At 43.4% G+C, this 57,671-nt stretch carries 59 protein-coding genes and 1 pseudogene (2 of these 60 running past the window's edge); 8 read left to right on the forward strand and 52 right to left on the reverse strand.

The features are described 5' to 3' along the window. Together AOU00_RS04640 and AOU00_RS04645 are read right to left on the reverse strand one after the other, a co-directional pair. A protein-coding gene (locus AOU00_RS04640) for a Na-translocating system protein MpsC family protein (protein ID WP_013311231.1) crosses the window boundary here: on the reverse strand, positions 1–21 show its start. 327 nt of this gene lie to the left of the window's left edge; 21 of the gene's 348 nt are visible here — the first part of the coding sequence; the start codon lies at positions 19–21; its stop codon lies off the left edge, out of view. 119 nt (positions 22–140) lie between these two features. Beyond that, positions 141–575: a MarR family winged helix-turn-helix transcriptional regulator gene (locus AOU00_RS04645; protein ID WP_419538109.1), complete on the reverse strand. Its 435-nt coding sequence runs from the start codon at positions 573–575 to the stop codon at positions 141–143. Between the two features lie 150 nt (positions 576–725). On the opposite strand from AOU00_RS04645, the gene AOU00_RS04650 reads away from it, so the two are divergent. Further along, positions 726–2,036: an amidohydrolase family protein gene (locus tag AOU00_RS04650; protein WP_069290047.1), complete on the forward strand. Its 1,311-nt coding sequence runs from the start codon at positions 726–728 to the stop codon at positions 2,034–2,036. 236 nt (positions 2,037–2,272) lie between these two features. On the opposite strand, the gene AOU00_RS04655 is transcribed toward AOU00_RS04650, so the two are convergent. The 8 genes from AOU00_RS04655 to moaA all read right to left on the reverse strand — a co-directional run bounded on the left by AOU00_RS04655 (position 2,273) and on the right by moaA (position 9,852). Continuing rightward, positions 2,273–3,808: a choice-of-anchor Q domain-containing protein gene (locus AOU00_RS04655; RefSeq protein WP_069290048.1), complete on the reverse strand. Its 1,536-nt coding sequence runs from the start codon at positions 3,806–3,808 to the stop codon at positions 2,273–2,275. A 248-nt stretch (positions 3,809–4,056) separates the two neighbouring features. Next, positions 4,057–4,722 carry a molybdate ABC transporter permease subunit gene (gene modB, locus AOU00_RS04660; RefSeq protein WP_061829725.1) on the reverse strand — a complete coding sequence of 222 codons (666 nt, stop codon included), beginning with the start codon at positions 4,720–4,722 and terminating at the stop codon, positions 4,057–4,059. 27 nt (positions 4,723–4,749) lie between these two features. Then, entirely contained in the window at positions 4,750–5,571 is an 822-nt protein-coding gene (gene modA / locus AOU00_RS04665) for a molybdate ABC transporter substrate-binding protein (protein WP_061829723.1), read from the reverse strand. Positions 5,572–5,673: 102 nt separating this feature from the next. Further along, entirely contained in the window at positions 5,674–6,753 is a 1,080-nt protein-coding gene (locus AOU00_RS04670; RefSeq protein ID WP_172828263.1) for a thiazole biosynthesis adenylyltransferase ThiF, read from the reverse strand. A gap of 63 nt (positions 6,754–6,816) precedes the next feature. Beyond that, entirely contained in the window at positions 6,817–7,548 is a 732-nt protein-coding gene (locus AOU00_RS04675) for a molybdenum cofactor biosynthesis protein MoaE (RefSeq protein WP_069290049.1), read from the reverse strand. A 55-nt stretch (positions 7,549–7,603) separates the two neighbouring features. Then, positions 7,604–7,852, reverse strand: a complete 249-nt coding sequence (locus AOU00_RS04680) for a MoaD/ThiS family protein (RefSeq protein WP_061829719.1) — start codon at positions 7,850–7,852, stop codon at positions 7,604–7,606. A 133-nt stretch (positions 7,853–7,985) separates the two neighbouring features. Further along, positions 7,986–8,798 (reverse strand): formate dehydrogenase accessory sulfurtransferase FdhD, encoded by an 813-nt coding sequence (fdhD, locus tag AOU00_RS04685; protein ID WP_069290050.1) that lies wholly within the window; start codon positions 8,796–8,798, stop codon positions 7,986–7,988. A gap of 40 nt (positions 8,799–8,838) precedes the next feature. Continuing rightward, a complete protein-coding gene (gene moaA / locus AOU00_RS04690) occupies positions 8,839–9,852 on the reverse strand; it encodes a GTP 3',8-cyclase MoaA (RefSeq protein ID WP_069290051.1) in 1,014 nt (337 codons plus the stop codon). Positions 9,853–10,492: 640 nt separating this feature from the next. On the opposite strand from moaA, the gene fdhF reads away from it, so the two are divergent. Both fdhF and AOU00_RS04700 read left to right on the forward strand, forming a co-directional pair. Next, entirely contained in the window at positions 10,493–13,435 is a 2,943-nt protein-coding gene (fdhF, locus tag AOU00_RS04695; RefSeq protein ID WP_069290052.1) for a formate dehydrogenase subunit alpha, read from the forward strand. 12 nt (positions 13,436–13,447) lie between these two features. Continuing rightward, the gene (locus tag AOU00_RS04700; protein WP_069290053.1) at positions 13,448–13,930 is read left to right on the forward strand and encodes a helical membrane plugin domain-containing protein; all 483 of its coding nucleotides are present in this window, start codon (positions 13,448–13,450) and stop codon (positions 13,928–13,930) included. A gap of 82 nt (positions 13,931–14,012) precedes the next feature. Here the strand turns inward: AOU00_RS04700 and AOU00_RS04705 are convergent, their stop codons facing one another. The 11 genes from AOU00_RS04705 to AOU00_RS04755 form a co-directional block, all read right to left on the reverse strand. Continuing rightward, a complete protein-coding gene (locus tag AOU00_RS04705) occupies positions 14,013–14,366 on the reverse strand; it encodes a hypothetical protein (RefSeq protein WP_013311244.1) in 354 nt (117 codons plus the stop codon). 138 nt (positions 14,367–14,504) lie between these two features. Then, positions 14,505–15,506 (reverse strand): 2-keto-3-deoxygluconate transporter, encoded by a 1,002-nt coding sequence (gene kdgT / locus AOU00_RS04710; RefSeq protein WP_069290054.1) that lies wholly within the window; start codon positions 15,504–15,506, stop codon positions 14,505–14,507. 48 nt (positions 15,507–15,554) lie between these two features. Next, positions 15,555–16,562, reverse strand: coding sequence for a tripartite tricarboxylate transporter substrate binding protein (locus AOU00_RS04715; RefSeq protein ID WP_069290055.1), 1,008 nt, complete (start codon positions 16,560–16,562; stop codon positions 15,555–15,557). Positions 16,563–16,691: 129 nt separating this feature from the next. Further along, on the reverse strand, positions 16,692–19,133 hold the full coding sequence (locus tag AOU00_RS04720) for an AraC family transcriptional regulator (RefSeq protein ID WP_081330678.1): 2,442 nt from the start codon (positions 19,131–19,133) through the stop codon (positions 16,692–16,694). Positions 19,134–19,347: 214 nt separating this feature from the next. Then, on the reverse strand, positions 19,348–21,003 hold the full coding sequence (locus AOU00_RS04725) for a methyl-accepting chemotaxis protein (RefSeq protein ID WP_061829704.1): 1,656 nt from the start codon (positions 21,001–21,003) through the stop codon (positions 19,348–19,350). Between the two features lie 27 nt (positions 21,004–21,030). Further along, positions 21,031–22,035, reverse strand: a complete 1,005-nt coding sequence (locus tag AOU00_RS04730; protein WP_069290056.1) for a BMP family lipoprotein — start codon at positions 22,033–22,035, stop codon at positions 21,031–21,033. A gap of 171 nt (positions 22,036–22,206) precedes the next feature. Further along, positions 22,207–22,797, reverse strand: a complete 591-nt coding sequence (locus AOU00_RS04735) for a restriction endonuclease (protein ID WP_061829700.1) — start codon at positions 22,795–22,797, stop codon at positions 22,207–22,209. A 173-nt stretch (positions 22,798–22,970) separates the two neighbouring features. Further along, positions 22,971–24,380: an aspartate ammonia-lyase gene (aspA, locus tag AOU00_RS04740; protein WP_061829699.1), complete on the reverse strand. Its 1,410-nt coding sequence runs from the start codon at positions 24,378–24,380 to the stop codon at positions 22,971–22,973. A gap of 200 nt (positions 24,381–24,580) precedes the next feature. Next, on the reverse strand, positions 24,581–25,111 hold the full coding sequence (locus tag AOU00_RS04745) for a GNAT family N-acetyltransferase (protein WP_069290057.1): 531 nt from the start codon (positions 25,109–25,111) through the stop codon (positions 24,581–24,583). Between the two features lie 109 nt (positions 25,112–25,220). Beyond that, positions 25,221–25,622, reverse strand: a complete 402-nt coding sequence (locus AOU00_RS04750) for a VOC family protein (RefSeq protein ID WP_061829696.1) — start codon at positions 25,620–25,622, stop codon at positions 25,221–25,223. Positions 25,623–25,737: 115 nt separating this feature from the next. Continuing rightward, positions 25,738–29,118, reverse strand: a complete 3,381-nt coding sequence (locus tag AOU00_RS04755; RefSeq protein WP_069290058.1) for an S-layer homology domain-containing protein — start codon at positions 29,116–29,118, stop codon at positions 25,738–25,740. A 183-nt stretch (positions 29,119–29,301) separates the two neighbouring features. On the opposite strand from AOU00_RS04755, the gene AOU00_RS04760 reads away from it, so the two are divergent. After that, positions 29,302–30,465, forward strand: coding sequence for an aminotransferase A (locus AOU00_RS04760; protein ID WP_069290059.1), 1,164 nt, complete (start codon positions 29,302–29,304; stop codon positions 30,463–30,465). Positions 30,466–30,980: 515 nt separating this feature from the next. On the opposite strand, the gene AOU00_RS04765 is transcribed toward AOU00_RS04760, so the two are convergent. The 7 genes from AOU00_RS04765 to AOU00_RS04795 all read right to left on the reverse strand — a co-directional run bounded on the left by AOU00_RS04765 (position 30,981) and on the right by AOU00_RS04795 (position 38,004). Continuing rightward, entirely contained in the window at positions 30,981–32,054 is a 1,074-nt protein-coding gene (locus AOU00_RS04765) for an ABC transporter substrate-binding protein (RefSeq protein ID WP_028542540.1), read from the reverse strand. Further along, positions 32,051–32,872, reverse strand: coding sequence for an ABC transporter permease (locus AOU00_RS04770; protein ID WP_013311255.1), 822 nt, complete (start codon positions 32,870–32,872; stop codon positions 32,051–32,053). Before AOU00_RS04770 ends, AOU00_RS04765 begins: the two co-directional genes overlap by 4 nt. Beyond that, positions 32,862–33,674, reverse strand: a complete 813-nt coding sequence (locus AOU00_RS04775) for an ABC transporter permease (protein ID WP_023989586.1) — start codon at positions 33,672–33,674, stop codon at positions 32,862–32,864. Before AOU00_RS04775 ends, AOU00_RS04770 begins: the two co-directional genes overlap by 11 nt. Then, positions 33,664–34,773: an ABC transporter ATP-binding protein gene (locus AOU00_RS04780; protein WP_025720927.1), complete on the reverse strand. Its 1,110-nt coding sequence runs from the start codon at positions 34,771–34,773 to the stop codon at positions 33,664–33,666. The genes AOU00_RS04775 and AOU00_RS04780 overlap by 11 nt, the downstream gene beginning before the upstream one ends. 76 nt (positions 34,774–34,849) lie before the next feature. Further along, the gene (locus AOU00_RS04785; RefSeq protein WP_061829692.1) at positions 34,850–35,986 is read right to left on the reverse strand and encodes an N-acetyldiaminopimelate deacetylase; all 1,137 of its coding nucleotides are present in this window, start codon (positions 35,984–35,986) and stop codon (positions 34,850–34,852) included. Positions 35,987–36,169: 183 nt separating this feature from the next. After that, positions 36,170–36,883: a 2,3,4,5-tetrahydropyridine-2,6-dicarboxylate N-acetyltransferase gene (gene dapD, locus AOU00_RS04790; protein WP_061829691.1), complete on the reverse strand. Its 714-nt coding sequence runs from the start codon at positions 36,881–36,883 to the stop codon at positions 36,170–36,172. A 212-nt stretch (positions 36,884–37,095) separates the two neighbouring features. Then, positions 37,096–38,004: a hypothetical protein gene (locus AOU00_RS04795; protein ID WP_069290060.1), complete on the reverse strand. Its 909-nt coding sequence runs from the start codon at positions 38,002–38,004 to the stop codon at positions 37,096–37,098. A 233-nt stretch (positions 38,005–38,237) separates the two neighbouring features. Between AOU00_RS04795 and AOU00_RS04800 the strand changes: the two genes are divergently transcribed. Further along, the gene (locus tag AOU00_RS04800) at positions 38,238–39,182 is read left to right on the forward strand and encodes a DMT family transporter (protein ID WP_061829689.1); all 945 of its coding nucleotides are present in this window, start codon (positions 38,238–38,240) and stop codon (positions 39,180–39,182) included. Between the two features lie 75 nt (positions 39,183–39,257). After that, the gene (locus AOU00_RS04805) at positions 39,258–40,106 is read left to right on the forward strand and encodes a sulfurtransferase (RefSeq protein WP_061829688.1); all 849 of its coding nucleotides are present in this window, start codon (positions 39,258–39,260) and stop codon (positions 40,104–40,106) included. A 152-nt stretch (positions 40,107–40,258) separates the two neighbouring features. On the opposite strand, the gene AOU00_RS04810 is transcribed toward AOU00_RS04805, so the two are convergent. The 19 genes and pseudogenes from AOU00_RS04810 to AOU00_RS04900 form a co-directional block, all read right to left on the reverse strand. Next, on the reverse strand, positions 40,259–40,885 hold the full coding sequence (locus AOU00_RS04810) for a class I SAM-dependent methyltransferase (protein WP_061829687.1): 627 nt from the start codon (positions 40,883–40,885) through the stop codon (positions 40,259–40,261). A 21-nt stretch (positions 40,886–40,906) separates the two neighbouring features. Beyond that, the gene (locus AOU00_RS04815) at positions 40,907–41,362 is read right to left on the reverse strand and encodes a DinB family protein (protein ID WP_061829686.1); all 456 of its coding nucleotides are present in this window, start codon (positions 41,360–41,362) and stop codon (positions 40,907–40,909) included. 172 nt (positions 41,363–41,534) lie between these two features. Beyond that, on the reverse strand, positions 41,535–41,960 hold the full coding sequence (locus tag AOU00_RS04820) for a hypothetical protein (protein WP_237166275.1): 426 nt from the start codon (positions 41,958–41,960) through the stop codon (positions 41,535–41,537). Positions 41,961–42,208: 248 nt separating this feature from the next. Beyond that, on the reverse strand, positions 42,209–42,775 hold the full coding sequence (locus tag AOU00_RS04825) for a hypothetical protein (protein ID WP_061829684.1): 567 nt from the start codon (positions 42,773–42,775) through the stop codon (positions 42,209–42,211). Positions 42,776–43,012: 237 nt separating this feature from the next. Beyond that, positions 43,013–43,438: a hypothetical protein gene (locus AOU00_RS04830; protein WP_061829683.1), complete on the reverse strand. Its 426-nt coding sequence runs from the start codon at positions 43,436–43,438 to the stop codon at positions 43,013–43,015. A 229-nt stretch (positions 43,439–43,667) separates the two neighbouring features. Next, positions 43,668–44,165, reverse strand: coding sequence for a GNAT family N-acetyltransferase (locus AOU00_RS04835; protein WP_023989595.1), 498 nt, complete (start codon positions 44,163–44,165; stop codon positions 43,668–43,670). 109 nt (positions 44,166–44,274) lie between these two features. Further along, a complete protein-coding gene (locus tag AOU00_RS04840) occupies positions 44,275–44,724 on the reverse strand; it encodes a hypothetical protein (protein ID WP_061829682.1) in 450 nt (149 codons plus the stop codon). Positions 44,725–44,874: 150 nt separating this feature from the next. Then, positions 44,875–45,504: a hypothetical protein gene (locus AOU00_RS04845; RefSeq protein WP_061829681.1), complete on the reverse strand. Its 630-nt coding sequence runs from the start codon at positions 45,502–45,504 to the stop codon at positions 44,875–44,877. A 180-nt stretch (positions 45,505–45,684) separates the two neighbouring features. Continuing rightward, the gene (locus AOU00_RS04850; RefSeq protein ID WP_061829680.1) at positions 45,685–45,966 is read right to left on the reverse strand and encodes a hypothetical protein; all 282 of its coding nucleotides are present in this window, start codon (positions 45,964–45,966) and stop codon (positions 45,685–45,687) included. Positions 45,967–46,258: 292 nt separating this feature from the next. Beyond that, positions 46,259–46,846, reverse strand: a complete 588-nt coding sequence (locus tag AOU00_RS04855; RefSeq protein ID WP_237166277.1) for a hypothetical protein — start codon at positions 46,844–46,846, stop codon at positions 46,259–46,261. A gap of 178 nt (positions 46,847–47,024) precedes the next feature. Then, positions 47,025–47,468, reverse strand: a pseudogene (locus AOU00_RS26945) (oxidoreductase). Between the two features lie 229 nt (positions 47,469–47,697). Beyond that, positions 47,698–48,234, reverse strand: a complete 537-nt coding sequence (locus AOU00_RS04860; protein ID WP_069290062.1) for a hypothetical protein — start codon at positions 48,232–48,234, stop codon at positions 47,698–47,700. Between the two features lie 196 nt (positions 48,235–48,430). Further along, positions 48,431–48,961 (reverse strand): hypothetical protein, encoded by a 531-nt coding sequence (locus tag AOU00_RS04865; RefSeq protein ID WP_069290063.1) that lies wholly within the window; start codon positions 48,959–48,961, stop codon positions 48,431–48,433. Between the two features lie 198 nt (positions 48,962–49,159). After that, a complete protein-coding gene (locus AOU00_RS04870) occupies positions 49,160–49,513 on the reverse strand; it encodes a hypothetical protein (RefSeq protein ID WP_069290064.1) in 354 nt (117 codons plus the stop codon). Positions 49,514–50,283: 770 nt separating this feature from the next. Then, positions 50,284–50,757: a hypothetical protein gene (locus AOU00_RS04880; protein ID WP_069290066.1), complete on the reverse strand. Its 474-nt coding sequence runs from the start codon at positions 50,755–50,757 to the stop codon at positions 50,284–50,286. Positions 50,758–50,806: 49 nt separating this feature from the next. After that, positions 50,807–51,220, reverse strand: a complete 414-nt coding sequence (locus tag AOU00_RS04885; protein ID WP_069290067.1) for a GNAT family N-acetyltransferase — start codon at positions 51,218–51,220, stop codon at positions 50,807–50,809. A gap of 87 nt (positions 51,221–51,307) precedes the next feature. Next, positions 51,308–51,757 (reverse strand): GNAT family N-acetyltransferase, encoded by a 450-nt coding sequence (locus AOU00_RS04890; RefSeq protein WP_069290068.1) that lies wholly within the window; start codon positions 51,755–51,757, stop codon positions 51,308–51,310. A gap of 174 nt (positions 51,758–51,931) precedes the next feature. Beyond that, a complete protein-coding gene (locus AOU00_RS04895; RefSeq protein WP_069290069.1) occupies positions 51,932–52,144 on the reverse strand; it encodes a hypothetical protein in 213 nt (70 codons plus the stop codon). Between the two features lie 128 nt (positions 52,145–52,272). Continuing rightward, positions 52,273–52,842, reverse strand: coding sequence for a TetR/AcrR family transcriptional regulator (locus AOU00_RS04900; protein ID WP_069290070.1), 570 nt, complete (start codon positions 52,840–52,842; stop codon positions 52,273–52,275). A 239-nt stretch (positions 52,843–53,081) separates the two neighbouring features. Here AOU00_RS04900 and AOU00_RS04905 point away from each other — a divergent pair, with 239 nt between their 5' ends. Beyond that, on the forward strand, positions 53,082–53,831 hold the full coding sequence (locus AOU00_RS04905) for an SDR family oxidoreductase (RefSeq protein ID WP_069290071.1): 750 nt from the start codon (positions 53,082–53,084) through the stop codon (positions 53,829–53,831). A gap of 242 nt (positions 53,832–54,073) precedes the next feature. On the opposite strand, the gene AOU00_RS04910 is transcribed toward AOU00_RS04905, so the two are convergent. Together AOU00_RS04910 and AOU00_RS04915 are read right to left on the reverse strand one after the other, a co-directional pair. Further along, complete coding sequence (locus AOU00_RS04910; RefSeq protein WP_069292004.1) at positions 54,074–54,529, reverse strand: NUDIX hydrolase; 456 nt, start codon at positions 54,527–54,529, stop codon at positions 54,074–54,076. Between the two features lie 105 nt (positions 54,530–54,634). Next, positions 54,635–54,859: a helix-turn-helix domain-containing protein gene (locus AOU00_RS04915; RefSeq protein ID WP_061829674.1), complete on the reverse strand. Its 225-nt coding sequence runs from the start codon at positions 54,857–54,859 to the stop codon at positions 54,635–54,637. A gap of 153 nt (positions 54,860–55,012) precedes the next feature. Between AOU00_RS04915 and AOU00_RS04920 the strand changes: the two genes are divergently transcribed. Then, positions 55,013–55,300, forward strand: coding sequence for a hypothetical protein (locus tag AOU00_RS04920; protein ID WP_061829673.1), 288 nt, complete (start codon positions 55,013–55,015; stop codon positions 55,298–55,300). A gap of 217 nt (positions 55,301–55,517) precedes the next feature. Here the strand turns inward: AOU00_RS04920 and AOU00_RS04925 are convergent, their stop codons facing one another. The 3 genes from AOU00_RS04925 to AOU00_RS04935 all read right to left on the reverse strand — a co-directional run. After that, positions 55,518–56,264 carry a class I SAM-dependent methyltransferase gene (locus AOU00_RS04925; protein WP_061829672.1) on the reverse strand — a complete coding sequence of 249 codons (747 nt, stop codon included), beginning with the start codon at positions 56,262–56,264 and terminating at the stop codon, positions 55,518–55,520. Positions 56,265–56,576: 312 nt separating this feature from the next. Next, the gene (locus AOU00_RS04930; protein ID WP_061829671.1) at positions 56,577–57,065 is read right to left on the reverse strand and encodes a hypothetical protein; all 489 of its coding nucleotides are present in this window, start codon (positions 57,063–57,065) and stop codon (positions 56,577–56,579) included. 198 nt (positions 57,066–57,263) lie between these two features. Further along, on the reverse strand, positions 57,264–57,671 hold the 3' portion of the coding sequence (locus tag AOU00_RS04935; protein ID WP_061829670.1) for an aminoglycoside adenylyltransferase domain-containing protein. It continues 381 nt past the right edge of the window; the window shows 408 of its 789 coding nt (coding positions 382–789); its start codon lies off the right edge, out of view — the gene reads right to left on this strand; it ends in the stop codon at positions 57,264–57,266.

The following is a 57,671-nucleotide window of genomic DNA, read 5'->3' on the forward strand; positions in this document are numbered from 1 at the left end:
AAAACCCGTTTCCCTTCTCATATCGCACCGCTCTCCTAAAATCTACTAATATCCCTATTACTATATCCATCATAACCGATTCCTCTCCTATAAAACAGAGACTAGCGAAAGTGATTTTTGGAACATGATTTTATCTAAAATTATAAACGTTCATTAATTTTATTTAACATTTCCTCTAAGATTTGCTTCTCCTCTTCGGTCAGGGCTTGAACAATTTCGTCCTCCACCTTTTGAAAAGAGTCACTAAAAGCTTCAATCAATTCAATGGCTTTTGGTAAAACATAAATATTTTTTTGCCGCTCATTATTGGCCGGGATTTTTCGCTCGATGAATCCTTTTTGCTCAAGACCTTGAAGTATGCTTGTAATGCTGGCTCCGCGCAGATGAAACCGATCGGCCAGATCCTTCTGAATTAAATTATTTTCTTGATTCTCGTAGATATATCTAATCATTTTTCCTTGTTGAGCATTTAATCCCAACTCTTTTATGCTCTCGTCCGCTCTTTTCTTTAACTTAAGACCGATAACCTGAAACAAATCCAGAAAAACCGTATCCTTTTGGGTTTCCATAATCATACCTCCTCAAATTATTAGAAGTCTAATTGTCAGTAAATAAACTATATAAATCTCTAAACTGTTTGTCAAATGAAAATCAGTTCATTGACAGTTATAAAACTAATAGTTAGAATTCTAAGTGTTTAAAACTGAACACTAAGGAGGAACGACATGAAGAATGTAACTCAAAGCTCTACGGTAGAAAAAGTTACAGCGATTACGAATGTACGTATTTTCGATGGAGAAAAAGTTATTGAGCCCAGAAATGTTGTCATCCAGGGGGAAACCATTATTTCGGTAGGCGGAGACCTTCCGACGCATGCAACGATCATCGATGGGGAAAATGCGACATTATTGCCTGGCCTGATTGATGCGCATGTCCACACTTCAATCGGTGGGTTACGAGATGCTTTAAAATTCGGCGTCACGACAGAACTCGAAATGAACGGCAGTTTTACAGAAAGAGGGCGCAAGATCCAGTTGAAAAACGTGAATGACGCCGCCGAAGTCCGTTCCGCCGGCACAGCGATCACTGCTCCAGGTGGTCATCCGGATGAATTATTGCAGGATGAGGATGAAATTCCTGAGTTCGTATTAAAGGAATTGGAGAAGTTACCCAAGGAAGACCGGGAAGCTATGCTAGCCGCCTACGCTCACGATCACGAAAAAGTGCCCCAAGTGACGACAGTGGAAGAAGCGATCAAACATGTGCATACCCAAGTGGAGAGTGGCGCCGACTATATTAAAATCATGATTGAAGAAGGGACGGTCTTGGGTGCCCCTGGACTGCCTATTTTAAGCGACGAGATTTTAAAAGCAGCCGTGGCAGAAGCCCATAAGTTCGATAAAATAGTCATAGCTCACGTCTTGACGGCTCATTCTTCGCAAACCGCCATCGATATTGGAGTCGACGGATTGGGTCACTTGTTTCTCGACAGGCCCGAATTCACATCCGAGTTGGTGAAATCCATAGCGGATTCACGCGCGTTTGTTATACCGTGCTTGGTATTGAACTCATCCATTCTGGGGAATCCGGCATCAGAATTGGCGAATGATCCGCGTGTTTATTCCAAATTAAGTCCGGAATGGATCGATATTTTGAACTCAAGCTTTCATACTTTCCCGCAAGGCAATTTGGAGAATAGCTTTAAAAATGTGATGGATCTTCACCGTGCCGGTGTGGATATTCTGGTCGGGACGGATGTCGCCCCCGTTCCTGTTCCCAATCTTGGCGGCCTCGCTCATGGAGCCAGCGTTCATCATGAAATGCAATTGCTGGTTGAGGCCGGATTTACTCCCATAGAAGCGCTTCAGTCGGCTACCGCGAAACCGGCCCGTTGCTTTGGGCTTAACGATCGCGGCTGTATTGCCGAAGGTTCGCTTGCTGACCTTATACTAGTAAACGGTGATCCGACAACCAACATCTCGGATACTTTGTCGATCAAATCCGTATGGTTAAAAGGTGTGCAACAACTATGTTAATCAGAGCCTATCGAACAGGAACAACTTTCTAATCTCATTTGTATGACTTCCATTTTTACTTTCCTGGGATAGCTTAATCTTGTTGCCAACGCAAAAACACCTTCAAGGTTATCTCCATATCTTACGACATGGAGTTTCACTTTGAAGGTGTTTTAATTGCAAGGAACATTGTAAAACCGTACAAACAGTGGCCCCAAATACTTTCGCCATGCACTGTTTGTCATAAAATATAGGAATTACTCGTAGGCACCGATGTTCACAGCGGCTCCCTGTACTCTTGGCTTCCCGTCGATATCCAGTGTTCCAATGATGGCACGGTCCGTGTTCCCGGCATCGATCGCAGGTGACGAAGACTGCAAATGGAAGTCGCTGTTCGCGGCATTCACGAATTTAGGATCGGCAAATAGAGAATGCGTATCGTTGCCGGTTCCTGATTTATATGCGGAGAATCCCGTATACTCTTTATTTTTCCAAGTCCAATTGGCCTCTGAGCTGCCGCCTGGAGCAAAATATAAATTATAATCCACAACATTGCCGGAATTTTTGGTGTATCCATTGGAGATCAGCATATCCGTGGAGCTGGCCACGAAAATATTGTTTTTGACCACGTTGTTTCGCGTATCATATTGAACCAAAAGCTGACCGCTTCCGTCGTCAAACGTATCGTTCTTGTATAGTGTATTGTTCACGATCTTGCAGTTTACCGTGGAGCCACGCTCCTCATTGTAACCGCCCATGGCAATGCCGGTCAGTCGGTTGTTATATATCACGTTGCTGCGGACCGTAATATTACTGGTTGCTTTACCGGCGTGCTCAGAGGCAATTTCGACGCCGATATCGTTGTTGTAGCTGTAGTTCTGCTCAATAATGCTGTCCTTGCCTCCATCTACATAAATGCCGCCTGCCGAGTTGTCATCGCTCTTGTAAGATGGGTTATTTTGAACTGAATTATTATACACCCGATTGCCCTTCACCAACCCGTTCCGCGCCTGATCGTAAACGGTATTCGGCGCAGTTCCCTCAAAGCCGATCAAATCAATCCCAATGTTGTCATTATCGTGAATGAGGTTGTTGGTCGCCACAAAGCCATCCACGTTGCCGTTTAAAACGAGCGATTCGCTGGAGCCAAGCACGAGATTGTACAGCTCATTGCCGCTGATCGTAAGGTCGTGAATCGAAGCCGGAGCTTTCGTGCCGTAAACAGCGATACCGTGAGCATCCCGACCCAGCCGATCTTTGCCGGTCGGGGTGACCGTGTTTTTGATGTCATGGATTTTGTTGTTGGACAGATTAATGAAGCCGCCCGAACCGTGGACATAAATACCTACAGGCACCACGTTCTTGGAAGCAGTGGTAAAATTGCGGATTTCAAACCCCTGAACAGTAACGTAATTGACATCGGCCAGTTCGATCAGCCCTTCGTTCCCGCTGACCGAAAGTCCACTGCCTTCAATAATGGCGGTCTCTGTCCCATAGTTGGTGAACACAATGGGACCCTGCGAAGCGGAGCCAGAGCGGGTAATCTTTAATTTCTGCTTGTACACGCCGCCTCGGACGTAAACCGTGCTGCCCGCAGGAGCCACGTCGGCCGCGTGCTGCAACGTCTTCCACGGCGCATCGTTCGTTCCGGCGTTGGAGTCGCTGCCGCTCGTGGCCACATAATATTCTGTACCAGCCGCGGAAGCGGCGGGAGGTTGCACATTTCCGGCCACCAGACCAAGCCCGAAAGCCATGGCTAAACCTACCAGAAACATTTGCCCGAATTTCTTCATGTTCCTCATCCCCCTTTGTTTTTCTTGTAAATTGTACCATAATTCTACTAAATCTGTTTTATGGCATCGGCCATTAGTGCAACCTGATGCGCGATACCAAGGACCGGGAGGTCACCGTAATCGCTGTCGAAAGGAACAAGAAACCCTGCGTTTTAGTAATCGCAGGGTTTCTTGGTGATCTAAGCTGCTCTATAACGTTGCCGCAGCTGCCCTATCGGCAGACTGCGCATGTTCTCACTCCAGACGGACTAATCCTTTACCAGTCGATTAGAAAGCATCAACATGATAAAAGAGAATAAAATGATGACGGCTACCCAGCTCCAGGAGAGTGTCATATTTCCGACCTCGGACGCAGTGTAAATTGCTGTAGGCAGAGTTTGGGTCTGTTCAGGAATATTACCTGCAAGCATCAGCGTAGCGCCAAATTCCCCTAACCCTCGGGCAAATCCGAGAATGTATCCTGAAATGAGCGGTCGATAGGCAAGGGGCATCGTAATGTGGCGAAACACCTGCCATTCGTTGGCACCTTGCGCACGTGCAGCCTGCTCTACCTCCGGGTCTACAGCTTCAAATCCTGCTTTAATCGTACGGTAAGCCAGTGGAAAAGCAACAACTACGGCCGCCACCACTGCAGCTCCCCACGTAAATACAATCGTCTGCTGGAACAGGTTTTCGAAGGCAGTGCCGATCCAGCTTTTCCTTCCCAGCAAGATGAGCAAAATAAAGCCGACAACAGTGGGAGGCAAAACGAGCGGAAGAAGTAGGACGGTCTCGATCACGCTGGTTCCCCTCCGCGGCGTGCAATTCGCCATCATTCGCGCTACCACAGTAGCTAATAAAAAGACGATGATGCTGGCGACGACAGCGACTTTAACAGATACGATAACCGGAGGAAGAAAAGCTGACCAATCCAACGGGACCCCCTCCTTTATCTGTAAATTCTATTTTCCCGTCATTTCTGTAGGGGCTGAAAATCCATCTTTACTGAACACACTCATTGCTTCATCTGTCCGTAGAAAATCAAGAAACTCGCCTGCTTCCTGGCTATGTTTGGTTGCTTTTACAATGCCTTCAGGATACAGGATGGGTGCATGCAATTCCTCGGGCACTTCCAGTGCTATGACCGTTTTATCGGATGATTTGGCATCCGTTAGATAGACGAGTCCTGCATCGGCGTTGCCTGTTTCAACATAATTTAATACCTGTCTTACGTCCTTGGCGAATACCATCTTAGGTTCCAGCTTGTCCCATAGTCCAGCCTTCGTTAACGATTCTTTGGAATACTGTCCGGCGGGAACGGTAGTAGGCTCCCCAACAGCCACTTTCAGGAAAGAAGGACCCATCAAGTCATTGAGCGTAATGCTTTTGTTATCTGTGCTTTTCGCCTTATCTTGCGGAATAACCACAACCAGTTTATTTTGAAGCAGCACGTTATCCTTTTCCACCAATGAAGCATCGGTTAATGCCTTCATTTGCTTCATGCCTGCCGAAATAAATACGTCAGCGGGTGCGCCTTGCTCAATCTGTTTTTGTAATGTACCAGATGAAGCGTAGTTAAAGGTAAGTTTGATATCTGGGTGCTGTTTCTCATACTGGCCTTTGAGCGTATTCAGACTATCTTGAAGACTTGCAGCGGCAGATACAACTAGTTCTGTCTTGGGTGCGGACTGTGCCGATTGTACAGCAGCCGGAGACGAGCAGCCCGCCAGAACCCATGCCAACAATCCAACGAACGTGAATATGTACCCAAATTTCTTTTTCAACTTGTTTTTCCCCTATCCTATAAATTCCAAAATGAGATGACGAAATGTGATAGCGAAAATAAGGAAACATTGTACATCTCATAACGGGTCGAATCTATTGGGTCAACCCAAATATTTGTGATAAATCGATCTCGCCTCGGCAATGTCCTTCGTGCCATGAATTAAGACGCGTCCATCCTGAAAAAGAACGATTCGATGCGTTCCGATAACAACGGATACCAGGTATGGATTATGCTCCACCTTGCCCCCCTGACGGGATAACAAACGTGCCGCTTCATTCAGATCACGTACAGTACCCGGGGCAGGGCGGATTTGAACCGTATCTCGTCCGCACAAGACAGCCGTTTTAGCCTGATGCTCCGATTGTAAAAAAGGAAACACTGGGTGCTCACCACACGTTGGGCAATCGGCTTTCTTCATGGCGCTGATTTGAATCGCCTGATGCTGATTGTTCCACAAGTCGAAAGATATCAGCTTATTTTGCAAAGCCGAATCGTCCCCGGTGAGCAGCTTCAATGCTTCGGCGCTTTGATAAGCGGCCACCATCTGTACAGCCGGGCTAATCACACCGACCGTATCACAGGTCGCACCGCCAAGCGGTACGGTCCCGAGCAGGCAATGCAGGCACGGTGTCTGCCCTGGCACGATGGTAAAGGTTGTCCCATAGCTGCCCACACACGCCCCGTAAATCCAAGGAATTCGGTGCTTGACCGCATAATCGTTCATAAGCAGACGTGTATCGAAATTATCGGTGGCATCTACGATAAGATCCACTCCTGCTGCGATATCGTCGATTTCCTCCAGCGAGACGTCCCGGACTAGCGCACGAATGTCCACGTCCGAATTGATTTGCTGCAATCGCTTCTGCGCGGCCACTGCCTTGGGGATCTGATCACGGGCATCCGCTTCGTCATAGAGCTGTTGGCGCTGCAAATTGCTCCAATCTACATAATCACGGTCTACCAACGTCAGCCGTCCGATGCCCGCTCGCACCAGCATGTCAGCATTGGCAGTGCCCAGTGCGCCGGCCCCCACCATCAGCACGTGCTTACTACGGATATTTTGCTGGCCTGTCGGTCCAATTTTCGAGAATAATTCCTGTCTAGAATAACGGGCATGAGACTTATGCGCATGTGCTTGTGCATCAACTTCTATTTTCTGATTTTTGTCCATTTCTGACATCGTTGATTTACGCCTCCATACTTATCCATTGATAGCTACAAGTTGATCAGACAAGCTAAAAGTTCAAATGTCCTCGCCCTTATTCGAAAGCTTTGGAGTATTTTGAGGGTTCCAGCCACCCAGCTGATGCCCCTTCCATTCTGAGCCGTCCTCCCACACTTCCTTTTTCCAAATCGGTACGATTTGCTTTAACCGTTCAATGGCATGGCGGCTGGCTTCGTAGCAAGTATCGCGGTGTGCAGCAGAGACAGCAATCACCACACTCGTCTCTCCAATTCTTACCGTACCAAGCCGATGTGTAATTGCAGTACGTGTAGAAGGCCAACGCTCTGCAATTTCGTCACCAATCTGCTTCATTGTGTTCATGGCCATCGGGACATACGCCTCATATTCAAGCAGCACCGTTCGTTGACCTTGCGTAAATTCCCGAGTCGTACCATTGAAGGTCAGCGAGGCGCCATGAGAAGGGTCGAGCACCTTTGAGGTTACTTCATCGGCATCAATCAGGTCGTACGTAATGGCAAATAAGCCACATTTTGAAACGACCGTCTCCATCCCGGGTGCTGACTGATGAAGAGCAATTGTATCTGATGGAAGCACAAGTTCATCTGGAGAAGCCAACTTTTTATGATGGGTAAAAAAAGAACCTGGCAGTTGTGAAGTTACTTCCGGGTACAGCTCATTCAGCCTTTTTCGAATGACTGCAATGGTCACCGCTTCCTGTGAAAGTTCTACCGTGATCACATCACCAAGTTGCTCCGCCATACCTGCGAATAGCTGAATACGGTATTGCATATGATCTGCCCCCTTGCACCTATTCTATCGAATTCATTTATTCTATTAATAGAATTTACCCTCCTGAAACCGGAGGAATAATCGCAATCTCATCATGGATACTTACGAGGTCCTCAGGAGCGGCGTAGGCTTGATTTCTGGCAACAAAAGAACCTTGCAACTGGGCTGCTGCTTCAGGGAAACATTCGGATAGCAAGTCTTTTAACGCGGCAACGCTCATCGTTTCTTGATCAGTAGGCACCGTGATTATAGGCCCTCCCATTTGTTCCGCAAGTCCGGCAAATACTTGAATATGATAGTTCATTTAACATCCCCTCCTTTTCAGTACAGTGACTGTCCACCACATATGTACCAAGAAAAACCAACATGAATGAATACCCCGAAAGGTTTTATTCCATGCTGGTTAACTATGACGGTGTACAATGAGGATTTGTATATTATATTTTAGATTCAACCAGTTCATCAATCCGCTCGGTATGCGTATATACATTCAGAGAATGACTGCGTATAAAGCCGACGGTTGTAATTCCCAGATCCTCAGCCAACTCAAGTGCAAGCTCTGTGGGAGCTGACTTGGACAACACAACTTCACAGCCAATCTTTGCAACCTTCAACAAAATTTCAGACGAAATGCGCCCGCTGAATACTATGATTTTGTCTTGTAATACAATATCATGTTTTAGGCAATGCCCATAGATTTTATCCAGCGCATTGTGTCGGCCGATATCTATTCTGGACAGGATTATCCCGTTTTTATCGCACAATGCTGCATTATGAACACCACCAGTCTCTTGAAACGTAAGTGCCGAGCTTTGCATTAAATTCATCAAGCGGAAACAATCGTTAAAAGACAGCGTAACATGGGTGTCATTCATTCTTTTTGCCACTTTGGCATCATTCATAAAATAAAAGCCCTGTCTGCTTTTTCCGCAGCAGGAGGTAATGTACCGTTTGGAATGAAAGTTTTGATAAAACTCATTCATTCGACGGGTTTTAATATGAACAAAACCTTCTTTTTCCTGAACCCAAATATCTTCAATATCATCGTACCGTTGAATGACGCCTTCAGAGGCCAAAAAACCTACTGCCATATCCTCCACATACTCTGGTGTACAAACCATGGTAGCAAATTCCTGCTGATTGATTTTGATGGTCACCGGATGCTCCGTCACCACAGTGTCTTCAAAACGCTTGATCTGACCGTCACGATAACGTAGAATCTCACGTTTTACCTCAGCTGGCTTTTCCATGTGCTCCACTCCCTTGTTTCTGACAGGCGGGCTCTTCGGCTCACCCGCCGATGTGTGACATTTCAATTTTAGACGTTGCTTGCTGTGTATGATTCAGCCGTTCCTCTGAATAGCGGTCGGTACGTTCTCTCCAAACACGCTCAATGTAAGCTCTAATCTCGTCATCAGACTGTTCGGAACGCAGCATCGCGCGAAGCTTGTACCCTTGAGAGGCAAACAGGCACGTGTACAAGGAGCCTTCAGCAGAAATTCTCGCTCGTGTACATGTGGAGCAGAAGGCGTCCGTAACAGACGAAATAATACCGATTTCCCCGTCTCTGTCCTGATACCTGTAGCGCGTCGCCACCTCACCTTTGTACTGGGGCGGAACAGGCTCTAACGGCATATGCTCATGAATGGCTTCGATGATCTGCTGCTTGGAAACGACCTGATCCAATTTCCAGCCATTGGTGTTGCCTACATCCATAAACTCAACAAAACGTAAAATATGCTTTTTCTTTTGGAAATAGTCAGCCATGGGAACAATATCCTGATCGTTAAAGCCCTTTTGCACGACCATATTTATTTTCACCTGCATCCCTGCTTGAGCGGCAGCCTCAATACCATCCAGCACCGCCTTTACACTGCTTCTGCCCCCGTTCATTTGGCGGAACCGATCATCATCGAGCGAATCCAGACTAACCGTCACTCTTTTCAGTCCCGCCTCTCGCAGTGCTACAGCATATTTAGGCAAAAATACGCCGTTTGTCGTCATTGCAATATCTTCAACGCCATCGAGTTGAGTTAACGAATGAATAAGCAAGGACAAATTTTTCCTCAGCAACGGCTCACCACCAGTAATACGCAACTTCGTAACGCCCAGCGAGACAAAAATACGGGAAAGGCGCGTAATTTCCTCAAAGGTCAATATTTTTTCTTTTGGCAAAAACGGATAGTCATGGCCAAATATTTCTTCCGGCATACAATATCGGCACCGAAAATTACATCGGTCTATGACGGATATTCTTAAGTCCCGTAACGGACGATTCCATTGATCGTCGCTCCGGTTCGCCATCCTGTTCACCTCAATCCGTCTTCATTAATAAAACTCTTTACACTCTAAATTGGAACGGTATTTCCATTCATTTTATACTGAACCAAAAAACCGGCATCACAACAACTTCTTCGCTTATGAATATCGAAGAATCTGCTAAATGCCGGTTAATTTATCTACATCAGGATTTTACGAATCCCACTTCATGTGATATAGAAAAATCAAACTAACAAGCGCTGCGACAAATAAAATATACGCGGTCCCCACGCACACTCCATTTACGATTGCTCTGAAATAGATTACATTCCTATTGTTAGCAATCCTGGAACGTTTGTCAATGATTTTTCGATTTCTCAAACGATAATCATTATCAATTGAAAAATTAATAATGTACCGTTGAACTATCTTAAATTTTACGTTATAGTTACACGAGATGACATGCAGAAAATGACATATCTAAGTTATTCAGAAGTTATTGATATACAGACGGTGCGTACTGTTTGTTATTAATACATATTCAAATGGCGGATTGGCCTCCAGGACCTAGAGCTTGGTCACTACTCCACCATAAACACAAGTGCTGGAACACGAGCACTTGTGTTTATGGTGGAGTTTTTTTATTCCTAATTTTTAAATTTAAAATCTGAAAGGAGCCTGAACCGTGACTGATAGTACGATCAAAATTACATTAAACGGACAGGAACTGAAAACGAAGAACAGCGCAACGATTCTTGAAGTGATTAACGAAAACAACATCGCCCATCCCCAGCTGTGTTACGTTCCCGAAGTCGATCCGATCCGCACCTGTGACACATGTATCGTGGAAGTGGACGGAAAACTTATGCGTTCCTGCTCAACACTGGCTTCGGATGGAATGAATATTCATTTACACTCGGATCGCGCGAAAGCAGCTCAAACCGAGGCTATGGACCGATTGCTAGAAAATCATCTCCTCTACTGCACAGTGTGCGATAACAACAACGGTAATTGTACTTTGCATAATACAGCAGAGCTTATGGAGATTGAACATCAAAAATATCCGTATCAACCGAAAGTTGACCCGACAGAAGTAGATATGTCTCATCCCTTCTATCGATATGACCCCAATCAATGTATTGCATGCGGCCAATGCGTAGAGGTATGCCAAAACCTTCAGGTCAATGAAACGTTGTCCCTCGACTGGGAAGCTGAACGCCCTCGCGTCATATGGGATGACAGGGTTGCAATTAACGATTCCTCCTGCGTCAGCTGCGGTCAGTGTGTAACCGTCTGCCCATGCAATGCCTTGATGGAGAAATCTATGCTGGGAGAAGCAGGCTTCATGAGTGGCATGAACAAGGATTTATTAAATCCGATGGTGGATTTAATAAAGGAAGTGGAGCCGGGCTATAGTGGGATTTTTGCTATTTCCGAAGTCGAAGCAGCAATGCGTGAAACCCGTACGAAAAAAACGAAAACCGTCTGTACGTTTTGCGGTGTAGGTTGCAGCTTTGAGGTTTGGACCAAAGGCCGCAAAATTTTGAAGGTACAACCTACCTCTGAGGGACCTGTTAACGGTATCTCGACATGCGTAAAAGGGAAATTTGGCTGGGATTTTGTGAACAGCGATCAGCGTTTGACCTCCCCTTTAATTCGTCAAGGTGACGAATTTGTGGAAGCTACCTGGGAAGAAGCCTTGAGCCTGATGGCCAGCAAAATGGGAGCTATTCAAGAAACTTACGGCGGTGAGGCACTCGGCTTTATTTCTTCGTCCAAATTTACCAATGAAGAAAACTATTTGATGCAGAAGTTGGCTCGTCAGGTCTTCCAAACGAATAACGTCGATAATTGCTCACGGTATTGCCAATCTCCTGCGTCATGGGGGCTGCAATACACCGGAGGCATCGGTGGGGACAGCGGTACAATTAAAGACATTGCCAAAGCAGGTTTGGTCATGCTGGTCGGTTGCGCGCCGGGAGAAGGACATCCAGTGCTGGCTACTCGTATCAAACGTGCGCATAAGCTGCACGGTCAAAAGTTGATCTCGGTCGACCTGCGCAAGCATGAAATGGCAGAACGCGCAGATCTGTTCATTCGTCCGAAGCAAGGTACTGATTATGTATGGTTATCCGCTGTAGCCAAATACATCATTGAGCAAAACTGGCATGATGCAAAATTCATTGAAGAGCATGTAAATTTCTATCCTGAATATTTGAAGTTGCTAGATCGTTTCACCCTGGAATTTGCCGAACAGGAAACTGGTATTTCCAAAAAGACACTGATTCAGGTAGCGACTATGATTCACGAAGCCGACGGCACTGCCATTTGCTGGGGCATGGGTGTGACGCAAAACATCGCAGGCTCTTACACTTCGATTGCAATTGCCAACCTACTGCTGGTGACTGGAAACTTTATGCGTCCGGGTGCAGGCGCATATCCGCTTCGCGGACATAACAATGTTCAGGGTGCTGCCGATATGGGTACAATGCCGGATATTTTCCCGGGCTATCAGCCCGTGACGAACGATGTCGTTCGTGCCAAGTTCGAAGCGGCCTACGGCGTACAAATTCCAGGTCAACGCGGACTAGACAACATTCAGATGCTGGAAGCTATTGAAACAGGTAAGCTCAAAGCGATGTATATCGCTGGAGAAGAGATGGCATGGGTGGATGCCGACTCCAATCATACCCAAGAAATGCTGGCGAATTTGGATTTCCTTGTCGTTCAGGATGTATTTCTGAGCAAAACAGCTGAATTCGCCGATGTCATTTTGCCAGCCGTACCTTCACTCGAAAAAGACGGAACCTTTACGAACACCGAACGTCGTGTCCAGCGTTTATATGAAGCACTCCGCCCTCTAGAAGACAGCAAACCAGATTGGTGGATTTTCAGCCAATTTGCCAAGCACATGGGATTTGATTGGGATTACAGCCATCCAAGTGAAATTTTTGAGGAAATGGCGTCGCTCACTCCATTTTTCTCCCAATGTAATTATGACGTATTGGAAGGCTGGAACAGCTTCCACTGGGGATCGCCGGATGGTAGCAATACACCGCTACTGCACACCAACGGCTTTAACTTTCCGGATAAAAAAGCGCGTTTGGGACTTTTCGAATATGTGCCACCGAAAGAGTACCCCGTTGAATTCGATCTGACCTTAAATAATGGTCGACTGCTCGAACAGTTTCATGAAGGAAATATGACGACCAAATCAGCGGGTATTCAGCTCAAACTTCCAAAAGTATTTGTGGAAGTGTCCCCTGAATTGGCTGAAGAGCGCGGAATCCATAATGGATCGCTGGTTCGATTGGAATCCCCTTATGGTGCGGTCAAGCTACGCGTTCTGGTTACAGACCGGGTGCAGGGAACTGAAATTTATGTGCCGATGCACTCTACCAGCCATGATGGTGCGGTCAATCTGTTAACTGGTGGAGCGTTCGATGTGGTCACCCGTACACCGGCCTATAAACAAGCCAAAGTACGGATGCAAATTTTGGAGGTAGACGGTCAAAATCCACTACCACGTATCAATCCGCGTTACAAAAAGCGTCATCCGCAAAATGGGGTTGAAGTGGACCGTAAGTGGAATCGTCCCGGTTACGTCGATTTAGTGGATCAAAAATAAGGAGGTCAAGCCGTGGCTAAGCCTATTTCAATTGTGAGAAAACGCATTTTGACAGAAGAAGAACGGCAAAAACAATCGCTGGATCAGCTTACTGCTGATCTGGCGGACAATGGGGCGGCATTGCAGAAGACACTTGAAATCGTACGTGAGCTGCACGATAGTGGTCTTCTCGAAGCAGCTCAGTCTATGCTAAAGGCTAAAGAAAGCATCGCCAAAATCGCTGTAGGACAAGCGACGCGTAAGCCTGTGACGAACATCATCAATAATCTCATGGGAGCAGCAGGGATGCTGTCTGAGGTAGACCCCGAGCTGATGAAAAAGCTGGCAAACAGTGTTACTCATGGCCTGAACGAAGCCGATAAACATCTAAAGCAGAATAAAAAGACTCGTCTGCGCGATCTTATGAAGGCGATGAATGATCCAGATGTAAACCGGGCAATGGGATTTGGCATTCATTTTCTCAAAGGAGTGGGAAAAAGTTTGTCTGATAAATAACTCATAGAGCGTGAAGGTGGAAGACTAGTAACAACAGACAATAAAAAGAGCTGGCTCCGAAAACGGGGGCAGCTCTTTTTATTTATTTTTTATCCACCTGCAATAGCGTCACCGTTTTAAGAGAAACGGCATCTTTTATTTGCTCCTCTGCGATGACCTTGAGCTTAAGCAAACTGGCAATCTTCGACGTATCCGGCTTGGAAAACAAGCGCCATAGCTGCGGATCAGGCAGTGAATCATACAGCTTTGTATGATCGTATTCCTTGCGGTGCTGCTGTATAATCTTGACTCGGTAGTTGCCAATTTCCCAATCTGATACTTCCTGCTGTGCACAATGTGCGGTAATGTCATTACGCAAATCAGTCAGTTCACCTTCAATTTCTTTTTGCTTTTGCTTTAACTGGTAGTAGCGACGCACCTTGTTTTCCAATCCCATCACGCTCCTCTGCTTACATATGTATGTTTGCAGAAGCGTTTTAGGACAAGTTTTGTAATGTTAGGATTGAAGGTATAAATACAAAAGCATTTCCCGGGTAATGGAAAGGTCCTAAGTCGAGCCATCATCATCCAAACTTTATTTAGGCACATTCACACCTGGTTTTACAGGCCCTGCTCCTTGTGATTTCCCCTTACGCTTCATATAATTGGCCCAGTATGCCGTCAGAATAGGTACTAAAATCGAGGTCACAATGACCGAAGCAGCAACTAAGGCCGTTGCAGATTGCGCTACAGGCAGGAACTCAGGTTTGATGTTAGCCACAATGACTGGATTGGCTACTGCTGCACCTGCTGTACTGGAGGCTGCAATTCCTGCTGTTCCGTTGCCACCACCGATATATTTGTCCGACAAAATCAGTGGAATACCTGTAACGATAATGACAAAAATACCTAATAAAATACCAAGCATACCTGTCTGGACAATGACACTCAGGTCAATGGAACAACCCAGTGCAAAACCGAAAAATGGAATCAAAGCTTGCGTTGCGTTCCCAAAATATTTTCGGAAATCATGATCCAGATTGCCCAGCATAAAGCCGACCAAAAATGGTAATACCGCCCCCACAAAGGTCTGCGATTCAAAAACGGCCAGCCCGGTGCTACCCAAAATAATCATGGTCACCAACGGACCCGATTCCAGTGACATCAGTACAAATGCTCCTGCCTCTTCCTTGGAGCCATACTGCTGCATAATAGAGGCGTATAACCCGCCGTTCGTCATATCCATAGCTGAGATCAGCGCAAGCACCGACAAACCTGCAAATAGCCCACTTTCTATACCACTAACAGGCAGCAATCTGGATGCAATGATCGCCACTACCCACGCGACCGCGATTTTAGTCAACACGAGCGTTCCTGATTTACGCAATACAGTACCCGTCGCTCGCACATCTATAGAAGCACCCATACAAAAAAACCACACTGCCAAGATGGGTACCGTACCTGTCATCAGCCCCTTGGTAAAAGATCCAAAATAGTCGCCTGCCCATGGAGTAAATGTATGAAAAAGCGCGCCAATAAACAGCGGCACCAGCATAATGCCCCCTGGAATTTTATCAATGTTTTGTTTGATTTTCATAACTTCGTTCAACCCTTTCGTTTTTGCCAATGCAAAAACAAGGCCGTGTTACTTGCGGCTCAAGCCGAGCTCGGGAATCAGTCTCGCGAAGGTATCGTGACTCTCTTTCAGTTGCCGCGCGAATGCCTCTGCATCCTGTACACGCAATCCCAACCCATGCTTACGCATTTCCTCCCTGAATTCCTCGTCTTTCGTCCCCTTGATCAGTGCATCCGTCAGCGTTTGAGCAACTTCATCCGGTGTATCCTTGGGTACAGCCAGCCCTCTCCAAGTGCCGATAAAATGTACACGCAGCCCAGTGGATTGCTGTAGTGTCGGCACTTTTGGAAACGCTTCCGAAATAGTGTCTGCCTGGATCGCCAGTATGCGAAGTTTCCCTTCGTCCACGTATTTCTTCACTTCTGCGGGACTGACGGGTACAGCATCCACAAATCCGCTCATTAAAGCGGAGACGGCTGGGCCTGCTCCCTCATAAGGGATATGGGTAAAGCGAACTCCGCTTTTCTGCTCCAGCATCGCGGCAGCAAGGTGCCATATGCTCCCTGTGCCTGCATTCCCCATTTTGAGCTTACCGGGATGGGCCCCAGCATCCTCCAGAAATGCCTCCGCTGTCTTCCATGGTGCATCCGCCCGGACCGTAATGGCGGAAGGGTCCATATTGGTTTGAAGCAGCGGCTTAAATCGCTCATAGGTGAGCGGTAGCAGTCCCAAATGAGGCAACGTAGTCAGCTCAGCGACCAGATACGTTACGGTATAACCGTCCGCCTGCGCCTCAGCCCCTTCCATTAGCCCGACAGAACCGCCTCCTCCCGTTCGATTAACGACGATGATCGGCTGACCGAGATGCTTTTCGGCGGCTTTCGCCAACGCTCTCGCGGTAATATCTGTACCGCCGCCGGCTGCGTAAGGAACGACGAGTGTTATTGGCTTCGTAGGAAATATACGGCTGTGATCCTGCAAGGTGCGGTGATCCACATATTCACTGATACTCAAGGCAGAAAGCATAGCTACTCCCGCCGCAACCAGCACATATTTTTGCCATGGCTTTTTCTTCATTACGTTTCCTCTTCTCCAAAAATGAACTGGGCCCGTCATGCGCCCGTTTTCACCTCCAACGTTTTTGGTCTTGTTGTTTGCGTTTACATGAAGTCAATGTACCGCAACGTGGAGGGCTACAGCTATCGCTTAATCTTCGTATTTATCTTCTATTTCGCCAAAGTATCGACCTTTTGACCGATCTGCATATTCATTGGAAGATCTGCTGATTTGTCTGAATTTCCCTGGGGTCACTTGTTTGTGCTTGCGGAATACCCGGATAAAGCTGTTCTCATTTCGGTATCCGACCTGTTCTGCAATTTCACCGATTTTCAAATGGGTTTCACATAGTAATGTGCATGCCTTTTTTACGCGTAGTCCAGTCAAATAATCGTAAACGGTGGTCCCCGTTTCTTCCTTGAACATGCTACTCACCGAGGACACGCTCATGTGAACATGATCCGCAATTTCCTGAAGCCCGATGTTCAAATGTAAATGATGCTCCATATACTCGATCATCTCTTGTACACGCACAAAATCTTTGGACTGGATGCGTCCATTCCATTTTTCTTCAATATCAGTCAACATAATGACCAGCAATACCTCCATGTCATGAAGGTCTAGCGTCAGAATCTGATTCCAGTGGTAATCAGCAAGCTGATCCGGCGGCGTCACACTCTGAGTGGCACACCATTTTAGCAAATCTTCCAGCAATTCATGAACAAACAAGTAGACCTGGGCTGGGGATGTTCTGTGAAGTCGAAGTTCTTCTACCCAGTGGCTGATTAGCTTTACACTTGCACCAGGTTCCTGTGACTCCAGGGCACGAATCATTTCCACACGCCGATTGTCCAGCAATGTTGAATCCTGAATCTGCTCCTTTGACTGTTCATCCACCGTATTATCCTTTTTCACACTTATACTGCTGTCTATATTCGTATATGAACGTCCATACCCCTCATACAAACGCAAATTAAGGGCCTCTTTTCCTTTTATAAAAGACGCCCGTGCCTCTCGAATATCCGCGACCATATGACCAATCCCTATAGAAATAGTCAAAGGAAGATACTCACCGACAACCTGAATCAGCCTATCCACGTTTTTGTGAAGCAAAATGCTCTCTTGGAGGTCAGTCTCTGTACCAACTTCATTCGAACTCTCGCTGAACTGTAACAGCACAATAAAACCACTTTCCTCCTCCGGCGAGCATACTACTTTCCAGTGAGGTTCGAGCATCTCTAGCAAAATATTGTTCAGCGCATACTTGAGCAGCATTTTATCTTCTTCTGGAAAGCTTGCGGCCCACGCAGAATACCGGTCAATGGACACGATCATGACAAACAAAGAATGGCCGTCCCAATCGGAAAAATACTGTTCCCATTTCATACGCATTTCCTGTATGCCCATTCTACGCTGGATGACATCTTCCATATATTTGGAACGCAGCTCCGGCAGGCTTCGCTCTACCACCAATGATTTGCGGTGAAACTCTCCAACCAGTTTGCTAATCACAGGTTCCAGGTCATACAATCCTCCCTGGCGCGTTCCCTTATTGCCCGAATTCAATAGGCTATTAATTTTTTTCATGGGACGAAAAGCTGCATAATTATAATAGTAAACTGCTGAGCACCCAGCCAGTATGGAGATAAAGGCCAGCCACAGCATCATATTGCGCGCCAGCTTTACATTTTTCAGCAGCTTGTCCATCGGAACGAGCGATACTAGACGCCAGCCCGTTACATCAGAAAAGGTTTGGTTCGCCATATATTCCATGTCCCCTATCTCCACATAAGCATAGGGACTCACATCCAGTTCTTTTAAAATCCTGCCCATATCATTTAAGGGTAAGGACGATCTCAGCTTGGGATAGATCAACTCGCCCTCCAGATCGTACACGTATTGCGAGTTGGATAAATGAATATAGAGTTTGGAGAAAAAACGGTCATAATCCAGATTGATTAGCACCGCACCCATGACCTGACCATTCTCTACTATGGGCCTGGCCAGCGAAAGTAGCTCTACCGCCCCCTGCTCACGATCGGTGCCGTACCATCGCCGCTTAATCAACAACGGCTTTTTTTGAATGTCCTGAATCCAGGGAACCCATGTGGTATCCGGTGCCTGCTTCCAATCAGGCCTGTAACCATAATTGCTGGATACGAGAGCATGATTGTCCAAAGAAATAACTTCAACCGAGTAAATTTCTTCGTGCGAAGAAAGGGTTTTCAAGTATTTGTGAAGCCGATCTATGACGGAGGCCTTGTCTTCCAGCGATTCCCCATCCGTTTGGACACGTACAAAGGCCTCTACGTCTGGATGATATGCTGCGTCCAGCGCCTTGTTATCAGACTCACGAAAAGCCCGATTGGTCACATCCAGATTGATTTGCAACAATTCTATATTGGGTGTGTTCAGCTCGGTATCCAAACCTTCACGGTATCGTGAATACGATAGCAAGCCGATCACGCTAATTACAAGCGACACGCACAAAGTGAGCAGTAGAATCAATCTTGTCTGTTTATTTTTCAGTATCAATCGAAGCTTAAGTCGCAACATTCCCGTAACTTCATCCTTCCGGACTTGGTTGTCCATCTTCCTCTTGCCAATATACGTGGTGACATATTCTCCCTAAATCTATTTGACGTAAGAGTTGGAATTCCCTGCCTATGTATATCAAACTTAATATAAGGATTCATATAAAAAAGAAGAAGCCTCCCTGTACTGTACAAGGTAGAACTCCTTCTTTGACACTGCTTGTATCATTATTCAGCAAAAACAGATACTCGCTGCACAGGTTTTAGCTTGTCTATTCCACCTGAAAACGATCCAGCTCCCGCTGCATCTCTTCGCGAATCTGACGAAGCTCTTTTACCTTCTCAGCCGATTCCTCAAATGAACGCTTCTGCTCCACCGTGGAAGCCGTAATCTCTTCACTGCCTGCGGCGGACTGCTGAGTGATTGCGCTGATATTTTCAATAGCTTGCTGCACCTGTACGCTCAGTTCTCGCGATACATTCATGTCCGTTGATAACTTGCTGACTTGGCTGGCAATTTGCTGCACTTTACCACTAATCTCTGTAAACGATTCTCCAGTCGAGGAGGTTGCCTTCTCCTGCTCACGGAACAGTTCCTGACTTTGCGCCACAGAAGTCTTCACCTTATCCATAGCCTGCGTGATACTGTCAACAGCAGTATAAATTTTCTTTACAGCAGACTCTGATTGATTCGCCAGCTTTTTCACTTCATTGGCAACAACAGCAAAACCTTTTCCTGCTTCACCTGCACGTGCAGCCTCAATAGAAGCATTCAAAGACAACAGCGATGTTTGGCTGGCAATTTCGGATACGTATCCAGTCATGGTTGTAATCTCGGCTGCATTAGCCTCCAGCTCCTTGACCGTCTGCTCCACTTCGGACATGGCTGAACGATTTTCTGCAACGATACGCAGTTGATCGCTCATGACCCGTGTCCCCTGCTCAATGACACGCAAAGCATCCTCACTATACGCGGTCGATTGTGTGGTCTCCAGTAGATTCGATTCAAACTTCTGCTGCATCTCGTCCACAACGCCAACTGTCGACGACAGATCCTCAGCAATTTTCTGACTGCCTATTGCCAGTTCCTCTGTTGACGTGCTGACTTGTGTCACAATTTCCTTCATGGCCTCATTATGCTGATCAATATCCCGAGCCATCAGATCGACACGATTACCCGCCTGATCAATGGAGAGTACAATGCTGCGCAAGTTCCCGATCATCACCCGGAAAGATTCATTGAGCTCGTCTAGCTCATCGCGTCCCTTGGTTTGGGCAAGCTGCACTGTCAGATTCCCCTCAGCAATTTGCTTTGCGGCATCCGTTAATTTGCGTGTTCTAAGGGCAAGCTGCCTGGATGTATATGTATTATATAGCCCAACTGCCACCAGAAGTATAACTGCACCTGCCAAGGCCAATTGCCATGTAAAACGAATGCTCTTGGTCAAATCTTCTGTGTATTGGTCATAACGTGCTTTGGTCAGCAGATCCAGCATAAATACATCGTTCTGAATCCCTTGGGCACGCATGGCCTCCCGCTTGGACTCCGGGCTGTTTTGGGTACTCATGGCTTTCTCCGTTGCTACTTTCAATTGGCTGAATTTTGTTTTAATCGTATTCAGTCGCTTTTGCTGCGCTTCGGTTTGCATCATGCCCTGTGAAAGCAAAGCAATCGTCTTTTCAGACTGAGTCAGTTGATTTTGCACATCGGCTTTGTTGCTCTCCGTCATGGAAGCTGAATAATTTTGCAGTGCCTGCCCTGACTGAATCAAATAGGCATTGAGCTGCTGTACATTCAACATAGCCGGAACCAGATTGCTACTTTGCGAGTTAATACGAATTAATTCAAAAATGATATAAGCCACTAAAGCCAGGCAAGCGATCAAGGAAATCATCGCGTTCAGAACCAGTTTACCTTGCAGTTTCATCAGCTTTCATCCTCCGTTTGCGAAAATTTATTGGGTGGGAACAGTCAGTGTGCCGGATTTGATTTTTTCCTTTAAATCATCCAACAACTTTTGCTGATCCGGACTCAGTGTCACGACACGAATAGGCGCCAAACCTACACCATCTTCCGCAAGACCAAACACCATATCCTTCTCCGTAAATTTTCTTTGATGATCTGCAAATCCTTTGACTGCTGTATAAATTGCAATGTCTACATTTTTAAACATCGAGGTCACTACCGCTTTTTCCGCAATAAAAAACTGGTCGCTATCGACCCCGATGGCGAATTTATGCTGCTTTTGCGCTTCCTGCAGCGCACCTACACCCGTAAGACCTGCGGCTGCAAAGATGACATCAATCTGATCCTGATTAATCATGTCATCTGCAATTTCCGTACCCAGTTCCGGCTTTCCAAAATCTCCCGCATACGTTGTAGTAACTTTGGCATTAGGCTTGACTGATTGCACTCCTGCGCGATACCCAATTTCAAATTTTTTCAACAGAGGAGATTCCGCACCTCCGAGAAAACCCACCTGTTCGGTGCGACTCGTCAAACCCGCAACGACTCCAGCCATAAAACTGCCCTCTTCTGCTTTGAAGCTAATAGAGGCCACATTCGGTAAATCTGATTTCTCATCCACGATTAAAAATTTACGGTCTGGATATTTTTTAGCAATGGATTCCAAACTGTCCTTCACCATGTAACCCAGCCCAATGATTAAATCAGCCTTTTCCTGAGCAAGCTGTTCAAAAGCCGCATCATACGTCTTGGTCTCTGTTATTTCTCGGTATTCAAAAACAATTTTCCCCTCATCCCGTGCTTTGACCAAACCTCGGAAAGCAGCGTCGCTGTAAGATTGGTCACCCAGACCAATATCTGACAGTACGATTCCCACCTTAATGGGCTGAGCCTTGGTTTGTGCTGCCGATTGCCCACATGCACTTAGCAATAATGCAAAGATTGTGACAATGGGAATCCACCTAAAATTTAATAATACAGCTCGCTTCTTCATGACATATCACCTCAGCATAATTTGGAAATCCCCAACATCTTTATATCGGTTATAAAAGCATATTTTTTCATAATAATTTCTGTAAACTCAGTTCTTCTATTTTATTATGAAAAAATAGAAGGGACTGACCACCAGGCTTGAATAACATCGCCTAACAATCAGTCCCCAATCTTATTTACTTTTACTCCATTTGGAAGCAATCACTTCGGTTTTACTCTCTATGAGATCCATGACTTCCTCGCGGCGTTTCGTCTTGAATAAATTAATCATGTCGATCAAGTCGTTGCGGTCTAATAATTTAACCCCGTTGACAGCAGCAAGTGTTTTACAGGATTCCGTATAACGGCCGGAGGTGATGACGACAGACTTGTCGGCCGCATAATAACGCATGGAGGTATAAATTTCCTGCACCGCGCCCAAACCTACCGGATGTTGTACCCCATAACGTTTGGCCTGTATAACAACTCTGACGCCTTCACGGTCTGTAAAAACCAGATCCGCTCCAAAATCCCGGCTACTGGTTGTTTTATAGATGTCCTTATAGCCAAGCGCGGATAATAACCGCTGCAAATAAAGCTCAAATTCCGAACCATCCTCCATACGATCTATATCCTGAATTCCAATTTTACGTGGGTCCAGATCACGTAAAATCCGATTTCTGCGACCACGTATCAATCCTCTGATGATGAGCGCAAACAACACTAAAAGTACAATGAGTCCTATTCCTAATTCCTTGTATGCCAATAATTTCTCTAGCAACATCCAACTCTCCCTTTTCTACCATAAGCGTAGCCGTATCATCCTTAACAGGGAACTCCCCTGCACGCTGGCTCCCGTATTACATCTCTCTTTATCACATAACAATAGCCCCGCCAGATTCGACGGGGCTATCTTCGTCTTGCCTCAAAGCTGTCTAAACTCCATACTCCGCATTATTATTCGCGATTCAGCAAAGATTCTCCGGCAATACCAGGCTGAGTCATTTGGTACGGGTCCAATATAATGTCCAGCTCCTCCTCGGTCAGTACATTGTACAGCAAGCACAGCTCGCGCACCGATTTCCCAGTCGTAATTGCTTCGCGAGCAATGCGTGATACCACCTCATATCCAAGGTGCGGATTAAGCGCTGTAATAATGCCTACACTGTTCTCTACATATTCACGACAACGCTCCACATTCGCTTCAATTCCTTCTACACAATGAATGCGGAAGACGTGGAAGCCCTGCTTCATAATTTCCAGCGATTGCAGTAGGTTGTACACCAGTACGGGCTCCATTACATTCAGCTCGAGCTGACCAGCCTCTGAAGCCAAGCAGATTGTATGATCATTACCAATGACCTGAAAAGCAATTTGGTTAATGACCTCACACATCACCGGATTTACCTTGCCCGGCATAATGGATGACCCTGGCTGGCGGGCAGGCAGACTCAGTTCCCCCAGACCCGCACGTGGTCCGGAAGCCATCAAACGGATGTCATTTGCCACCTTAGACATATTCATCATACAAATTTTCAAGGCGGCAGACACTTCAGTATAAGCATCCGTATTTTGTGTAGCATCTACAAGATTTTCGTCAGCTTCCACAGGGAAGCCACTGACGTCTGCCAGTACCTCTGCGACACGCTGAATATAACGACGGTCTGCGTTCAGGCCAGTACCCACCGCAGTTGCACCCATATTAATCGTTAGCAGGTGCTGCTTGGTCGCACGGACGCGTCCGATATCACGACCCAGCACACGCGCATAAGCCTGAAACTCCTGTCCTAATCGGATCGGCACTGCATCCTGCAAGTGAGTCCGGCCCATTTTAATCACACTATCAAACTCATTTGCCTTGCGGGAAAATGCTTCCTGAAGCTCACTCATGGTAGCTAACAGCTTATCAATCATACTTAGTACAGCCAAGTGTACGGCTGTAGGAAAAGCATCATTCGTCGATTGCGCCATATTAACATGATTATTAGGACTGATCTCCTGGTAATCTCCGCGTTGCTTGCCAATCAGCTCCAACGCGCGGTTCGCAATCACTTCATTTGTATTCATATTAATGGACGTGCCTGCGCCGCCCTGAATCGGATCGACGATGAAATGATCATGCAACTGTCCTTGTATAATCTCATCAGCAGCCTGAATAATGGCCTCTGCTTTGGGGCGGTGTAAACGGGTTAGTTCCATATTCACCGTCGCTGCTCCCTTTTTCACGATCGCCATGGCTTTAATCAACTCAGGGTGCAGTCTTTGGCCTGTAATTGGAAAATTTTCTTTTGCCCTCAGCGTTTGTACACCATAATAGGCATCTAATGGCACTTCCTTGGTACCTAAAAAATCATGTTCCAACCTCATATTCTCTGATTCCTCCGCTGTGTTTGCTACGTTTCTTCAGTTCAGTACAGCCAAATTGACATAAAAAGACCTTCTCTGATCCCCTCTTCATTATACGTTTCTATTCCCGTGCTTTTCCAGTTGAATAAACGCGGAAAAAGCTATGTAATCCTATGACAAGTTATGATTACCCCTATATACCACACTTATTCGGTAAATGCTCAGCTATGACTTGAATACGGATTTAATGACTTATAATAATATCGAGTGGCATGAAGCTGACCATCGGCTGATTGAGCATAACCCGGAATAACACCAGCTTCTACAAACCCGATCGCCTCGTATAGTCCATTGGAGGGATCACCCACCCGCGTATCTAGCACCAGTAACGTTCTATCCTGACTTAGTGCCTCTTCTTCCGCTGCCTTCATTAACTGTCGTGCGATCCCCAGTCTGCGACCGGACGGATGTACCATAAGCTTTGCAATTTCCGCACGATGAATAGCGTTAGCTTTTTGAGCCAAATGAAGCTGGACCGTCCCTACAGGTACTCCGTCCTTCTCGGCAATCCACAGAACTACGCCGTCCTCAAGTACATTGTTCCAATAAGTTGCTGCTTCCTGATAACCTAATGGGGGTAAGAAACCTATAGATGCACCGTCTGCAACCACGTCGATTAACAGTCGACTTAGCGAATCTACCAGGGCTTCATCCAGAGCTTGAACAGGGTAGACTCTCATTTCGTTAGACATTGTGATTCCTCCCGATGGGTTCGATAATATACAATAAAGAAAGTAAACTATCTTTTTAGGATAGTTTACTTTCCATAATACTTCGCTTACTTCATCATTCTCATTTCCATTACTGCTCTGCCATATAAAAGAACTCCCACAGATGACCATCCAAATCCTGAAAGCTCCATCCATACATAAAACCATGATCTTGAGGTTCGTTTGAGGGCTTGCCGCCCGCTTCCAAAGCCTTGTGGACGATCTCGTCTACCTTTTCTCGACTCTCCACCGATAAGGCAACAATTGCTTCTGTGCTTTTTGTGGCATCTGAAATTTCCTTTGTCGTGAACGCTTTAAAACGTTCTTCAACCAATAACATGACAAAAATATGCTCACTAACAACCATACAGGTTGCATGTTCATCAGTGAACTGAGCACTGAATTCAAATCCGATGGTAGTGAAAAAATCAATGGACTGTTGCAGATTTTTAACTGGCAAATTCACAAAAATTTGTTTAGCTTTTACTCCCACGACATTTCACCTCTTCATTTGTCATTCATTCTAATTTATCATACTACCTCTCCACAAAAGATAACTTAACTATCGTATAAAGTCAATCAATCTGACATTTGTATAGGGAAATCTCCTATTCCCAATGTAGCTTATCCAGCGTGCGAGATAATACAGCCGCAGCTTCTGCCCTCGTCACGGATGTAGCCGGGCCAAAACGGCCTTTCTCGTCTCCCCTCAGAATACCTAGTCCAGACAAAGTCTTCACAGCCGGAGCTGCCCATGTAGAAATCTCCTGCGCATCCGACAATGATACGGATATACTTTCACTCACTTCTCTTGTATTTTCTTCTGTGTTCCCAGCGAAGCGCAAGGCTCTCTCTATGATCACAGCCAGTTCCTCCCTCGATACCGGGGTATCAGGACGGAAGCTTCCGTCAGTATAGCCGTTGATCAGCCCAGCTGCTGCTGCGGTACGTACGGAATCCGCATACCACGATTTGGATTGAACATCGTCAAAGCTCGTCAGCGTGCGATCTGTACGCTCCAGTCCAAGCACACGAACCAGCATCGCTGCCAGTTCAGAGCGTCGTACCTGGCCTTCAGGTTCAAAATGCACGTTCGCTAAGTCCCTTTCACGAGTAGCACTAGCTGTAGACGCTGTTGAATGGGTCCCCGTCACAAGCAGGCGAGTTGCCAGCCGTGTAATGTCCTGCTGCGCCCAATGGCCGGATATATCCATGAACGATCTGACTTCACCAGAAGACCCGCCATCAAGCACAGCGTAAGTCCCTCCCGAACGTCCATACACGGTTATTTCCTCACTCGAAGTGTGAAAAGGAACGGGTTGATAGGACAGCTGTCCGACTTGGTTGGTCGATGATACCTTCACTACAGCAAGCTGGTCTGTATCGACCATTGCAGGAACACGTAACAGATAACGTTCATACCCTCTACCAGAGTCTCCGTTACCTGCCAAAAGCTGTTTCCGTCCATCCTCGCTTCTCAGCTCAGCGGCGATATCCAAAGCCTGTAACAGTGTACGCCCTGTTGGAACATCCAAGCGTTTAGCCAGCTCTTCGTTCGAAGCGATGGAAAAATTCAAGGAAATTTGTTTTACAGGCACCTGCCAGGTATCAGCCAGTTTCTGAAGAGACAAACGACTTGTTGCTACTTCATAACCACCCTGTAACGTTTCCACTCGAAGGGTACGAATACGGTCGTTCAAGACGGCTCCCAAAGCTTCCCCGTTTAAATGAACCTCGTACGTCCCCGCTTCTACTTGCTCCCCTGCACGGATCACAAGCGTACCCTTCGCACCATTTTGAATGGCCTTTTGTATTTCAGCAGCTGTTACTTGAGCAACTGCCTTTTTCAGTCCGTTTTTCTCCACTCCGGTCATTACAGACTTAACTTGCACCACATTTGTACCAGACAGGCTGCTTCCATTGGGCTCACTACTGGCAGTCTGACCCTGTCCATTTACCGTTCCATTCACGTTACCGCTACTGCCATTTCCAGTGTTACCATTTCCCTCGTTATCCTGCTGATCCTCATCATCATCGTCATTTCGGCCACTCCCAACCTCTGTCGGTGGTTCTTCCGTTTTGCGCGACAAATCTATTTGCGCAACCAACGGATCATGATCACTGACCCGCCCGTCCGCCGCACTAAAGTCTGCATTCATATGAACGATATCCAGCACGGATGTTTGGCTCAGTGACGGGCTGACCAGCATATGATCCAATGTTTGCGAGTTACCTTCATAAATATAAGAGTACCGTTCCTTTTCATCCAAATGGTCAATCAGATTGGTCAATTCCTGCCCCCGTAGCAAAGCCAGCGTTTCCGAAAATTGAAAATCATTCAGGTCACCGAGCACCACCATATTGGCCTTAGGGTTTACTTGCAGTACCGACTTTACAAAGCCATTCACAATCGTTGCAATCTTCGCACGCTGTATTTCGCTGCTTCGCACAGGTGGTTGAATTCCTCCAAATGGCGCTTGATCGCCCCCTTTGGAATTAAAATGGTTAGCGACCACAATCACCTGCTGGCCTTCAAACTCAAATTCAGCGGCCAACGGCTTGCGTGAGTCTTCAAATGACGCATTCAGGGGATCAATCCGACCCGGGTTGAGGGAAAGTCCCTGCACTCCATAAGTGACAGACGTAACTGAATCCCCCTTGGGCTTGTCGGTCAGCGTAACACGTTGCGGATTGAACAAGAAGCCAACACGGATGTTGCCACCGGGGGCACCGCCATCCTTATTATTTTCAGGGCCAATATCTGTAAAATTGTATTCCGGGCCTCCATGAGCACGAATCGCCTCTATGAGCACGCGGAAGCTTTCGGAAGCGTCTGTGGTGCCATCATCTTTCTCACCGTTATTATCCTGTACTTCCAGCAATCCTATGATATCCGGATGATTCAAATTTACAGCGATAGCCTGTCCCAGCTGATCTATCCGTTTTCCATCACCGGGATCGAAGTTTTCCACATTAAAAGAAGCTACTGTCAGCTTACGATCATCCCCTATCAAACGCGTATTGGCTGGCTGGAGGCCGCCAGGTACAACATCCGGCATACGCTCTGGCAGCAGCTTATAATTGCTAAAGCTATAGCTCACCACACCTGTGATAGAACCCGCAAAACGATCGCCTGTTTTCAACGGTGTCGAAGGCTTCGCATCAATCAGAATCCGTTGCGGGTTCAGACTTCTTTCTGTCAGCATGAGTCCACCTGCCTCCGTTACAACCTCACCTGTATTTGGACCGTTATCAATTCGGACTGGAATTTCATAGCCATAAGGACCAATCACAGTGGCATCCTTCAACTCTACACGCATGCCTTCCAGGCTTTCGAAAAAGTCCAAGCCATCCTCCTGTGGATCAAACACTGTCATTCCGTCATTATCCACCAAAGATGTCGGCATCACACGTCCCTGTTCTCCTAGCAAAATTGGAGCTGGCATTGGACGGTCATTGGCAATTACCTTAACCGAAGAAGCCACAATTTCTGTGGTTGTCAGGTCGATTGGCTTGCTCGCATATGTTCTTTCCGTGTATTCCTTTACCGAACCGCTAACCCTTACCTCATCCCCTACCTGTGCACCGTGACTAGGCTTGTACACTAAAATGGCCTCGGATGTTTTTTCATCCTGATCCACTTGATCATCCAACTCTTGGATATAGAAGCTGCTCCCCTTCACCATTGTGACAACGCCTTCAATATCCGTTACTTTTTGTCCTTCATATGGAGAACGGTGTGCTGCCCCCTGTACATCGTGGATGCGAAGCTTTTTAGGAAAATAGACATCTGCATATACACTTGCCCCTACAGTTACGGGTGAAGGTTGCACCTCTTTTCCTGCAAAAGATGCAGGCTCTGCCGAAGCTTTTCCACTGGACAACCTTGCCGGCCCTCCAGCTGAAAGCAGCAGTATGGCACTGAGCCATGTGATCCCGAACCTTTTTAATTTCGTAGGTAATATTTTTTCTATGTATTCTTGTTTCATCAAAAGATACTCCCCTCCCCATTTTTACTATGATTACGCTTACAAATATATTCATCTTTTAAGATACCATAAATTAGTCAATTTAGTACCTGAATTATGTAAAATGAATTCTTCTTGCCGTAGCATATTCAGATCAAATTATTGTAAACTTGTTCTAATACAGAAAAAGGTGGCACATACGCTATGGAGCATTTGCTTAACGATCAGGTTAAAAACATTCAAATCAGCGGCATCCGCAAAATCGCCAACAAAGTTGCCGCATTACCCGGAACCCTGTCATTAACGATCGGACAACCGGATTTCCCTACCCCTGCGCATATTATGGAAGCTGCCCATCGGGCGATTAACGAAGGACGCACCTCCTATACACCTAATCCGGGACTGCCGGAATTACGAGAAGCCGCAGCGGCGTTTGTAGCTCGTAAATACGGCCTGAATTACCGTGGACAGGATGAGGTGATCGTAACGAACGGAGCCAGTGAAGCGCTGGATATTACCTTACGCACGATTTTGTCACCGGGCGATGAAGTCATTCTGCCAGTGCCGATCTACCCAGGGTACGAGCCATTGATCCGCTTGTCAGGCGGCATTCCAGTGTTTGCTGACACCCGCAACAGCGGCTTCAAGCTCACGGCCGAGGTGCTGGAGCCTTATCTGACCGAACGGACAAAAGCAGTCATTCTCGGATATCCTTCGAATCCAACCGGACGAGTGATGAGCCGCGAAGAACTGGAAGCGGTCGCAGATTTACTGAAGGAGCGCGATCTGTTTATCATTTCGGATGAAATATACAGTGAACTTATTTACGAACCCCCCCACGTGTCCATTGCAGCTCTACCAGGTATGCGGGAGCGCACCATCGTCATTAACGGTCTGTCCAAATCACATTCCATGACGGGATGGCGCATTGGTTTTACACTTGCACCCGCTGAAATTACACAGCACATGGTCAAAGTCCATCAGTACAACGTAACCTGTGCTAGCTCGATTAGCCAATATGCTGCCCTGGAAGCCTTGACTGTTGGTGTCGATGATGCACTCCCGATGCGTGAGGAATACCGCAAGCGTCGTGATTATGTACATGGTAGGCTGACAGACATGGGTATCCCGCTGGAGAAACCCGAGGGAGCCTTTTACCTTTTCCCTTCCATCGCCCATTTTGGATTAAGCTCGATGGATTTTACCTTGAAGCTGCTGGAAGAGCATGGAGTTGCTGTCGTACCTGGAGATGCCTTTTCTTCCTATGGCGAAGGATACATTCGCTTGTCCTATGCTTACGGACAGGATGTGCTGGAGCAAGGGTTGGATAAAATAGAGAGGTTTGTTAGGGGAATTGTGAGGAGTTAAGGTGGGAGAGGCGCTACGCAGTCCATTTGATCTTCCGATCGCTGTTGCTGGGGGATTCTTGGATTAGATAAAACATTTATAGGTAAGAATCCCACAGCAAAGGCGAACGCTGTCGCTTCTCCAGATTCAAATGGCCCGCTTCGCTCACTGCCCACCTTAAAGTCCCACGATTCTCTAACGTGTGTGAAGTATGGGGAAAAGAAGTACAATACTCACTGCTTTACACGGTGAATAAACAAAACAGGCCCTTGAACCACCTACACGGGTGGTTCAAGGGCCTGTTCGTTCTTCCTCTACTCCCTCACCTGGGTGTGGGATTCATGGGTGACTAGCTTTAAGCACGGCGCAGCGGAGGGGGCGGAATGGGGCTGGACAAGCAAAGCGGTCGCCTTTAAATTCCGATTTTAACCTTTAAATATTCAATCATAAAAATCGGAATTTAACAGCGATGGTAAGCACCATCCGCCACCGCAGCGACCTTTAAAGCACCAACTCCTAATCCCAACGCCACTCCCCTACTTTAAATGCATTTTGAATTGCAGGAACAATTCGTTGTAATGAGCGAGCATGCGCTTGCCCAGATTGTTGTATACTTCCAGCTTGTCTGTAATTTCGGACGGAGGGTAAAAACGCTCGTCACCAGAGATATCTTCAGGCAACAACTTCTTTCCATCCTCGTTGGGTGTGGAGTATCCTACAAATTCGGCATTTTGAGCGGCTACATCGGGCTGCATCATGAAATTGATGAACTTATGGGCTGCATCCACATGAGTAGCGGTTTTTGGAATAACCATATTATCAAACCACAAGTTGGAGCCTTCATCTGGCACGATGTAATCGAGCTTCTCGTTCTCATCCATGATTTCAGACGCATCACCGGACCATACTACCCCGGCAGCGGCTTCCTCGTTTGCCAGCAGCATTTTAATCTCGTCACCGACAACCGCTTTGACATTGGGCGCTAATTTTTCCAACTTCGTCAAAGCCTGCTGCAAATGTGCCTCATTCGTATCGTTCAGGGAATAGTGAAGGCTGTTCAGTGACATCCCTACGACTTCCCTCGCACCATCAACCAACAGTAGATTATTACGCAGCTTTGGATTCCACAGACCGTTCCAGCTATGAAAATCAATGCCTTTCGTCAGCTCCGGGTTAAACACAATCCCGACTGTACCCCAAAAATACGGTACCGAGTATTCATTATTCGGGTCGAACGAAAGGTTTAGAAAATGAGAATCCACATGCTTCAAATTCGGCAGCTTGCTGTGGTCCAACGGGAGCAGCAAGTGCTCCTGCTTCATTTTAGCCAAAGCATATTCCGAGGGAACCGCTACATCAAACGAAGTTCCTCCCTGCTCGATTTTCGTCAGCATCGCCTCATTGGAATCAAATGTCTGATAAATGACAGTAATCCCCGTCTCCTTCTGAAACCGTTCCAGCAGCTCAGGGTCAATGTAGTCTCCCCAGTTGTACACCGTCAGTGTGTTACCACCGGAGTAGCCTTGACTGGAATTCAACCATGCGGCCACCCCCATCAGCCCAAACGAGATGATGAAAATCGACAGAAACACGCGCACAAGTGACTTCATCTAGGCACCCCCATTTCTGCCGCAGGCTCTTTTTTACCATTACGATTCGCCTTGCGCATAATAAAGTAGTAACCCACCACCAGCAGCACAGTAAATAGGAAAATGAGCGTGGATAGCGCATTGATGGACAGGGAAACCCCTTGCCGGGCACGTGAGTATATTTCCACCGATAAGGTCGAATAGCCACTGCCTGTCACAAAAAAGGTCACCGCAAAATCATCCAGCGAGTACGTTAACGCCATAAAGAAGCCCGCATAAATCCCTGGCTTGATAAAGGGTAGAATTACCTTGGTCAGCACATCCATTCGGCTGGCACCCAAATCACGCGCGGCATCGACCAGAGATGGACTCATTTCCTGCAACCGCGGCAAAATCATAATGACTGCAATCGGCACACTAAATGCAATATGGGATAATAAAACGGAGTAGAAACCCAGCTTAATCCCGACCATCGTGAACAAAATGAGGAAGGAAGCGCCAATAATGACGTCCGGGTTCACGATCAATACATTATTGAGCGATAGCAGCGTATTTTTGACTCGACGGTTCTGCATCTGATGAATAGCCAGTGCCCCCATGATGCCAATAATCGTAGCCAACGCAGACGACAGCAGAGCAATCACCAAGGTGTTAATGACAATAATGATCAAGCGAGTGTCTGCAAACACCTCTTTGTAATATTGGAGTGTAAAACCTTCAAACTCATGCATCGTCCCGCCGCTGTTGAAGGAATAGTACATCAAATACAAAATAGGTGCGTACAACACGAGAAAAACAATCACCAAATAAATATTCCCGAACCGGTTTTTATTTACCATGCCGCACCCTCCGTTTCGTTCCCGAGGTGAGCAGCATAATGATCCCCATCGCCAAAATCAGGAACACGGCAACCGTAGAGCCCATCCCCCAATCCTGAGTAACCAGAAAATGCTGCTCTATCGCCGTCCCCAGTGTAATCACACGGTTACCTGCAATCAGGCGGGTAATCATAAACAGCGACAACGCTGGAATAAACACAGCCATGCAACCGGATCGCACACCCGCAAGCGTTAACGGGAAAATAACCCTACGAAACGCGGTCCACTTGGAGGCTCCCAAATCTCGGGCAGCGTCCAGCAATGAAGGGTTTAACCCTTCCAGCGCGTTATAGATGGGCAAAATCATAAAAGGCACAAAAATATAAACCGATACAAACACAAAGCTGGAGCTGGTAAACAATAATTGCTGACCTCCCAACCCAACCATACCTAACACCGCATTCACCGGCCCATAGGTACCAAATATCCCGATAAAAGCATACGTTTTGAGTAACAGGTTAATCCAGGTCGGCAAAATAATGAGCAACAGCCACAGCTGCTTATGCTTGGTGCGTGTGAGCAAATATGCTGCCGGGTAAGCAACTAACAGTGAAAATACAGTGATCAGAAATGCATACCAAAACGAACTAAGCGTCATGCTCAAATAAACAGGTGTCAGAAACTGAGCATAGTTGTTGAATGTGAGATGACCATCCACATCAAATAGTGAATAGTAAAACACAAGTACAACCGGAGCTGCCACGAACAGCACAATCCATAAATAGTAAGGCAGCAGATACGCTGCTCTTGTATTACCGGACATGCTGATCCACCTCTTCATAGGCTTCCAGGCGCCGATCAAACTCTTCCTCTGTTTCCCCAAACCGCATCACATGGATCGCTTCCGGGTCAAATCGCAGACCGATTTCACTGCCCAGCTCCGCCTTTTTGGTAGAATGCACGAGCCACTCCTGACCCGAATCATCATAGCAGCTTATTTCATAGTGAACACCACGGAACAATTGGGTATCTACCTTCACACGCAGCTTGCCTTCAGCAACATTCGTAATCTCCAAGTCCTCTGGCCGGATCACAATTTCAATGGGTTCGTTCGGACGTAATCCTCCGTCGACACATTCAAACTGTCGACCGTTAAATTCCACTTGATAATCTGCAATCATCCGTCCTGGGACAATATTGGATTCGCCGATGAAATCAGCAACAAACCGATTGATCGGCTCATCATAAATATCATTAGGCGTACCACTCTGCTCAATCTTACCTTTGTTCATAACAAAAATTTCGTCCGACATGGCCAGTGCTTCCTCCTGATCATGCGTAACGAAAATAAAGGTAATTCCAAGGCGCTGCTGCATTTCGCGCAAAATGTACTGCATTTCAGTACGCAGCTTTAAATCCAGTGCAGACAATGGTTCATCCAACAAGAGAACATCAGGTTCATTGACGATAGCCCGTGCGATGGCTACACGCTGACGCTGTCCCCCGGACATCTCAGAAATTTCCCGCTCGCCGTAGCCTTCCAGATTGACAAAGGACAACGCCTGTGTCACCTTCTCCTGAATGTCCTTTTTGTTCATCTTTTTAATTCGCAGACCGAAGGCTACATTTTCAAACACATTCAGATGCGGAAATAGCGCATAATCTTGAAAAACCGTATTGACCTGCCGCTCATTGGCTGGAACACGATTAATGAGTTTTCCATTTAAATAAATAGAGCCTTCTGTCGGCTCCGCAAAACCTGCAATCATACGCAGAATCGTCGTTTTACCACAGCCGGAAGGCCCCAGCAGTGTATAAAATTTACCACGCTCAATCTCAAAGCTGACGTCCGCCAGCACTGGGGGATCGTTGTCATATTGCTTGGTCACCCGTTCAAATCGGATGATGGTTTGCTCTCCCATAACACCCTCCTTCAAAAAATTCGACTTCATTCCATTTCATTCTTTTCATTAAACCTATTTATTCAGGGCGCATCATTTACCCTTGAGACTTCCATGTAAAATAGTCTGTCAGCACACGAATGGCTACACCAATCGCTTCCTCCGCAGGCTCCAGCTTGGCATGATGCAAACCATAAGGCGTATCCACACCAAGCCAGAACATCAGACCGGGAATTCGCTCCAGAAAATATCCAAAGTCTTCTCCGGTCATCGCTTCTCCGCATTCAATAAGCTGCACATCCTGCCGATTACGGACCCAGTTCATGAATTCCTCGGTCACCTTGGCTTCATTGTACACTTGCAAATAATTGGAGCCATAATGAATCTCGGCATGACATTCAAATCCAGCCTCCAAACCACGCACTAGTGCTTCAATCCGTGATTTAACCAGCTTCATCGTATCGGCTGACAACGTTCGGATCGTACCCTCCAAACGGGCGGTTTCCGCGATAATATTTTGCTTCGTGCCTCCGCTAACCTTACCCACGGTAATGACCGCTGCATCGAGTGGATTCACATTACGGGCTACAACCGTCTGTAATTGTCCCACCAGCTGACAAGCAGCCACTACCATATCATTCGCCTTGTGTGGATACGCAGCATGCCCACCCATACCCTTCAGGTCGATGAAAAGCTCCGACGTATTGGCAAATAGGATGCCCGGGCGAGTCGCAATTGTGCCAACAGGATATTCAGGTGCAACATGTAGCGCGACAATTTCATCGGGTATCCAATCTGCCAGCTCCGTGCTGTCCCGCATAGGCAAGGCTCCGCCCGGCCCTTCTTCAGCCGGTTGAAACAACACAACCAGGTCATCCTTAATCGGATGGCTTGCAAAGTGAGTAACAATTCCCAATCCAATCGTCATATGTAAATCGTGTCCACAAGCATGCATATAGCCGGGATGGGTCGAACGAAAATCGTACCCTGTCTCTTCTTCAATAGGCAAACCGTCCATATCACAACGATATCCATAGCGGCGTTCAGGAGCCGTTCCATGAATGAACACTAACACGCCCGTACGCCATGTACGAATTTCCAACCGCTCCTGAGGGAGCGTTTCCAAATAATCCAGCAAATATTGTTGTGTTTTGTATTCCTCAAAACCCGGTTCGGGAATTTGGTGTAAATCCCTTCGTATTTGGACAAAAGAACGATAGTCGACCGTACTCATTGCTGCTACGCCTCCTCTTTATAGCTCATCAGCTCTTATCTGGCAAAAGAACAAAAGGACAAAAGCCCGGCGCAGCCGCCGAGCCTTGTCCGTTGTGCTTCGTCCCTAAGTTATGCTGTCAGTGCATCATGCTTCTGACAAGGAATCGTTCACCTTTGGTACATTAAAAAAAATTTTGCCTTCTTACAGAATGCGCAGTTCTTTCAAAATCTCAGTTTTAGATTTGGTCTTATCGTCGACCTGTTTGATCACACGTGCAGGTGTACCCGCCACTACGGAGTATTCAGGCACATCTTCAGTTACGACAGATCCGGCTGCAACAACTGCACCTTTACCAATTCGTACGCCTTCCAATACGACTGAGTTTGCACCGATCAATACATCGTCTTCTACTACAACTGGTTGTGCAGATGGTGGTTCAATGACACCCGCCAGGACAACGCCTGCACCGATGTGACACATGTTACCTACTTTAACACGACCGCCCAGCACAGCATTCATATCAATCATCGTGCCTTCACCAATGGTGACACCGATGTTAATCACTGCACCCATCATGATGACTGCGTTGTTACCGATGCCAACCATATCACGAATATATGCGCCTGGCTCAATGCGGGCATTGATGCCTTTCAGATCGAGCATAGGAACAGCAGAGTTACGGCGGTCATTTTCCACCACATAGTCTTCTTCTTTCGCGTTTGCGCTATCCAGTACAGGCTTGATATCAGCCCAATCCCCAAATACAACACCACTGTCTCCAGAAATAAAAGCTTGAACATTCTCGCCAAAAGATGCGGAAGCCAAAGCTCCTTTTACATATACTTTAACAGGCGTCTTTTTCTTGCTGTTTTTAATCACGTTGATGACTTCTTGTGTATTCATTTCGATGGACATAGTAAATCTAACAACTCCTTCATCGCTTCATACGACTTCGCAAGCCGGAATGATCTTATTCTCTCATCCTTTATAGCACAAAAGTGCAGGTCTCGCAATTATAGATTAGACCCTTATAGCTCTAATCTAACCCTTAAAATAACAATTTCCAGCGGCATGACTGCCTTAAATTCATAATTGTAAGCCGCCGACCATCCCACATCAAAGTAGGGTTATTTATTAGCTTGCAGGCTCTCCAGCGATGTATAAATGAAGGATTCGAATCCTTCAGCAGGTTCACCTTGTGGAATGTTCACTTTCACGATAAAACCACCTGTTTTATTTTCTACAACAATATATTGCTGTGTCATCTTCGAACTGCTCGCTTGTAGGAACAGACGGCTACTGGACAGCGCTTGAGGTACGGCTGCTTTGTCCAGCTTTTGAACCTTGCCGATGGAAGCTAGATCCTTTTCTCCTTCTTTTTGAAGCTCATCCAGATTAAAGTCGGAGGACAGCTTCGTAATTTCAGCATAATAGTTATCATCTACAGCCAAGGCAACACGGTTTTGATCGGGAAACAGGGACATCGGATCAAACACATACAGTGAATATCCCTCTCCTTTTGCCAATGTTGCTGTCTGCTTTTCCTTTTTCCCTTCAAGGGTAAGCTCAAAAGTTGGAGTCTTCGAGCGTTCTCCGCCTACCGCTTGACCAGAGCTTCCGTTTTGATTGCCATCTGTTGCAGCTTCTGTTTTTTGTATTTTCGTTAAAGTCAGTTGCTTCGCCGTAGCGTCGCCCTCTACTGCTTTTTCGTTGTATTCAAACGCTACTGTATCGCCTTCTTTAAGTCCAGCTATTACCGTGTCCAGTCCCTCCCCCAATTGGAAGGATTGGGCTTCGCCATTGGTTTCAATCTCTACCGTATGCGGGTCAGCAGCTCCATTGTATACACCCGTGCCTTTTTTAACTTCCGGCTCAGCGATTGGCTCCGGTTTAACTTGCGGCTGCTGTTGCGTTTGCGGTTGGTCTGACCCTTGAGGTGCGGTGTTATTGGTTTGCGGTTTCGTTCCACAGGCTGACAGAGCCAGCACTGCCACTACAGTCAGTAGTATGATTGAAAATGTGTTTTGTTTTTTCATAAAATCCACCTCCACTATGATAGACGAGCTTGTGCAGCAAAAGTTCTACGCAGCATCTCACTTAAAACCCTACCTCCTGCTCCCGTTTATTATATTCTCAGGATTTTGCAAATTCCTAATACCACGGGAATGTCAGGTACGGTATAATGGGCTGTATTAAACCCCATTTTCGAGATACCGCTTGGAAGGAACATAAACGTATTTATTTTCCTCCATACGGATGGAGCTGCCACATGAATCAAGCACATAAACCGTCGTTTTCCTTTGAATTATTGTACATCATAGGTATTATCGCTATTTCGTTCTCCTCGATCTTCGTAAGATGGTCTGAAGCCGAGGTGTCCGTCATCGCTATGTACCGTTTGTACCTAACCAATCTGATCATGCTGCCTTTGGTCTGGAAATACCGCACCGAGCTGTTTAGCCTGACCCGCAAGCAGTGGATGCTGATCCTCTGGTCCGGTATAGCGCTGGGGCTGCATTTCTTGCTCTGGATGGGCTCACTGCGACTGACCACCGTTGCAAGCTCTACCGTTATTATGACATTGGAGCCGATCCTTGTCATGCTCGGTTCTTTTTTGTTTTTCCGGACGGGCACGAATCGCGCTATGCTCATCGGAATGGGTATGGCTTTTATCGGCTCACTGGCCATCGGAGCTGGAGACTTTCATGTCTCGGGACAAGCCCTGCTCGGGGACGCACTGTCCTTCTTGGGTATGGTAGCCGTGTCCATCCATATGCTGATGGGTAAGCATCTACGCGAGCATTTGAGCGCGTTTGTGTATAATTTTTGGGTTTTCGCCATCGCAGCCACATCACTTGCGCTGTATAATATGGTCAATGCCATTCCTTTTACCGGATACGCTCCACGGGAATGGGGACTGTTCCTGCTGCTTGCCATTGTGCCTACGCTGTTCGGACATTACCTGTTTAATTGGCTGCTCAAATACATTAACGCCACTGCCGTGTCGATGGCGGTACTCGGCGAACCCGTTATTTCTTCCCTGCTAGCTTGGGTGCTGCTCGGGGAGAGGCTGTCTACTTTACAATTTGGTGCAGGCTTTTTTATCCTATTCGGGGTATGGATTTTTATCCGATACGGAGCGGATTTTAAAAAGAAAGTCATCCATCAAAGTGAGTTGCCCGACACTGAGCATCCCCTGAAAGCCAGCTCTTAACTTATTTACCCCATTTTCATAAACCATACTCAATGAATTAAATTTACTGTTAAATAAAGGAAGGCGGAATCCTCTATGAAATCCATCGTATCCAAACGCTGGCTGCTGGCCCGATTGTATGAGCCGGACATCATCATTGCCGACTGCCGTTCCCTGCTCGGACAAGCCGGGGCTGGACGGACTCAATTTAATGAAGACCATATTCCAGGGGCGATCCACTTCGATTTGGAAGAAGACCTTACCGCTCCTCTTGGTGAGCATGGTGGTCGCCATCCCTTACCTGATGTGGATACACTTGCCACACGTCTGAGTCGTGTCGGAATCAACGCATCTTCACGCATCGTCGCTTATGATGACCAAGGCGGTATGATGGCTTCCCGCTTCTGGTGGCTCCTGCGCTATCTCGGGCATGAGCAGGTATATGTGCTGGAAGAAGGCTACAGCGCTTGGAAAGAAGCGAAGTTCCCCGTTACGTCAGACCAGCCGATTCGCATTCCAAGTACATTCACACCGAATGTACAGCCGCAAATGCTCACAAGTATGCAAGAGGTGCAACGTGTATCCAAAGATTCGCTTCCTGATGGCTCTTACATATTGATTGATTCGAGAGAGCGGCCTCGCTACCTGGGGCTGGAGGAGCCCATTGATCAAGCAGCGGGGCATATCCCAGGTGCGGTGAATTTCTTTTGGAAAGAAGTATTGGACGAACAAGGCAGCTTTAAAAATGCGGAACAATTGCAGCAGCACTTTGCTGACCTTGATCCAAACGCAGAAATTATCGTGTATTGCGGTTCCGGCGTATCCGCCTGTCCCAATGTACTGGCCCTGAATGAAGCTGGATTTAGTAAGGTCCGTTTATATCCGGGAAGCTGGAGCGACTGGATCAGTTATGAGGAGAATCCGGTGGCGACCGGAGAGGAATAAAAAGTTTTCAACGGATATACAGGTTCTAAAGACAAATACACTGTCCTAGCGATTAGGCTTACGGCAGTGTATTTGTCTTTGTTTAAAAAAACAACTTGAGCTGAATGAAGCAATAAAACGATGTAGTTGAAGTTGCTTGCTTTTTTGAATAGCTATCCAATCTTTTGAACAAATATATATCTTAATTCATATTTTTTCTGTTGTTTTTCTGCATATATCAGAGTTTCTCTTATGGAACCCGTTTCTAATATATTCAAATCATTAAAATGTCCTTTTAAATCTTCTTCAGTAAAGAAGTGAGCATATTTCCCTTCCTTGTATTCATATGTTCCTTCTTCAATTTCCCTACCCACACCATTATTAAAATCACAATTAGAAAAACATGTGAAATACATTACTCCTAATTCCTTCAAATGCTTCACGCAATTCTGTATCAGTCTTTTTCGGTCTTCTAACAAAAATAAATGTAATAAATCATAACAATATATTCCATCATACCTTTGGCATGTACTAAACTCTAATACCGATTCTTGAATAAAATTCGTTTTTAAGTCCCATTCTTTTGCTAGATTTATAGCTGAACTAGATATCTCAATTCCATCAACCTGAAAATAAGAAGAGAACGCCTTCGTATTTCTTCCATATCCAGCACCAGGAACCAAAATATCATGTACATGATTCTTTTTAAACAAATCTATAGCTTGGGTTACAGTTTGACTTGGTTCACAACCCCAAATCATCCCTTCTTCAGTAAATCTTTTGTTCCAATAATCCCCCATATGATTCACCCGCCTATATACTCACATAGCTTTTCTTTTAAGTTCATCAATCTGTCTGATATGATGTTGATCATGCCAGATAAAATCTCTTAAATATGATATTACAGTAAACTTCCCGTTAGCATATTCTTTAGTAAACTTATCGTCTTCAAAACTCTCTATACTCTCCAATATCATGTTACGGTACTGAATAGTCATTTTAATTAATTCTTCTTTCGTTTTTGTTTTTCCATATTCAATAGCATCCTGATTAAATTGTTCAAAATCCATATGTGTTAATGTCAAAGGTTTATTGTTTAATATCGGATTTATTGCTGCTTCAAAAAAGTATTTATCCCACAGCAGTATATGACTTACGACATCCTGAACTGACCATTTACCTTCAGCAATCGTTATTTGCCAATCCATTTCACGAATCTCAGAAACAAAACTGATCCATTCTTTGAACTCCTCTAGTAACCGTGACTTCTCATTCATGGTATCACGCTCCTTTTTTCAAATTTCATTTATCTAGGACAACGTTTCTGACTCATGGACCCCAAAGGGGTTGTCTGCTGAAAATCCCTTTTCGAGACTCCTTCTCGCAGGCCTAGGCTCCGTCAGGAGACGCAGTTGAATATATGTTATGGGCTTCCTCTGCCTCTCAGAATCAACGTTCCAAAGCTTTGCTTGCTTCTGTTAATTCATCATTTGCCTCTAAATATTTCAATGTTTTTTCAATATCGTCGTTGTACATTGTTTTCGTTATAATTAGATGCTTAATATTAAGCCCTGGTGGTTCCATTTCTTTTTTAAAGTGATTTACTAACTTTTGAGGGGTTGTCACCAAACTCCACCGTTTACTTCCATCCGAAAAAGTAAGGGTCACCTCCACCAAATCAAACTCCTTTGGATCATCATCAAACTTCCATGTTTCTAAATAAGGCACTTCTATATTTCCATCAATAAAAAATGCTTTTGATATCCAAACAGCTTTCCTGTGGTTTCCAATGATTCTATACTTGTCCCCATCCTCATTTTTTACAATGTATCTATTCCCTCTTGTAAGTGCATGAGCATAAACGCCTATACTCATACAAGTTATGATTGGTTCCTCCATCAATTCACTTCCATGTATCGTATTTAATTTACTGAGGTTTCGCATAACATTACTGTATTCACAACGTCCCACCAACTCAAGGCTCGTCAGGAGCTGGCTAAAATGTGGTTAGTCGGTGCGGATGTGTACGCTGATATTTTGCTGACGCCTTCTCGCGGACTGAGGGTCGAATGGTTCAATGCGCGAAAATAATGTTATCTGAAGTTATCAACTTCCTGAAATGCTTACAAAATGTATTTCTTTAAAATATCTAGTTCGTCTTTCAAATTAGTTTCTATTTTTTCAATCCAATCATTTGGATTTCTAATTGTAGTTGGAAAGCTGCTCTTATTCTCAAGATAATATTTCAATTGAAGATAACTACTAATCGGAAAATCTTGAGCATACCATTGTTTTCTATATCCTAAAATTCCATGATCCTTTAGTAATACTTCCATTGATTGTACAACCTCTGATATGAATTCATTAAAGTTACATTCTTCACTGAACTCTAATTTCCCTGGGTGTGTCTTTATCCCATCTTCATAGACAGTTATATTAACTTGCACCTTTTCTTTTGATTTCTTTACAATTTTCCAGTTATGTATAGCTGGTTCCGAATCCCAATCAAAGTGAACAATACTTTTAACTTCATCCGCAGGTGTACATTCAGGCAACAACACTTCAATTGCTCTTACTAGGTCAATTAATGGCTCAGAGAGATAGCTTGGAGAAATATAAATTTCCGAATTTTCAATTCGAAGATGTATATCTGCCCAACCAATATTACTTAGTGTATAAGTAAATTTCATGTATATTCTCCTTTTCAATATTACAGTTATTTCGGCTAACGTTTGTGTATTCACGAACATGCGAACCTTAAGACTCTGTAGAAGCTATCCGCTATGTGGTTAAGTTCTCAGACGGTCCACTGAATTCGCTTCTTGGGTCGCATCTAGCGGATCAAGGAAGCGAAAGCGGCCACAGTGTGAATTACGATGTTAGGTGGAATGCACTGAAATACTCACATAATTAATTCAATTTTCCCTTTAGGGCTCTACTCGAACTAATACCTCTTCCATAGTCATTTCTGGAGTTATAATTATCGTTTTGTTTAGGTTCCGACTTAAATCTTTTAGGAAGTTCATGAGTAAATCTATTTTTTTCTCTGAGTCTATCTGTATTGGTGAAATATCAAATTCAATAACGCTCCCTTCATAAAAATGCCCACAAATATCAATTTCACTATATTCAATAGTTATCCCAATACTTGCTTCTTTTTTTATTCTTAACAATTCAGTAATATCCCTAATTCTAGTTATTACCCCATCTATAGTCACTCGATAATTAATTTCATTACTTTCCAAATAATCAAAAATCAAAGCCCATACTTGGATCTCTGTATCCAATATATAAATGTCCCTTAGACTTCCATCTTTAAAGAATACTTCATTTAATACTTCATCGTAATTCATTCAGGCCTCCTAAACACTTCGCATTTCACCTAACGTTCTTATATCTACAAGCCCTCTCAGATTACGTTTCTGTATTCATGAACCCCTAAGGGGTTGTCTGCTGAAATTCCTCTCCGAAATCCACCTCGCAGACCCAGACTCCGTAAGGAGCCGCTGCTTGAATATGATGTTAGGCGATACCCTTGATCTCTTTTGAGTTCCTTAAAATAATCCCTATTACTACTGTATTTTAACTTCTCAAATCGACAACCATCGTGATTGATGAATCAACTTTCCCAACTTCTTTAAATCCGAATCTCTCGTAGAGTTTCATTGCCGCTGCATTGCTCGGATCAACACTGAGGGATAATTTTTTTATATTCCTCTTCCTAGCTTCTTTAAATAATTCATCCATTAAGGCCATTCCGATTTTTCTTCCCCTGTATTCTTTTAACAAAGCCATTCCTAGTTCGGGTACATCATTATCAATAAATCCAAATCCCTTATTATCCTCGTTAAAATATCGAACTGTTATTGATCCGACGGGTTCACCCTCATGGTTCATTGCTATAAATCCAAAATCCCCATCTCTTCCCCAACCTTCAATATACTTTGATATATAAGGGTCTTTTATTATCGCTTTATCGAATGGCTCTTGACCTTCTGGGACAAATAATGATTCATATAACATCTCCCATAAAAAAAACACATCATCTTCTATTATTGGTCGGATTCTGTATTGCATCATTGAAGTTACCTCATTTCTAGATTCTCAAAGGTTTCGCATAACGTTTCTTATTTTCCATAAAAGCCGTAGCTTGAATATTATGTTATGCAATTCCTCCATCCTCTCCGAATCAACGTTCCAAAGATTGGCTTGCTTCTGTTAATTCATCATTGGCCTCTAAATATTTCAATGTTTTTTCAATATCGTCGTGGTCCATTGTTTTCGTTATAATAAGATGTTTAATATTAAATCCTGGTGGTTCCATTTCTTTTTTAAAGTGATTTACTAATTTTTGAGGGGTTGTCACCAAACTCCATCGTTCACTTCCATCCGAAAAAGTAAGGGTCACCTCCACCAAATCAAACTCCTTTGGATCATCATCAAACTTCCATCTTTCTAAAAAAGGCACTTCTATATTTCCTTCAATAAAATGAGCTTTTGATATCCAAACTGCTTTTCCATGGTTTCCAATAATTCTATACTTGTCCCCATCTTCTTTTTTTACGATGTATTTATTGCCCCTTGTAAGTGCATGAGCATAAACGCCTATACTTATACAAGTTATGATTGGTCCCTCCATCAATTCACTTCCATACCGTATTTAATTTACTGAGGTTTCGCATAACGTTCCTGTATTCATGAACCCCAAGGGGGGTGTCTGCTGAGATTCCTCTTCGAAATCGACCTATCAGACCAAGGCTTCGTCAGTAGCCGCTGCTTGAATATGATGTTAAGCGATGTCATTGCCTTCCATGATTATTCTGACACATTTGTTCCAGTCTTTATCATCTGTATTGATTTCTCTTGTAGGCACTTTCGATTGTTTGGCTTGTTCTCTTAACATATTTTGTGTTTCCAATAATTCGTTTACTGACATTTTTACTACTTCAGGCTTGTTTATCCATTCACTTGGATTTCTGCTTATAATTCTTTCTTCAGCCATTTCAGGAGAATTTGTTAGCAATATGCACTCTGCACCTAGAGATACGAGTTTTTCTTCAATTGTCATGACTTCAATGTGGTCTGAGTTGGAGAAAGCTACCCTGTGATTAAGGTGGAATCTTTCTAAAACGTAAAATAGTCCTCTGGCCCTTCTTGATGCAGGCCCTAACTGTACAGCCCATTCATTGAGCTTTGTTAACATTTCTGTTCTTTCCTTCAGTAAGGTTAAATGCTCTTCTTGAGATAAACTTAAAAACTTCCCATGCTTGTTATTCAATATTTGTGTGTAATGTTCACCAAGAATAACTACACTTCTCTCTGCCGATTCATCCTGTGATTGGTACTGCTTAATAGCCCTCAATACCGATGTCTTACCAGCATTAGAAAATCCCTCAAGAATTACTCCTTTGATATGCATGCTTTTCCCTCTCTATACCCAGCAATGACTTCGCTTAACATTCCTGAAATCATGAACCCCTCAAGAGGTTGTCTTTGTCTGCCTGATCAAACCTCCCCGGAATGCCTCTTGCAGACCAAGGCCGTCAGGCTTGCAGCAATAATAGTTTGTTATGAGAATTTACATTGAGTTACCTACACATTATCTACTCAAATCTTCTAAAAGCCCTTTGATATTCTTTCTAAAATCTTCAACCTTCATTTTGTTTCCATAATGGTCTAATATGTCTTTAAATATCCCACTCTCGACACATAACTCAAAATCATTCAGTTGGTCAATTAATTCATTAATGACTTCACCTGATTCCATTTGTTTATAGAGCTCTGTATATTCTTTCAACATTTTTATATCTGAATCATAATTGCTATAAAACATTGCGAAAAAATGCTCTAATGTAACGTACTCTTCATCCTTTGTATTCAATGTTTGTCACCTCATAAAATGTAGTGTAACTCCTATTTGTCTTGATTTTTAATGTCCTTCGCAATTTCTCATAACGTTTCCGCATTCATGAACCCCAAAGGGGTTGTCTGCTTGAAATGCCTCCCCAAAATCCTCCTCGGTTAGGCAGTAAAGGGTTATCCGGCGAATATACTCTCCTGCTAATGAATCTACTTCTTCGAAACCGCTACTTTAAACTTCGGTCCGGACCAAGAAGTCATAGCCACACAGCGTTGAATATATTGTTATAGGATAGGGACGCCTACTGATATACTTACTGATATTCTTCAAATTTATATTTTGTTAATTTATTTATTTCAATTACTTGTTCTTTATTAAAATAGCCCATTAGGCAACCATGATCTAAAATTGAAATATACAATTTCATGGATTGTTCAGTCTTTATTAGTTCGTTAAATTTCTTGAATATCTCCATATCCAACCAATCATCATCTACTTTCATTTCCCATCTGATAAGTTCATTCATATATTCAAAAGAGACCCATGCAGTACCATTCTGAATATCTACGTAATCCGTTATATTATTTAAATCAAGTTTTGTCATATTCTCTAATCGTATTATTATTCTTGCATAGTCTCCATGGTCCTCAATACATTCAGTATCTAAATACCAAATTTCCTCAGATACATTTATAAATTCACCATTCACTTCAACTTCTCCACCTAAATTAAGTAGTAGCAAGTTGTAGGGATCTTCTTCATATTCATTTCTCGAAAATTCTTCCAAAAGTAATTCTTTCTTTAAATCTGCACTCATGAAGATGCCCAATTCAGAAAGTTTGTTTAGTTGATCTTCAAATATTATTTTCTTCTTCTTAAATAAACCAAACAACTTAAACACCTTCTTTTTATGGTTTGCGTCCCTTTTCTATAACGCTTGTATTCATGAGCTCCGTCAGGGGTTGTCTGCTGAAATGCCTTCTCGAAATCTATCTCGCAGACTTAGGCACCGTAAAAGTCGCTGCTTGAATATGATGTTAAGAGTGATGTCTTTGCCTTCTACAAATCAGTGTACATTATTATTTTTCTATTATTCTAAAAGTATTATTAATAACTCTTTCATAGTTTTCCCATTCAAAATTAAAAGGGACCTAGATTTATTGATTTGTTAACATGCTCCAATTTGAAATCCTTCCATATTACAATTTCTTCTTCCCTGTCAATTTTCACTGATATATACCACACTCTTCATCTCCACACCAAGGACATACAAGTATTGGATATCTATAATACATATGCTCATGTGGTTTCTTTAGCAAAAAGTATTGAATCATTTCTTTTTGGTGATCTTCGCTTCCCCATCCTAAGGATGGAACCATATCGTGCTTCTTGAGCATTTGGCAAAGTGATCTTCCATCAATAATTAAATCTGCAAATTTTGTGTTCTTATTCCCATCTTGCTCTGGGTCAAATTCATCATATCAGCTGGAAAGTTTAGTTTGTAGAGTATTTATCGTTGTCATTGGTTTCTCCTTGTTGATTATCATATATAGATTTCACTTAACGTTGATGTATTCACAAACCCTCACCGACTCAAAGGCCGAAGGCCTAGCGTGATGCGCTTAGTCGGTACAGGCTTGTCCTATCAGTCACTTCCTCTCCTAATGCTTTTTGGACCAAGGGTCGGCTTGCCTCGGCCCTTAGCGTTGAATGTAATGTTAGGTGAAGCATTGTAACTTCTTTGAATCTGCTTTAATTATTATTTTTCTGATTTGCTCGCTCTTTTATCGTTTTAATTACTCCTCTATATCTTTCTACATCATATTGAAAATTCAAGCCATGCGTAATCATTTTGCTCTTTAGATCATCAAATTTATGTATTAATTCTTCTAAAAAATCTATTATTTGATCCCAAGAGAAAGCAAATTTATTAGAAGTCTTAACGAATTGTTCCTTAAAAGGCGATTGCTCAGTTAACCAAAACAATCTATCATCCTCATGACTGACTTCAACATAGTATCCCCCACAACCAAATATACCGCAAGTACAAGTGAACATAGGATACTTTCCTGGACAAATTAATGATTTTAAAAATTCGTCTTCAACAAACACTTCATCTTCGTGCAACTTATTTCCGTTTATATATAAAGCTATCCTCCAATCAATAACATGGACCATTCGCCCATTGTGTCTTGTTATATTTTTGTATTCTTTTCTTATGTCAATTTCCATATCTACTGACAGTACATCAAGTTTATTTTTATCTACTTTTTTTAAGAAAATCTTCATCGCTCTCCCCGAACTTCATTGTATGATCACAATATTTCGCCCAACGTTTCTGTATTCATGACTCCCTCAGGGACTGTCTGTCTGCTCCTGCCTCTTCGAAATCCCTCTGGCAGACCAAGGCGACTGCAAGACCCGAAGCATGAATATTATGTTATATGATTATTACATCTTCTATGGAATACCTACAGTCCTTAATTCAGCTTCCATTATTGCAAAGTATACATCCATGGCAATTTAAATAGATGTTATGCTTTTCGCATTTGGGATACCCTCTTGGAATTGTAGGATTATCATCCCCCTCTTCAATTTCGGACCATTCTATATAATTGTCCATATCAACATCTTCTTTATTAAATACTTTAATCATTAAGCCAAATTGATTCAAACAATTAACAACCCAATCTTGACGTGGTTTATAGCTTAATTTGTCCCACCCTAAGCCATCTGCTGCATTTGAAATAGTATCTAGTATAAAATTTTTCTCGCTTTCAAAGGAGTCTATAGTCCAAGGCATTTCATCAATATCAAAACCAACTGTTCCTATTCCAACTACAGACTGATCCCTTTGTGCTAGCCAAATAATTAATTCTTTTTCTCGATTCGTTTTAGCTAGTACTGATCCACTAATAGCTAGAACTTCAATAAAGACTGATGTTAATCCATTTGACATACCTATGGGGTCAACTACATCATTTAATTGTTTTGGTAATGAAATGGTGTTCGCCATACTATCCTCCAACACTTTTCAACTTGGTTTATATGGTGATTTTCATCTAACACGCTTCTGTATTCATGAACCCCAAAAGGGCTGTCTGCTAAAATGCCTGCGAAATCCATCTCGCAGACCAAGGCTCCATTCGGGAGCCGCAACTTTAATATTATGTGATTCGATGTTTTTCCTTCGAAAACCTTATTGAACCGATATCTACAATTCTCTGTTTAAAATAAACTCAAAATCTTCATCAGATACTAAATGATTATCTTTTATAAATGTCTCTAACTCATTTAAATAATTATTACAGAGTTTGATATATCTATCTCGATATTGATCTTGAATCTTATTTGAATTGGTTTCTATATTAATGATTTCTTTACGTGCTCTTCTTAAAAACAAGATTGAACTTGTATAATTGTCACTTAGACATAAAGAAATTGAATTATTAATATAGCAAACCAAGCCATAGAATACAGAATTTCTTCTTAAGCCTGTCCATTGCTTGTGCATCTCTTCTGTATTTAGTTTTTTGGCTAACTCAAAGACATGAGAATTTAAAAACATATGATATTCCTCCATCTTTAAGCAGTTTTGCATAACGTTTCTGTATTCATGAACCCTGTCAGGGGTTGTCTGCTGAAGTGCCTCTTCGATATCCAGCTCGCAGACCAAGGTTCCATAGGAGCTAACAAAACATAACTTCTTCGATTCACTTACAAAATCAGCCCTTTATCATCCTCGCCTTCGAGCTATTTATAATTCTAAATCAACTATCTATCAGCAATTCTCTTAATCCTAGACAAAATTGCTTCGCATGAAAATGCCAACATTTATTTGTAATCATAATCCCTTAATAATAGTTCTTGAACAATTTTTCTACTGTCCTTTATTCTTAGAATTTGCTTCGGTTTATCATATATCCAACCAAGCTTTATACAATATTCAATTAATATGGATTTTATTAAAGGTCTATATAAGTTAATGTAATAACATTCTTTCCAGTCGAACGAAATTTCAATAAAAGAAGTTTTATACTTTCTTGGATAAGCTCTAAACAATACCTCATAAGGTTTCTCGTAAACAATGCAAATGAATTGATAATGTCTAACAATGATTGGGATTGCTTTTTTTTGAAATACTTTCATCATTCACCTCAACATTACTTTATCAGCAACTATGTCTAATAACGTTCTTGTGCTCCTGAACCCGAGAAGCTTAAAGAAGCGTAGCGACTGGCTAGCTTCGGTTCATAGCCTCGCAGGATTGTCTACCTGACTTTCACTTTCAGGAAAACGATGTTATGTGATACCTCTAGTTCTTATTTAATATATTCTTCAATCCTTGTTTAATATTATTTGATATACCTTTAATATAAAGGGCTTTTTTTCTATATTGTCATAATATCCTTCAATGGGTAACCCCACATGAAATGGAGAATTCAAAAAAGCTAATATCATGTCATCCATATGCTCTATTATCTCAAGATCACATTGAAATGGGAGTTTCTTATGTAAATCAGATATTAAATTAAATCTCAACTGACATGCCAACTGATCAAACCACAAATAAAAAATCATTCCATGGTTCAGAGTAGAACCTATTATTTGATCTCGTCTATTCTGGATTACTCTATTAAAAAAATCTCTGTAGTCTTTTAAAGTCAATGCCTTTTTTAGTTCTATATTGGAAGAAATACACCACATATTATTAGCACTCTCTTCATCCAAATCGTATTCTGAACTACCAATAAAAATTGTATCTGTAATTATGTTTTCTAGATCTTTAAAATAAAGCTCTTTATTATTCATGCTTCGATTCACTCCACTTAAAATGCTTTTTACATTGATTTACTCAACATCAATTTTGGTTCAACTTCTTTGTCAGTATTATTTCCAGAGGTTCGTTCTCAAGCATTAAACATCCAGCATCTCTATATCCAAGCTTCCTATAAAAATGTTGAGCTTCTTCATTTGAAAGTGTTGAGGTCATAACCATTTCAAATCCTTTTTGTTTCATTAATTCCTCCCAATAGTGGACAACTTTTTTACCAATACCTGTTCCTCTATACTCCTCATCTATCCATATCATATTCATAAATGGTGTGTTGTCCCAAAAAAATCCGTATCTCATCCAACCTATTTCTTGATTGGATTCTCTAATTATTAGAATTTCATTTTCTTTTATTTTTGGTCTTATAAGTGTCTTATGTATGTGCTTGTCTCTTAACGAGATATACTCATAATCTGATTCAATCGCAAAATCAATCTTCATTGTAGATCCTCCCATTTCACTTTCATTGAATATCTTCTTGGTAACACATAGTACTGATGTCTCATAATGTTTGTACATTACATAAGTTTATAAAGTCTTTTCAAAAATGTATAAGTCACCTTCTTCTCTAACTTTAGTAAACCCACACTTTGAATAGAAGTGATGATTCTTCACACTCCATCTAGGAGTATCCAGCCACCATTCAGTGCTGTCTGGAAATTTACCTTCAATTTTCTCCATCACCTTCGTTCCGATTCCTTGATTTTTAAAATTTGGATTAATAAAGATTCTTCCTAGATTATGCACTTGATTACATTCTACGAATATCATTGCTCCACCGATTATTTTTCCATTAAAGAGTACCTTGAAATATTCGCAATTTTGCATCATCTCTTCTTGCCAACTTATGGAGTCATATCCTATTGGCCCAACGATTTCGTTGTTATTAAAATGCTTTGATTCATCCTCAAAACTGGCCTTTTGTATTTCAGCAAGTTTATGTGCATCATTTTCTCTAGCTTTTTCTAGTGTCAGCACCCAACATACCTCCATTGTCTTTTTATTTTTTCTGGGGTTGTCTGCTGAAATCCCTCTTCGAACTCCATCCCAACAGGCCAAAGCTCCGTGAGGATTCGATGCTTGAATATTATGTTATCAGAAGTTACCGAACTTCTTCACTATGCATTCAAAATCAATCTGCAAATTTTTTTATCAGCGAATTTTCTTATATGGTCTTTTTTCATTTTGTAGTTTGATTATTAGTTCATATGCATCTCTTTCACTTTTCTGAGCTTTTAGTGACTCTTCTTCTGTTATTTCTATTTCTATCATTTGAATCACTATTCCACCAGCATCAAAAATAATGAATATTCCCCCATCTCTTCGAATTATATTAATCCCATAATTGGCAAAGAGTATATTCATAAAGTGACCTCCAGTTCTTTCGCGTTCTTTATACTATAGCTTTTAGTACTTTTGAGATCTTATTATTATGTTTTAGTAATTCAAGAATTTCTAATAACGTTTGTGTATAAAGCCTCTAAATTAGAGGCTCATATGGACGATGTTCGTTCGTTTCCCTCGACACCACAATTCAGCAATTTCCAAAATTGTTCAACTATGACCGATGCCGGATACGGCATCGAACGGGTAATCCACCATTCCAATACCCCCACTGCCGCTGAAATTAAAAATTGCACCGTAATGTCCCTGTTCATATCCTGATCGAGGTTGATCGAATCCAGATGCTCGCACAGACTTTGCCGGAACATTGTCTCTATTTGGTTTCGAAAAACCGTACTTCCCTTGTTCGTCAGCATTATAGAGTAGAATGAAGCATGCTGCTCCAAATATTCAAACGTACGCAGTAGTGCGGTTTTGGAAGGGAGATGAAAGAAGTTATCTTCAGACATACAATTGCGTAGTAACTCTTTAATTTGAGCTTCCATGCATTGATCGCGCAGATCGTACTTATCAGCGAAATGCAAATAAACCGTTCCGCGATTGACATTCGCTTCCTCCGCAATTTGATTGATCGTAATTCTCTCGAATTCCTTTTCTGACATCAGCCTCATAAAAGCATCAATAATGGCTTGCCTCGATTTTTGAATACGCCTGTCCATATCCTTCTCCCCTTTGTACCATCCGAAAAAATGAACATTTCGAAGTCCTCTGTTGAAAAATCAACAACCACGCTTGTTTTAACCATTGAACCCCATTTACCGCTCTGTTACATTCACTTTATAAAATTTAGGTTGATGATTCAACATATGTTCAATTTTAGAGGAGCTGTAATCATGAAATCTATTGTTTTACAATGTTTGGATAATTTAATTTACATTGAATTAGGAGGGTTTAAAAATTGAAACTTACAGGAAACACGATTTTTATTACAGGCGGCGGTTCGGGAATTGGACGTGCGTTAGCAGAAGCTCTCCACAATCTTGGAAACAAAGTTATTATCTCCGGTCGACGTAAAGAGCGTCTGGAGGAGACGATCAAAGCGAATCCCGGCATGTCCGCAGTGGAATTGAATGTACAAGATCCTGCCAGCATAGAGGCGGCCGCCAAGCAGTTAATCGAAGAATACCCGGATGTTAATGTCTTGATTAACAACGCCGGCATCATACAGCCCGATGACGCGGCGGGCGTGATCGATGAGGATGTTTTGATTTCGACTGTCACTACAAACTTGCTAGGTCCCATTCGGTTGACTTCTGCATTCATCGAGCATTTGAAGTCCAAAGAAGAAGCGGTTGTCATCAACACGACTTCAATACTCGGATTTGTACCATTAGCAACAACTGCTGTATACTCCGCGACGAAAGCAGCACTTCATACCTATACGCTGTCCCAAAGGTACATGCTTAAAGACACATCGGTCAAAGTAATAGAAATCGTGCCCCCATGGGTTCAAAGCAACAACGATGAACCGCGTGCGATGCCACTTGCTTCATTCATTGATGCAACAATAAAGATACTTGGTACAGATACAGACGAAGTTCTGGTGGAAGAAGCGAAAATGTTTCGAAATAACCCTGGCCCGAACGAAGGTGTTTTTGTGACCCAGCTTAACGATACGATGAATTCTGAACCTCCAAAGATTCATTGATCCACCTGTAATTCAATTTTCAAAAGTTTAAGCGAACATGAAGTAGACACTCAGCTCCGTCTACTTCATGTTCATTTTATTGTAACTTGCTCGTGAAGTAAGAAAAAGCGCCAAGCGGTCACACCCATGTTTACCTCTTAAATAATTACGTTGATTTCACATAATGTAGGGAATTCCCGAAGTTCAAACAGCCCTTTGTTAGGTGATGTCAGGGACATCCTCGATTTACTAAAAAAATGTTTTCATGATCTTACTTCATTTAAAAATCTTGTTATTATCGGTAGGTCGGGAGGACTTATTTGATTAGGTATCTTGTTTAAATCAAAAAATCGTATATCTTGTACTTCAGCTTCATCACCTTTCATTATTCCACTGTATTCTTTACATATATAAGCTGCAACTACGTTATATACTTCATCTCCATGAGGATATCGATAGTAAAGTTCCGGGCCTGAAAATATATCAAGTAATTCTAACTCTTCAGCTTCTAAGCCTACCTCTTCAAAAAGTTCCCGGCTTGCAACCTCCTTCATATTCTCACCAGGCTCCATTGAACCTCCTGGTAATCCCCATAGACCATTGTCAGTTCTCTGTTGCAATAATAATCGTCCCTCATCATCTATGAGAATCACACATGCTCCTGCCATAATTATAGGTCGGGTACCTACTAACTCTCTTAATTCTCTTATGTAATTCAATATCTTCACGCCCCTTTGAGATCCTCCAACAGACCAAAGCTCCGTTAGGAGCCACTGCTAGAATTTGACGTTATACGACGGATTCACTTCTTGAGTCTGCCCTCACTATTGATGGTCTCCAGGTAGATATTCAATCAAATCAGATAATTTACAGTTAAATGTATCGCAAAGCTTGAATAAAGTTTCCAGCTTTGTTGTTTCTATATTTATTTCCCTATATAGCTTATTGATTGAATTCCGACTCAATCCCGATTTCGCCATCAGTTCTGTTATATCATCTATTCGATGTTCTGCCATGAGTTCCCTTATATTGCACTTGATTACGGTCATCTTTTCCCCTCCATAATTCTATCTTATCTCCCATATCAGTAATCATCAACGAAAAGCAAAGATTTAACTCTACAAAGTCAAATATTCACCTTGTAATTAACTCTATAAGGTTATGTAATAACTCTATGAAATTAATTAAAGGAGGAAAAACATATGATTAATACATTAGAATCATTGACAGAGCCACTTATAAGAATACGTTTAGAATTACTCTTTGCTGAGCTTCTGGAGTACCATATGGAGTACAATCAGCTTTCTTCGGAGACAGATCGATACTTTAGAACACTTAGTGAAGCGTTACCCGATCAACTTCAACATACGGTTTTTCTGTACGAAGATGCTCAAATTTCTCTCCAATCCATCTTAGAAAGAAGCATCTACATACAAGGTTTCAAAGACGCTCTACAACTCTTTAGCGAATTGAAAAATTCTAACATCTAGAGGATCATATGATCCTCTTTTCTGTTGTTTGATTCTGTCGTTTAACGTTCCCGTATTCACGACGCCCAGCGAATGCTGGGTGTGTCCGGCTGTCCCCGCTTCCCCGAAATCCTCCTGCCGGACCGAGGGCGTATGCCCGATGCGTGAATATAATGTTATCTGATGTCAGCCCTCCTTAGAGCCACTAACTCACTTATTTTGGGCTTCTTCAGTAATTTTAAAGTTTTCTTGCTTTGATAACAAAGGTTACAGGAAACATCTTCGCTCTTTTTACGAAATCATTATTTTTATCGTGCAATTGTATGATTTCATTCTCGGTTTCTTCAATCATTTGTTCAATAACAAACCCTGCTTTCGCCAACGCATTTATATAGGTTGATAGTTTACGGTCAGATAAGGTTAGCGCGCCTTGACAAAAATCAGGAGATACCGAATACCAAGATTCATCGAAATAACACTTGTTAAAAGCAAATCTATTATTTTCTTCAACAACACATTTGTGTATAGGATGAGACCAACTGAAAATAAAAACGCAGTCTTTTTTTAAATAAGAAGCAATTCGACAAAAAGTGCCTTCTAGGTCGGTTGTCCAGCCTATGGTGTAAATCGAATAAACAAAGTCAAAATAATCTACAGGTATGTCACATTCTTCTTCCATGGGAGAACAGATCAATTTTGCCGAAAGACCACACGCCGTCAAATGTTGTTTTGCCTTCTCAATTTGTTTTTCTGATATATCCATCCCCCATAGTTCAGATGCTTTTCGATCCCCCTGATATTGCAAGGATTGACCATTTCCACAGCCTATCTCTAACATCTTTTTTCCTGAGACATCGCCAAAAAGTTGGCATTTTTCTTCTGAGACAAATGCTCCATAAAAAGGAAGTACGATTGCTCCTAAAAAGTCATTTCCTTTTGTATCCCAATAGAAGCTGTTTGTTTCATAAACACTATGCTTGTTCATCCTGTGACCTCCTCAAATATAAATTTTGTTCGCTGCTCAGGTGTTTACCTATTAGTCATTTATTAGGTTTAGTTAATTTATCTGAAATAAAGTAAGCAGCAATAAATGAAAGAATAAAATTAGTTGTAACATTATCTGGTGTCCATCCAAAGGTGTTCACCTCATTACTTAAGTGTCTATGATTTTAGCTGATTTCAGATAACGTTCTTGTATTCATGACCCAGCGCATGCTGGATGTCCGGCGACTGCCGGACCGAGGACGAATGTCCGATGCATGAATATTATGTTATCTGCTGTTTCTCTCTTCTTTGACTAAACAGTAAGCAAGTCTTTTAACGACCATTCATTATCATTTCCGTCTTTTGAAACAAACCAAATATGAGTGTATTTTTCTGGCTTGTATATTGCATTTTTATTTCTAAGAAAATCACTCATTCCGAATATAGGAGAAGCGTTCCTAATTAAAAGCGCTATTGGATATGCAGCATCATACTTCTCTATCTTTTTTTCCTTCTGTTTCAGTAGTTCATTAAGAACCTGCATATAGCTTGCTGAATTTTCTAATCCATGCATTTCCTCAGCCGATCTTCCAAATAACATTTTAGCTTCGGCGGCATCGTAGAATAGGTGAGTTACTTCTAGACCTACTAATCCATCTTTTATGCTCTTTAAGATATAATCTGGACGCTCACGTCTCTCTATTACTTCTAAGTGATCTTCGCGATTTAAATTATATAAATCTACAAAGATGCTAACGGCAGCTTCTTCTAAGGCAGATTTTTCATCATCATGATTTTTCATTACTTCTCCCTCCCTAAATGTATTTGAGAAATTGCAGATAACGTTCTCGCATTCACGACGTTCAAGCGGCTTAAGGCACGTAGTGCCGGGTGGCTCTGCCACTTAGCCGGTAAATGTGTCCGGTGAATCAGCTCCTCCGAAATCCCTCTCCCGGACCAAGGGTCGAGCTTGTCTCGACCCGCTGCGTTGAATGCAATGTTATAAGATGTTGGCGCCTTCTTCGATTTCTCTATCTAGATCCTTTGATGCTTCAATTATTACTGAGTCTAATTTATTCAACCACTCGGTGTATTCTTGAGAGTCTGCTTCCATAGGTTCCTTTCTCAATTCCTTACATTTCAATAAATGTTCCTTCCAATCAGAGGTAATATGTCTTAGTCCCCAATCAGCAGCTTGGCTTTTTGAAAATATTATTTCCTCACGTAACCAACCTATGAATTTTGCAGCTAATAGCAACCAATCTATTGAATGTAAACTTCCACCCTTGCCATGTTCCTTCATACATAGAGAAAATTCTATAAGAAATCCTTTTATTTCTTCCTTTGTGATCTCAGGAAAAATATGTTCCTGTAAATCTCCGTATATTAAAAGTCCTTGTTTCTTAAT

This window comes from Paenibacillus polymyxa, from assembly GCF_001719045.1.
GTDB classification, from domain to species: domain Bacteria; phylum Bacillota; class Bacilli; order Paenibacillales; family Paenibacillaceae; genus Paenibacillus; species Paenibacillus polymyxa_B.

What these genes read in the sequence shown, in the direction of transcription:
- AOU00_RS04645 (WP_419538109.1), bottom strand. Translation starts at nt 575, where the DNA reads ATGATTATGGAAACCCAAAAGGATACGGTTTTTCTGGATTTGTTTCAG.
- AOU00_RS04650 (WP_069290047.1), top strand. Translation starts at nt 726, where the DNA reads ATGAAGAATGTAACTCAAAGCTCTACGGTAGAAAAAGTTACAGCGATT.
- AOU00_RS04655 (WP_069290048.1), bottom strand. Translation starts at nt 3,808, where the DNA reads ATGAAGAAATTCGGGCAAATGTTTCTGGTAGGTTTAGCCATGGCTTTC.
- AOU00_RS04670 (WP_172828263.1), bottom strand. Translation starts at nt 6,753, where the DNA reads ATGTCAGAAATGGACAAAAATCAGAAAATAGAAGTTGATGCACAAGCA.
- AOU00_RS04675 (WP_069290049.1), bottom strand. Translation starts at nt 7,548, where the DNA reads ATGCAATACCGTATTCAGCTATTCGCAGGTATGGCGGAGCAACTTGGT.
- AOU00_RS04680 (WP_061829719.1), bottom strand. Translation starts at nt 7,852, where the DNA reads ATGAACTATCATATTCAAGTATTTGCCGGACTTGCGGAACAAATGGGA.
- fdhD (WP_069290050.1), bottom strand. Translation starts at nt 8,798, where the DNA reads ATGGAAAAGCCAGCTGAGGTAAAACGTGAGATTCTACGTTATCGTGAC.
- moaA (WP_069290051.1), bottom strand. Translation starts at nt 9,852, where the DNA reads ATGGCGAACCGGAGCGACGATCAATGGAATCGTCCGTTACGGGACTTA.
- AOU00_RS04705 (WP_013311244.1), bottom strand. Translation starts at nt 14,366, where the DNA reads ATGGGATTGGAAAACAAGGTGCGTCGCTACTACCAGTTAAAGCAAAAG.
- kdgT (WP_069290054.1), bottom strand. Translation starts at nt 15,506, where the DNA reads ATGAAAATCAAACAAAACATTGATAAAATTCCAGGGGGCATTATGCTG.
- AOU00_RS04715 (WP_069290055.1), bottom strand. Translation starts at nt 16,562, where the DNA reads ATGAAGAAAAAGCCATGGCAAAAATATGTGCTGGTTGCGGCGGGAGTA.
- AOU00_RS04720 (WP_081330678.1), bottom strand. Translation starts at nt 19,133, where the DNA reads ATGGACAACCAAGTCCGGAAGGATGAAGTTACGGGAATGTTGCGACTT.
- AOU00_RS04725 (WP_061829704.1), bottom strand. Translation starts at nt 21,003, where the DNA reads ATGAAACTGCAAGGTAAACTGGTTCTGAACGCGATGATTTCCTTGATC.
- AOU00_RS04730 (WP_069290056.1), bottom strand. Translation starts at nt 22,035, where the DNA reads ATGAAGAAGCGAGCTGTATTATTAAATTTTAGGTGGATTCCCATTGTC.
- AOU00_RS04735 (WP_061829700.1), bottom strand. Translation starts at nt 22,797, where the DNA reads ATGTTGCTAGAGAAATTATTGGCATACAAGGAATTAGGAATAGGACTC.
- aspA (WP_061829699.1), bottom strand. Translation starts at nt 24,380, where the DNA reads ATGAGGTTGGAACATGATTTTTTAGGTACCAAGGAAGTGCCATTAGAT.
- AOU00_RS04745 (WP_069290057.1), bottom strand. Translation starts at nt 25,111, where the DNA reads ATGTCTAACGAAATGAGAGTCTACCCTGTTCAAGCTCTGGATGAAGCC.
- AOU00_RS04755 (WP_069290058.1), bottom strand. Translation starts at nt 29,118, where the DNA reads ATGAAACAAGAATACATAGAAAAAATATTACCTACGAAATTAAAAAGG.
- AOU00_RS04760 (WP_069290059.1), top strand. Translation starts at nt 29,302, where the DNA reads ATGGAGCATTTGCTTAACGATCAGGTTAAAAACATTCAAATCAGCGGC.
- AOU00_RS04765 (WP_028542540.1), bottom strand. Translation starts at nt 32,054, where the DNA reads ATGAAGTCACTTGTGCGCGTGTTTCTGTCGATTTTCATCATCTCGTTT.
- AOU00_RS04770 (WP_013311255.1), bottom strand. Translation starts at nt 32,872, where the DNA reads ATGGTAAATAAAAACCGGTTCGGGAATATTTATTTGGTGATTGTTTTT.
- AOU00_RS04775 (WP_023989586.1), bottom strand. Translation starts at nt 33,674, where the DNA reads ATGTCCGGTAATACAAGAGCAGCGTATCTGCTGCCTTACTATTTATGG.
- AOU00_RS04780 (WP_025720927.1), bottom strand. Translation starts at nt 34,773, where the DNA reads ATGGGAGAGCAAACCATCATCCGATTTGAACGGGTGACCAAGCAATAT.
- AOU00_RS04785 (WP_061829692.1), bottom strand. Translation starts at nt 35,986, where the DNA reads ATGAGTACGGTCGACTATCGTTCTTTTGTCCAAATACGAAGGGATTTA.
- dapD (WP_061829691.1), bottom strand. Translation starts at nt 36,883, where the DNA reads ATGTCCATCGAAATGAATACACAAGAAGTCATCAACGTGATTAAAAAC.
- AOU00_RS04795 (WP_069290060.1), bottom strand. Translation starts at nt 38,004, where the DNA reads ATGAAAAAACAAAACACATTTTCAATCATACTACTGACTGTAGTGGCA.
- AOU00_RS04800 (WP_061829689.1), top strand. Translation starts at nt 38,238, where the DNA reads ATGAATCAAGCACATAAACCGTCGTTTTCCTTTGAATTATTGTACATC.
- AOU00_RS04805 (WP_061829688.1), top strand. Translation starts at nt 39,258, where the DNA reads ATGAAATCCATCGTATCCAAACGCTGGCTGCTGGCCCGATTGTATGAG.
- AOU00_RS04810 (WP_061829687.1), bottom strand. Translation starts at nt 40,885, where the DNA reads ATGGGGGATTATTGGAACAAAAGATTTACTGAAGAAGGGATGATTTGG.
- AOU00_RS04815 (WP_061829686.1), bottom strand. Translation starts at nt 41,362, where the DNA reads ATGAATGAGAAGTCACGGTTACTAGAGGAGTTCAAAGAATGGATCAGT.
- AOU00_RS04820 (WP_237166275.1), bottom strand. Translation starts at nt 41,960, where the DNA reads ATGAGTATAGGCGTTTATGCTCATGCACTTACAAGAGGGAATAGATAC.
- AOU00_RS04825 (WP_061829684.1), bottom strand. Translation starts at nt 42,775, where the DNA reads ATGAAATTTACTTATACACTAAGTAATATTGGTTGGGCAGATATACAT.
- AOU00_RS04830 (WP_061829683.1), bottom strand. Translation starts at nt 43,438, where the DNA reads ATGAATTACGATGAAGTATTAAATGAAGTATTCTTTAAAGATGGAAGT.
- AOU00_RS04835 (WP_023989595.1), bottom strand. Translation starts at nt 44,165, where the DNA reads ATGATGCAATACAGAATCCGACCAATAATAGAAGATGATGTGTTTTTT.
- AOU00_RS04840 (WP_061829682.1), bottom strand. Translation starts at nt 44,724, where the DNA reads ATGGAGGGACCAATCATAACTTGTATAAGTATAGGCGTTTATGCTCAT.
- AOU00_RS04845 (WP_061829681.1), bottom strand. Translation starts at nt 45,504, where the DNA reads ATGCATATCAAAGGAGTAATTCTTGAGGGATTTTCTAATGCTGGTAAG.
- AOU00_RS04860 (WP_069290062.1), bottom strand. Translation starts at nt 48,234, where the DNA reads ATGAAGATTTTCTTAAAAAAAGTAGATAAAAATAAACTTGATGTACTG.
- AOU00_RS04865 (WP_069290063.1), bottom strand. Translation starts at nt 48,961, where the DNA reads ATGGCGAACACCATTTCATTACCAAAACAATTAAATGATGTAGTTGAC.
- AOU00_RS04870 (WP_069290064.1), bottom strand. Translation starts at nt 49,513, where the DNA reads ATGTTTTTAAATTCTCATGTCTTTGAGTTAGCCAAAAAACTAAATACA.
- AOU00_RS04880 (WP_069290066.1), bottom strand. Translation starts at nt 50,757, where the DNA reads ATGAATAATAAAGAGCTTTATTTTAAAGATCTAGAAAACATAATTACA.
- AOU00_RS04885 (WP_069290067.1), bottom strand. Translation starts at nt 51,220, where the DNA reads ATGAAGATTGATTTTGCGATTGAATCAGATTATGAGTATATCTCGTTA.
- AOU00_RS04895 (WP_069290069.1), bottom strand. Translation starts at nt 52,144, where the DNA reads ATGAATATACTCTTTGCCAATTATGGGATTAATATAATTCGAAGAGAT.
- AOU00_RS04900 (WP_069290070.1), bottom strand. Translation starts at nt 52,842, where the DNA reads ATGGACAGGCGTATTCAAAAATCGAGGCAAGCCATTATTGATGCTTTT.
- AOU00_RS04915 (WP_061829674.1), bottom strand. Translation starts at nt 54,859, where the DNA reads ATGACCGTAATCAAGTGCAATATAAGGGAACTCATGGCAGAACATCGA.
- AOU00_RS04920 (WP_061829673.1), top strand. Translation starts at nt 55,013, where the DNA reads ATGATTAATACATTAGAATCATTGACAGAGCCACTTATAAGAATACGT.
- AOU00_RS04925 (WP_061829672.1), bottom strand. Translation starts at nt 56,264, where the DNA reads ATGAACAAGCATAGTGTTTATGAAACAAACAGCTTCTATTGGGATACA.
- AOU00_RS04930 (WP_061829671.1), bottom strand. Translation starts at nt 57,065, where the DNA reads ATGAAAAATCATGATGATGAAAAATCTGCCTTAGAAGAAGCTGCCGTT.